This window comes from Microbacterium sp. bgisy207 (assembly GCF_057706855.1).
On the sequence record NZ_JBYIPB010000001.1, the window covers coordinates 283466 to 340235 of the forward strand.

The window sequence follows — 56770 nt, forward strand, 5'->3', positions numbered from 1 at the left end:
GCTCATGCGAGCCGCGTACGAGGTGTTCGCCGAGGTCGGCCTGGACGGGGCATCCGTCGAGGCGATCTGCGAGCGCGCGGGGTTCACGCGCGGGGCGTTCTACTCCAATTTCTCCACCAAGGATGAGCTGTTCTTGGAGCTGGTCCGCGCCGTGACCGATCGCAAGCTCGAGGCGGTGTCCGACCGGGTGGACGGGTTGCGCGCCCGGGACGCGACGTTGACGCCGAGCGAGCTCGTGCAGAACGTCCTCGAAGGCACCGTCGAGGGGCTGCTGGATGTCGTCCTCATGAACGAGATCCGACTGCGTGCGATGCGCGATGACGAAACGGCGCGCGCCTACCTCGCCTGGCTGTCGAGTCTGATCGACCGGGTGCAGCAGATGATCGAAGCGCTGGCGGACTCCTACGGCCTGCGGCTTCGGCTCCCGGCGCGGGACTTCGCTCGACTCGTGCTGATCGTCTGGGAGGATGCGCTGGTGTCAGCGGCGATCGAGCGGCTCGACTATGTCGGATTGCGGACTCGGGCCGAGAAGCGTACCCAGCAGCTCGCGATAGCGCTGGTCGACACGTCATCCTGAACGATCGGCCGCGTCGGTACCGGAGTCACCCGACGGATGCGGCAAGCAGCGCGTGGCACCGCGCGAGGCGTTCTGCCCACCAGCGGCTGCGTTCGGCGGGCGCCGCGTACTCCGCCAGGGCTGACGCATCGACCTCGGGCCTGCGAACCGGGACGGTTCCGTGCTCGGGTCGCAGCGGGTCGACGGTGACGTCGGCCCCCAGCAGCGATGCGGTGCCGAGACCACAGTCGTAGTCCAGCCGGGGGAGCGCGCCCGCGAGGGCTGCCCCCATCGCCAGTCCGACGGAGGTGTCCAGGGCGCTCGAGACGACCACCGGCAGACCCGCCTCGGCCACCAGCTGCAGGACGCGGTGCACCCCACCGAGCGGCTGCGCCTTGATCACCAACAGATCCGCGGCGTCCGCGCGGGCGACCGCGAGCGGGTCGTCGGCCTTCCGCACGCTCTCGTCGGCGGCGATCGGCACTCCCATATAGCGGATTCGGCGACGGAGCTCCCGCAGCTCGTCCAGGCGTGCGCAGGGCTGCTCGACGTACTCGAGGTCGAACTCCGCGAGCGCGTGGACGGCGTGCTCGGCCTCGTCGAGGCTCCAGGCTCCGTTCGCGTCGATGCGGATGCGGCCAAGGGCGCCCATCGTCTCGCGCACCGCACGCACGCGGGCGATGTCGTCAGCCAGGGTGCCGCCGCGTTCGGCGACCTTGACCTTGGCGGTGCGGCATCCGTCGAATCGCGCGAGAACCTCCGGCACGGCAGCCGCCGAGACGGCGGGAACCGTCGCGTTCACACGGATCTCGGTGCGATGCGCGGTCGGGGCATTCTGCCAACCGAAGTCGATCGCCGCCGCGAGCCAGGCGCTCGCTTCGGCATCCTCGTACTCTGCGAAGGGAGAGAATTCGGTCCACCCCGCGGGTCCTCGCAGCAGCATCGCCTCGCGGTGCGCGAGGCCGCGGAACGGGGTCACCAGGGGAAGCGAGACGACGTACGCGTGAGCGCGCACCTCGTCGAGTGGAGGAACCGACGGAAGGTGCAGGGCGGCTGGCATGCTCTCATCCTGCCCTGCGTGCGAGGTGTCTGCTCGAACCGTCGGCCCGGTCGAGCCGTCGGCCCGGTCGAGCCGTCGGCCCAGCCGAACCGTCGGCCTCGGCCCGGCCCGCAGCCGGGTCCAGGTCCGTAGGCTGACCATATGGCCCTCCTCGAGACTCCCGTCCGCCTCGGCATCCAACTGCGCCCCCAACACGTCGCGTACTCCCAGATCCGGGACGCCTTGCTGTGGGTCGAGGACTTCGGGGCCGACATCGCCTTCACCTGGGATCACTTCTTCCCGCTGTCGGGGGACCCCGACGGTGCGCACTTCGAATCGTGGACCATGCTCGGCGCCTGGGCCGAACAGACCGAACGGATCGAGTTCGGCGCGCTGGTGAACTGCAACAGCTATCGCAACGCCGATCTGCAGGCGGACATGGCCCGAACCGTGGATCACATCAGCGCCAAGGGCGGCGGCACGGGGCGGTTCATCTTCGGAACCGGCTCCGGATGGTTCGAGAAGGATTACGACGAGTACGGCTACCCGTTCGGTACCGCAGGATCACGGTTGGACGATCTGGCGTCGAGCCTGCAGCGGATCGAGGAGCGATGGGGAAAGCTCAATCCGGCCCCCACCCGCGCGATCCCCGTCATGATCGGCGGCGCTGGAGAGCAGAAGACCCTCCGACTGGTGGCGCGCCATGCCGACATCTGGCACAGCTTCGTCGGCCCCGATGACCTCCGCCGCAAGCTCGACGTGCTCGAGGAATGGGGGCAGCGCGAAGAGCGCGACCTCTCCCAGCTCGTGGTCTCGAACGAGATCGGCAGGCGCGAGACGGACGAGGTCGAGAGGCTCTACGAGAGCGGTGTCCGCCTGTTCACTCTCGGCCTGGACGGGCCGGATTGGGACTTCGCCGCCGTCAAGCGCTGGATCGCGTGGCGGGACGCGAAGAACGCCGACTGACCGGCCCGCTGCCCGCAGGGCTCGGCGCCGTCAGTCGACGGGCCCGCCGCACACGCCGCAGATCCCGCTGGGGGGAACCTCCACGAAGCAGGTCGTGCAGACGGAGGCCACGCGCTCGGGCGCTGACGGCGCGCGGCTGGTGCGCGGTTTCGGTGCCGGGCGCGACCGGGCACGTGCAGCGGGCGCGGACGCCGGCCGGGGAGCGGCGACGGCGGGACGGTGGGTGAGGCAGTAGAACCGCACGAATCCGGCGGGGTTGTTGGGGTGCCGGTGCTTGACCACCCACAGCTCGGTGCGTGGGAGCGGAGCGGATCCGGAGGGGCAGCGGGCGCAGCGGCTGTCTTCGCCGGGCACGACCTCGGATGCCTGCAGCGGAGTGTCGAAGGGGAGCGCGTCCCGCCAGTCGGACGACGTCCTGATCTGCATCCGCGTGTCTCCTGCCTGTCCCTCCCAGGCTACCGGTCTCGCGCCCCCCGGTCGTTTGCCGGCCGGTGACGCCTCGAGGAACTCCAGGCCGTCTCGCTGCCCGCGTAGGCTGGGCGCGTGAGCGTCTCCGAGCTGTTCGATCCGGATGCCTGGGTTCTTGCGCCCGGCGCGGAGGACTACACCGACATCACTGCGCACGTCTCGACCGACGGGCGCATCGCCCGCATCGCGTTCGACCGGCCCGAGGTGCGCAATGCCTTCCGCCCGCGCACCGTCGACGAGCTCTACCGCGCGCTCGATCTTGCCCGACAGGACTCGCGGATCGGCGTCGTCCTGCTCACCGGGAACGGCCCGAGCCCGAAGGACGGCGGCTGGGCGTTCTGCTCCGGGGGTGATCAGCGTATCCGTGGTCGCGACGGCTATACGTACGCCGCCGACGACGCGACCGCGCCCGATCCGGCACGAGCCGGCCGACTCCACATCCTCGAGGTGCAGCGGCTCATCCGCTTCATGCCGAAGGTCGTCATCGCCGTCATCCCCGGCTGGGCGGCCGGTGGCGGGCATTCTCTGCACGTCGTCTGCGACCTGTCGATCGCGAGCCGCGAGCACGGGCGGTTCAAGCAGACGGATGCCGACGTCGGCTCCTTCGACGCCGGGTACGGCTCGGCGTATTTCGCCCGGCAGATCGGTCAGAAGTTCGCGCGGGAGGTGTTCTTCCTGGCCGAGGAGTACTCGGCGCAGCGTGCCTACGAGATGGGGGCGGTCAACCGGGTCGTGGGCCACGCCGACCTCGAGCGCGAGGCTCTCGCGATGGCCAGGACGATCCTGACGAAGTCGCCGACGGCGATCCGGATGCTGAAGTTCGCGTTCAACGCCGTTGATGACGGACTCGTCGGTCAGCAGGTCTTCGCCGGCGAAGCGACCCGGCTGGCGTACGGCACCGAGGAAGCCGTCGAGGGGCGGGATGCGTTCTTGCAGAAACGCGATCCTGATTGGTCCCCGTACCCGTGGCACTACTGAGCCTGCCGGGACGGCAGCCGGAAGACCTGCTCGCCGCCCTGGCGGATGCCCAGGCCGACACTTCCGTCCTCGTCGAGACGTCGGGGTCGACGGGATATCCGAAGACGGTCGTCCTCCCGATCGCGTCGCTGCGTGCGAGCGCCGAAGCCACTGCCGCTCGCATCGGGAAGGGAACGTGGCTGCTCGCTCTCGCGCCGACGTATGTGGCGGGGCTGCAGGTGCTCATGCGCAGCATCCACGCCGGAACCGTGCCCGTCGTGGTGCCGCCGTCCGCGTCGGCGAGGGAGTTCGCCCGCGCTGCGGCCGCGATCGCCGCGCCGCGGTACACCTCTCTCGTTCCCGCGCAGCTGGCCCGGCTCCTGGATGCCGTCGATGAGCCCGCCGTTGCGGATTGCCTCCGCGGGTTCGAGGCGATCCTCGTCGGCGGCCAATCGTTGCCCGCGGAGCTGGCGGATCGGGCGTCGGTCGCGGGTGTGCGCGTGGTGCGCACGTACGGCTCGAGCGAGACCAGCGGCGGATGCGTGTACGACGGTATCCCGCTCTCGGGAGTCGGCGTGCGCATCGTGGACGGGGAAGTGCAGATCTCGGGTCCGGTCCTCGCGAGCGGGTACCTCGACGACCCGGAGCGCACGGCGTCGGCCTTCGTCACGGATGCGGCCGGAACGCGGTGGTACCGGACCGGCGACCTCGGCGAGTTCGATGGCGTCCTGCGGGTGACCGGCCGCCGCGACAACGTCATCGTCAGCGGCGGCATCAACGTGTCCCTCGATCGCGTGGAGCGCGTCGTGCGCACCGTGCCCGGACTCGAACGGGCGGTGCTGCTCGGGGTCGACGACCCTCGCTGGGGGCAGGCATCCGTCATCGTGATCGAGCGACAGTGCGCGGGAGATGAGGGCGCGCTCGACGAGGCGCGGCGGCGTGTCGAGCGGGAGATCGGCGCGGCCGCGCGGCCCCGCCAGGTGGTCGCGGTCGCGCAGTTTCCGCTCCTGCCCTCCGGCAAGACGGACGTCAGGGCGCTCCGCGAGCAGATCGCAACGCTCTAGGATTGCTCCCCGTGGCAGCACCCTCGAAGAAGAAGAAGCGTTCTCGGCCTCGGAGCACGCCGCATCCGGGTTCGACCAACGCCGCGCGCCGCGATCACCGTTCCCCGGTGGCGGCGCCGACACCGGCGACCGCGCGCGACTGGATCGGGGCAGCGCGCCTGCGGACCCTGCCGCTGGCTGTCACCCCGATTCTCGTGGGGACCGGTGCGGCGCTCCTGGTCGAGCGGCCGCTTCACTGGGTCATCGCGCTCGCGTGCCTCGTGGTCTCGGTGAGCCTGCAGATCGGGGTCAACTACGCGAACGACTACAGCGACGGCATCCGTGGCACCGACGCGTACCGGGTCGGCCCCGCCCGCCTCACCGGCGCAGGCAAGGCCAAGCCGCGTACCGTGCTCGTGGTCGCGCTCGTCTTCTTCGGGATCGCGGGGGCCTCGGGGCTCGCGATCACGATCCGCACCGAGCAGTGGTGGCTGATCGCCGTCGGCGCAGCATGCATCGTGGCCGCGTGGTTCTACACGGGCGGAAAGCGACCCTACGGATACGCCGGACTGGGCGAGCTGTTCGTGTTCGTCTTCTTCGGGCTCGTCGCCACGCTGGGTACCACCTGGGTTCAGGCGTTCGCGCTGCCCCAGGAGGCATGGTTCGGTGCCGTCGGGACGGGTCTGCTCGCGTGCGCCGTGCTCCTGGCCAACAACCTGCGCGACATCGACCAGGACCGTGTCGCCGGCAAGCGCACGCTCACGGTGCTGATCGGCCGCCGCGCGACGCAGGTCGTGTTCACGGTCTTCGTGCTCATCCCCTTCGGGATCGCCGCCTACCTCGCGCTCTTCTACCCGGTGGCCTGGCTGACGGCGATGGCGCTGCTGCTGGCGCTTCCGGCCATCCTCATCGTGTGGACCTACCGTCAACCGCGGGAGCTGGTCATCGCGCTCGCGCTGACCTCAGGGACGTCCCTCGCCTACGGGGCCTTCCTGTTCTGGGCGTTCGCCGGCTGAGCGTGTGGCGTCGGCATCTGCCGCTTCCGCCCGATCACGAGGGTCGGCCGCGCCCGTCGGCGCCGCCTCGCCGACGGCAGCATCCTCGACCTGCTCATCGGTCGGGGCCGCGCGCCGCGTCCGCCGAGCGGCCAGCGACGCGGACACCTCGTCGAGCGGTCGGCGCAGGAACAGGACCGACAGGCTCAGGCCGATGAGCGCCGCGAAGATCGCCGACAGCCAGTAGAACTCGCGGCCGATGGGCAGCAGCATCAGGATGCCGAACGGAACGAGGAAGAACAGGATGCGCAGCACCGTATACAGCCAGAAGGAGCGCGCGTTCACCCCTCCATCGTAGGCGCCGGCGTGGGTGCTCGATTCGAGCGGGCGGTCAGTGCCTGCCCAGCCCCGGTCGGCTGAACCGACCTAGGATGGAGATGTGCCCCGCGTGCTGTTGATTCTGGCGTTGGTGGCGACCGCGTTCTGGGTCTACACCATCGTCGATTGCGCTGTGCAGCCACCGACCCGACACCGGGGCGTCAGCAAGCCGCTGTGGATCGTGATCGTCCTGGTGCTTCCCGTCGTCGGTGGCGTGCTGTGGCTGCTTGTGGGCCGCGCCCGGCGTGCGAAGGTTCAGCCGTCGCGCGCTCCGGATGACGATCCCGAGTTCCTGGGTCGTATCGGGTCCATCTCCGATCAGGACGAGCGCATTCGCCGACTCGAAGAGGAGCTCGCGATGCTGGATGCCGAAGAGGCGTTCGAGGCTCCGACCCAGCCAGGACCCACCACCGATCCGGAGGCGGCAGCCACACCGCGCGATGATGACGATGAGCCCCGCGGATCACGCGGAGCCGCGTGACGGGCATCCGGTGAGCGACCATCCTCGCGGGGGGACGCGTTCGCCCGCGACCGACGCCGCGGCGGCGCTGCTCGATCAGCTGATCGAGCTCGGGATCCGTGACATCGTCCTGAGCCCGGGCTCGAGGTCACAGGCCCTCGCGCTGGTCGCCGCCGACGCCGAGGAGCGGGGGTGGTTACGACTGCACGTGCGCATCGATGAGCGGGTGGCGGGATTCACCGCGCTCGGCATCGGCCGCGAGTCACGGATGCCGGCGGCTGTCGTTTGCACGTCCGGCACCGCGGTCGCAAACCTCGCACCTGCCGTCCTCGAGGCTCACCACTCGGGCGTTCCGATGCTGCTGCTGACCGCCGATCGCCCGCCGGAGCTTCGGGGCGTCGCGGCCAACCAGACCACCCGTCAGCCCGGGATCTTCGGCCCGAATACCCGCTTCGATCTCGACGTGCCGACTCCGACCGAGATCGACGACACCGGTGACGGCGACTCGTCGGCGGCCCTCCGCGAGATCGCCACGCAGGCGATGACCGCCGCCCTCGGCGACGACCTGCGTCCCGGAGGTCCGGTCCACCTCAACCTGCCCTTCCGTGAGCCGCTCGCCGGTGCTCTGCCGCCGTGGTGGTCCTCGTCGTATCCGCGCACCGCAACCGTCGACATCCGCCCCGAGCACGGTGCGGCCGCCGAGACGGACGCGGCGTCCGAGCCGGGGTCCGAACAGTCCGGCGCGCTGTACCAGGGCGGCGGGGGTATCGGCGATGCGGAAGACCTGGTGCCCACGGGCGGCATGCCGCACGTGCTGACGCGCGGCGTTCGCACCCTCGTGCTCGCCGGTGATGGGGCGGGTCCGGGAGCGGAGGCACTCGCGTGGGACGGCGGCTGGCCCCTGATCGCCGAGATCGTCAGCGGAGCGCGCTTCGGGCGTCATCTCGTGCACGGCTACCGAGAGCTGCTTCGCCGACCTGAACTGCGCGACCCGATCCAGCGGGTCGTCGTGCTCGGACACCCGACGCTCGCGCGGGAGACCACGGCGCTCCTGTCCCGCGCCGACGTCGAGATCATCGCGCTGCGCGGCCCCGGTGAGACCGTGAATCTCAACGGCGCGACCGTCGCGGTCTCCGCGCTCGCCGCGGCGCCGCTGGCCGAGACCACGCCGGAAGCTGTCGAGGCCGATCGCGCGTGGCTGGGTACGTGGATGCGGGCATCGCGCGCGGCATCCGTCGATCTCTCGATGCCGGCGCCGGACGGTGCGGCGCTTGCGTCCACCGACCCGCAGACGCGACTGGGGGCGATCTCTGCCGAGCTTGCGGTGCTGCGCGAGAAGGTCGACCGGGTTGCCCTGGTGGATGCGATCTGGCGGGCGAGCTGGCCACACGACCGACTCGTGTTCGGTTCCTCTCGTCTGGTGCGTGTGGCCGATGACGTCCTGCCGGGCAAGAAGGTGGTCGTGCACGCCAACCGCGGGCTTGCCGGGATCGACGGCACCGTGGCGACCGCGATCGGCGTGGCGATCGCCAGCCAGTCGGAGGGAGCTGTCGGTGTCACCCGAGTGCTGGTGGGGGATCTCGCCCTGCTTCACGACGTCGGAGCGATGCTGCTCAGCCCCACCGAGCCCGCACCGCGCATCCAGCTGATCGTCGGCAACGACTCCGGCGGCACGATCTTCGACGGTCTCGAGGTGGCCGCGCTCGGATCGCAGGCCCTCCGCGACCGAGTGTTCTACACCCCTCACGAGGCCGACCTCGGCGCGTTGGCGGCGGCATATGCATGGAGCTACGTCCGCGTCGACACGCGCGCGCACCTCGATCAGGTGTTGACGTCGCCGGTCCACGGGCCCCAGCTGGTCGAAGTGCCGCTCCCGCGCTGAGCGCTGTGCCGGGTCCATGATGGACGGGTGATCGCGAGAAGTCAGACGTACTGGACCGGCGACGTCGCCGAGCTCCTCCGGGTCGGGGAGGGCTTCGTGCTCTCGAGCGTGGAGCCGGGCTCGACTCCCGGCTACGGAAGCGACAAGAAGCAGGCGGCGCAGGACCTCGCCGCAGGGGTCGCCGAACTCGGCCTGTTGCAAGAGAAGCTGTTCGCCCAGAGCAGGGTCGGCGCGACGGATGCGGCGGTTCTGCTCGTGCTGCAGGGCATGGACTCGTCAGGCAAGGGCGGTATCGTGCGTCACGTCGTCGGATCGGTCGATCCGCAGGGGGTCTCGCTCGCGTCCTTCGGCGCGCCGACCGAGCAGGAGCGCGCCCACGACTTCCTGTGGCGGATCGAGCAGAAGCTGCCCCCCGCGGGTCGGATCGGCGTCTTCGACCGATCCCATTACGAGGACGTGCTCATCGGGCGGGTGCGTGCTCTCGCGGATGCCGAGGAGATCGAGCGTCGCTACAGCGCGATCAACGAGTTCGAGCGGCAGATCGCGGCCTCCGGAACCCGCATCGTCAAGGTGATGCTGCACATCTCGTATGCGGAGCAGAAGGCTCGACTCATGGAGCGTCTGGATCGTCCCGAGAAGCACTGGAAGTTCACGCCCAGCGACGTCGACGAACGCACCCGCTGGCCGTACTACATGGCGGCGTACCAGACCGTCTTCGAGCGCACCTCGACCGAGCATGCGCCCTGGTATGTCGTCCCTGCCGACCGCAAGTGGTACGCCCGGCTGGCCGTTCAGCATCTCCTGCTCGAGGCGCTCGAATCCATCGATCCGCAGTGGCCGAGCGCGGACTACGACGTCGCGCTCCAACGGGAGCGTCTCGCTGCGACGTGAGAGTTCACCGACCCGTACCCGGTGTCTGCAAGGATGCGGCCCATGGATGACGAGTTCGAGGGATTCCTGCAGCAGGTGACGCCGCTGCTGAGAGAACGCCGACTCGACGAGTTGCGCGCTCTTCTGGCCGACGAGGATCCCGCCGAGATCGCCCAGCTGCTCGAGCGCGAAGACGCGCGCGACCGGGCGGTGCTCTACCGGCTGCTCCGGCGCGACCAGGCGCTGGAGGCGTTCGAACTGCTCGATCCGGGGATGCGCGCCGAGCTCATCGGTGGCCTTCGCGAAGAGGATGTCGCGAAGGTGTTCGAGGAGCTCGACCCCGACGATCGTGCCCAGTTGATCGATGAACTGCCGGCCGGTGTCGCGAGGGAACTCATGCGCGGCCTCTCGCCCGCCGAGCGCGAGCTGACCGCGCCGATGCTCGGCTACCCGAAGAACAGCGTCGGACGGTTCATGAGCACCGAGTACGTGCGCCTCTCGCCGCAGCTGACCGTCGGGGACGCGCTGACTCACGTGCGTCACCGCGGCATGGATGCCGAGACCGTCTACATGCTCCCGGTCACCTCGCCCCACCGCCGGGTTCTCGGTGTCGTGGGTCTTCGCGAACTCGTGATGGGGCGGTCGGACTCGAGTGTCGACGAGCTCATGACCGAGGCGCGCACCGCGCGGGCAACGGATGCCGCAGAAGCCGCAGCGCGGTCGCTCGTTGACTCCGGCCTTCTTGCCATGCCGATCGTCGACAGCGAGGACCGGCTCCTCGGCATCCTGACGGTCGATGACGCGGCCCGCATTCTCGAGGAAGCCGAAGACACGGATGCCGCGCGCCAGGGCGCATCCGAGCCGCTCGGGCGCCCCTACCTCACGACTCCCGTGCTGAGGATCGTCCGCGCGCGCGTGGTATGGCTGTTGGTGCTCGCCGTCTCGGCGCTGCTGACGGTGCAGGTGCTCGGGATCTTCGAGGCGACGCTCGAGCAGGTGGTCACCCTCGCCCTGTTCATCCCGTTGCTGACCGGCACCGCCGGAAACACCGGGTCGCAGGCGGCAACGACCGTCACCCGTGCCCTCGCGATGGGTGAGGTGCGAAAACGCGATGCGCTCACGGTGATGTGGCGGGAGATGCGCGTCGGGGCGTTCCTCGGTGGACTCTTGGGCATCCTCGGTTTCACGCTGGCAAGCCTGGTGTTCGATCCCGCTCTGGGCGCCGTCATCGGGCTCACGCTGCTGTTCATCTGCACGCTGGCAGCGACGGTGGGTGGGCTGATGCCGATCCTCGCGATGGCCGTGCGCGCCGACCCTGCCGTGTTCAGCACGCCCTTCATCTCGACGTTCTGCGACGCGACGAGCCTCATCATCTACTTCGCCGTCGCGACCTGGATCCTGCAGCTGGGCTGACCGCCCGGCGGGATCAGGCGAGGGCGTCGACGATGGGCCGGAACTTCACCCGGGTCTCGAGAAGCTCGGTCTCGGGGTCGCTGGCTGCGACGATGCCTGCTCCCGCGTGGGCGACTACGGGGATCGTGTCGGAGTACATCGCGAACTGCCGTTGCTGCTCAGCGCCGATCTGCGCGCAGCGCAGGGCGATCGCCCACTCGCCGTCGCCGCGGGCATCGATCCACCCGACCGGTCCGGCGTAGCGACCGCGGTCGAACGGTTCGAGGCGGCGGATCACCTCGAGGGCGGCATCCGTCGGCGTGCCTGCGACAGCCGCGGTCGGGTGCAGCACGCGGACGAGGTCGAGGGCAGACGCGCCGTTCGACAGTCGGCCCGAGACGTCGGTGGCCAGGTGCCACAGATTCGGGAGCTCAAGCAGGTGCGGCTCGTCGGGAGCGACCAGATCGCGGGTCAGGGGGGCTAGCGCCTCCACGACGCTCGTGACGGCGAATCGGTGCTCATCGAGGTCCTTGCGGCTCGCCTCGAGCGCGTGCGCGGCCGCGGCGTCCTCGTCGGCATCCGCGCCGCGCGGGGTGGTGCCGGCGAGCACACGCGCTGTCACGGTGCCGTGGTCGACGGTGATGAGGGTCTCAGGGCTCGCGCCGATCAGGCCGTCGACGGCGAACGTCCACGTGTCGGGGTAGTTCGTGGCGAGTGCGCGAACGAGGCGCCGCAGGTCCGCGCCTGCCGGAATCGTGCCGATGAGATCCCGCGCAAGGACCACCTTCTCGACCTCGCCCGCCACGATCGCCTCGATGCCGGCACGCACGGCCTGCTGGTAGGCGTCCGGCAGCAGCAGACCCGGTCCGAGGGTCGCCGACCAGTGAGGGCCGTACGGTTCCGGTGACGGGGCCGCGCTCTCGTCATCGGTCTGGCCCTCGCGGCGGATCGTGGTGGTCCACGCGCGACCCGCGTGTACCCCGGTGATCGTGCTCGGCACGACGAGGTACGGGCGTGTGGTGGAGGTCGGGTCGAACCCGAGCGCTCCGAATCCGACCAGACCGGTACCGGGCAGCTCCAGGGGATCGGACACCCGGGCATCTGCCGTGATCTCTCGCCAGATCTCGGCGAGCGGGATCGACATCGGGGGCGCACCCCGGCCGCCCATCTGCATGACCGGGCGGCCCGAGCCGACGATGCCTTCGCCGCGACGCAACCACGCGAGCGGGTTGCGCGGGTCGGTCAGGACGAGCAGATCGTCGACCGGTTCGATCTCCCTGGTCTCGACCACCAGGGGTGGCAGACGAAGCGAGCGGGTCACCTCACCAGCCTAGACTTCCGACGTGGATGCGGATCGAACGGGCAGGCCCGCGCCGGGCACGGTGACGCAGTTCCGGTGGCGCAAGTGGGATGGCGGCGTGCACTGGGTGCACGACTGCGTCTATCTCGGTCACGACGAGTGGGGCGAGTGGTTCGGACAGCCCGTCGGATGGCGCAGCATCCGTCCCGGCCGGGACGTCGTGACCTCGGCGCCCAACGTGTCGCTCATGCCCCCGAGCGGTCAGTACGCGCTGACGGTGAACGCCGCGCCCTCCCGGACTCGCGTGTACATCGATCTCGGCTGGGACATCGGCTGGTCGCCGTCCGCTCCCGGCGTCGCCGAGGGCATCGACATGGACCTGGATGTCGTCAAGACGCTCGACGGGCGCGGAATCTGGATCGATGACCGCGACGAGTGGGACCAGCACCGCGTGCGCTACGGCTACCCGCGCGAGGTGGTCGTACGCCTCGAGGCGCTCGCCGTCGATCTTGAGCGGCGAGTGCGGGCGAACGAGGCGCCGTTCGATGACGCGACCGCGGATGCCTGGCTCGAGCGGCTCGCCGGACTCGGACTTCCGCCTCAGGAGTTCGGTCGTTGAGCGAGCGCAGCGAGACGAAACGCCTCGGACTGGCCCCTCAGGCTGCGCTCTAGACTCGACAGGTGAGTTCCGACCAGGCGCATCGCGCAGACCTTCAGAAGGACCCGGCCCGCGTCAGCGGGATGTTCGACGAGGTTGCCGCGGGTTACGACCGGACCAACACAGTCTTGAGCGTCGGCAACGACCGCTTGTGGCGGAAGGCGACCACGCGTGCTCTGTGCCCTCGCCCGGGTCAGCGCATCCTGGATCTGGCGGCGGGAACGGGCACCTCGAGCGTCGCGATCGCCCGCACGGGTGCTGAGGTCGTCGCCGCGGACTTCTCTCCGGGAATGATCGCTGAGGGCCGGCGGCGCCACGCGAACGTACCCGGTGTGACCTTCGTCGAAGCCGACGCGACAGCTCTGCCGTTCGGCGACGCGGAGTTCGACGCCGTGACGATCTCGTTCGGCCTCAGGAACGTGCAGGACCCGGATGCCGGCCTTCGCGAGATGCTCCGCGTCACCAAGCCCGGTGGACGCCTCGTGGTGTGTGAGTTTTCGCACCCGACCTCACCGGCGGTGGCATCGCTGTACCGGCTCTACAACGATCGTGTCCTTCCCCCTGTCGCGCGCCTCGTGAGTTCGAATGCCGACGCCTACGACTACCTCAACGAGTCGATCCGGGCGTGGCCCGACCAGCCGACACTGGCGGGGCGCATCCGGGCCGCCGGTTGGGTCGACGTCGCATGGCGCAACCTCACGTTCGGTGTCGTCGCCCTGCACCGGGCCCGCAGACCCGTCGAGGACGGTGGGTCACAGCCCCGGTAGGCTGTTTGCGTGACCCCTTCCGCGTCAAGCTCCCGAATCGCGAGCCAGCTGGGTCTCGCGGAACGGATCTTCGCGGGGCCCCGAGCGCGGCGACTCATCGACGGCGTCGAGGCCGGTCTTGATCGGGTCGACACCAGCCTGGAACGCGAACTGCACGTCTCCGACGCGCTCGCAGACGCGACCAGCCGCTATTTGTTCGAGGCCGGCGGTAAGCGGGTGCGCCCGATGCTCGCGCTCCTGACCGCCCACCTCGGTGACGGTGTGACCGACGAGGTCGTCGAAGCCGCAACGGCTCTCGAGATGACACACCTCGGCTCGCTGTATCACGACGACGTCATGGACGACGCCGACAAGCGCCGGGGCGTCCCCAGTGCCCACTCGGTCTGGGGCAACAACATCGCGATTCTCACGGGCGACCTGCTCTTCGCGCGGGCGAGCCAGATCATGGCGCGGCTCGGTGAGGGCGCCATCCGTCTGCAGGCGAACACGTTCGAGCGTCTCGTGCTCGGACAGATGCACGAGACGGTCGGCCCGGCGGATGCCGACGACCGCGTCTCGTTCTACCTCCAGGTGCTCGCTGACAAGACCGGTTCGCTCATTGCGGCGGCAGCGCAGTCCGGCGTCGTCTTCAGCAATGCCCCGGACGAGTACGAAGAGCCGGTCCGGGCCTTCGGCGAGGCGGCAGGCGTCGCGTTCCAGCTGCTCGATGACGTCATCGACCTCTCGGCCGACCCCGATGAGACGGGGAAGGTGCCCGGAACAGATCTGCGGGCGGGCGTGCCCACGATGCCGTATCTGCTCCTGGCGCGTCGTGACGACGCGGAGGCGCGCGTCCTGCGGGAGCGCATCGACGACGGTGTGGCCCAGATCGCTGACGGAGCCGACCCCGCACTGCTGGATGAGCCGCTGGCGATGCTGCGCGCGGACCGTTCCACACGCGAGACCGTCGAGCTGGCCACCGCCTGGTCGCGCGACGCGATCGCCGCCCTCGATCCCATCCCCGACGGCCCGGTGCGCGAAGCCCTCACGCGGTTCGCGCAAGCGGTCGCCGACCGCTCGAGCTGAACGATCCCGGCGCCTCGCGTCGAATCACCGTGCTCTCGCGTCCCGAAAGGAACCCATGACCACTCTGAGGTTGGCCATCGTCGGTGCAGGCCCGGCAGGCATCTACGCCGCCGACATCCTGCTGAAGGCGGAGCGGTCGTTCGACGTGTCGATCGACCTGTTCGAGCAGCTGCCGGCCCCCTACGGCCTCGTGCGCTACGGTGTCGCCCCCGACCATCCACGCATCAAGGGTGTGATCTCAGCGCTGCGCGAGGTGCTCGACCGCGGCGACATCAGGATCTTCGGGAACGTCGAGTTCGGTCGCGACATCACGCTGGACGACCTCAAGCGCCACTACAACGCCGTCATCTTCGCAACCGGCGCTGTGCGAGACGCGACCCTCGACATCCCGGGTATCGACGCGGACGGCTCGTACGGCGCGGCCGACTTCGTCAGCTGGTTCGACGGGCATCCGGATGTGCCCCGTACGTGGCCGCTGACGGCCCAGTCCGTCGCGGTCGTCGGCAACGGCAATGTCGCTCTCGATATCACGCGGATCCTCGCCAAGCACGCCGACGATCTGCTGTCGACCGAGATCCCCGCGAACGTGTACGACGGACTCAAGGCCTCCCCCGTGACCGATGTGCACGTCTTCGGCCGCCGCGGACCCGCGCAGGTCAAGTTCACCCCTCTGGAGCTTCGCGAGCTGGGCGAGCTGCGCGACGTCGACATGGTGGTCTACGACGAGGACTTCGACTACGACGAGGCGTCCCGCACCGCGATCGAGAGCAACAAGCAGGTCAAGGTCATCGACCGCGTGCTGCAGGAGTGGCGGACGCGTCCGGGCGCGAACAACGCCGGAGGGACGGCATCCCGGCGCCTGCACCTGCACTTCTGGGCCAAGCCGCTCGAGGTGAAGGTCGACGACGAAGGCCACGTGTCGGGCTTCGTGTACGAGCGCACCCGGCCGGACGGGCAGGGCGGCGTCGTCGGCACCGGTGAGATCCGAGAGGTGCCCGTTCAGGCCGTGTACCGCGCTGTCGGGTACTTCGGCTCCCCGCTCCCCGAGGTGCCGTTCGATGAGCGCCACGGCGTCATCCCGAATCACGAGGGTCAGGTGCTTCACGCCGACTCGAACGAGCGTGTGCCCGGCATGTACGCGACCGGGTGGATCAAGCGCGGACCGGTCGGACTGATCGGTCACACCAAGTCCGACGCGATGGAGACCGTGCGTCACCTCATCAACGACCAGGGGTCGTGGTGGCAGCCCGAGGACCCGTCCGAGGCCGCGATCCCCGCGCTTCTTGCGCAGCGCGGGGTCCAGTGGACCGATCTGCAGGGGTGGCACCGTCTGGACGAGCATGAGATCGCGCTCGGCGAGCCGGAGGGGCGTGCGCGCATCAAGGTCGTGCCGCGCGACGAGATGGTCACCATCTCCCGGGGCGAATGACCTCCGCGCGGGGACTGTCGCCGGGGCTCATCGCAGCGCTCGGCTTCGTCGCCGCGGTCGGTCCGTTCGCGACCGACATGTACCTCGCCTCCTTCACCGACATCGCCAGCGATCTCGGTGTCGACGCTGCCGCCGTGCAACTGACACTCACGTCGTTCCTCGTTGGTGTGGCATCCGGTCAGCTCGTGCTCGGCCCCTGGTCCGACCGAGTCGGTCGGCGACCGGTCCTGATTGCGGGCGGAGTGGTCTTCGCGGTCTCGAGCATCGCCATCGTGTTCGCGCCGACGATCGCTGTCTTCGTCATCCTTCGGTTCGTGCAGGGCTTCTCCGGGTCCGCGGGAATGGTGCTCGCTCGCACCGTCGCCGTCGATCTCAGTCCGAAAGAGACGGCGGTTCGCGCGCTCAGCCTGATCGTGGTGGTCGTGGGCGTGGCGCCGCTGATCGCGCCGCCGATCGGTGGTCTGCTCAGCGAGGCGGTGGGGTGGCGCGGGGTGATGGCCTCACTCGCTGTCGTCGCGGTGGCGATGCTGGCCGTCTCGCTCTGGGTCGTTCCCGAATCCCTCGCGCCCGAGCATCGCCATTCGGGCGGGATGGGGGCAACGTTCCGCTCCTTCCGGAGCCTGCTTGCCGATCGCGGCTTCCCGCTGTACACGGGTGCCTTCGCGTTGACCTTCGGCGCGATCATGGCGTACGTGTCAGCCTCGCCGTTCGTCGGTCAGGTCGTGCTCGGCATGTCGCCGGCGATGTACTCGATCTCCTTCGCGGTGGCAGCGAGCGGCGTCATCCTCTCGAACCTCGTGAACGCGCGGATCGCGGTACGGTTCGGGCCGAGACGGATGCTGGTCGTCGGCCTTGGGTTCACCACCGGCGCCGCGGCGTTGCTGCTGGGTCTGACTCTTGCCGGCGCGCTCACGGTCGTCGGATTCGTGACCTGCGCGTTCTTCCTGACCCTCGGCCTCGGATTCACGATGTCCAACTCGAGCGCGCTCGGACTGGCTCGCGCCGACCGGGCCCGCGGCGCCGGATCCGCGATCATGGGCACATCGCAGTTCGTCGTCGGTGCGATAGCCTCCCCGCTCGTGGGGCTCGCGGGAGAGGACACCGCGGTGCCCATGGCCGTCGTGATCGCCGTGATGATGGCGCTCTCTCTGCTGCTCGGCCTCCTGGCCCTGCGAATGACCCGGCGCGGCCGCCGGTGAGGCCTGCGCGTGCGGGGTGACCACGGCGCTGTCGTAGATTGAGGGTGTTGATCTGCACCGGTGAGTGACCGACGTGCACCGAGTGAAGGAGTCGCCGTGTTCCGATCCCGCCTTGCGCCTGCCGCCGCTGTCATCGGCATCCTGCTGCTTGCCGGATGCGCGCCGACACCCGAGCCGTCATCCACCCCCAGCGCCGCAGCGAGCGAGAACGACGGTGCCTCGGCGGAACCCACCGTTTCGACCGAATCGGCCATCGCGAACGTTCCGACCGACTGCGCCGCCGTCGGCACTGCCGAGAGCCGCGCAGACACCGTCGACCAGCTCACGCTCCAGGGCGACGGGGTCGGTTTCGAACGCCCCGTTCCCGAGGGTGCCACACTCCTGCTCGGGTGCGATTGGATCGCCGGCGACACCACAGGGCTGCTGTTGCTGATCAGCGAGGTGGATCCTGCAGCCGCCGAGGCGTACGTCGCCACTCTCCCAGACCAGGGCTACACCTGCGTCACCGGGGATGCCGGCAACCCCGTCTGCCAGATGGTGACGCCCAGCTCGGAGTACCCCGTGGACACGGTCGAGACGATCACCAGCCGTGAGGACATCTGGATCTACTCCTCCTCGACCAACCTCGATGCCGACATGCTGCTGAGCGACCTGAACCAGCAGATCTGGGCGAACTGAGACACCTTCGTATTGCCGCTCCCGCGCGCCCGGGGCGGGAGCGGGCGTGGCAGGATCGACAAGATGAGCACGAACAGCCGCAGCGATGGTCCCCAGCCCATGAGTCGTCGTGGTCTTCTCGCCTCAGCCCTCGCGGCGGGCACCGTCGGTGCACTGGCCGGTGCGGCGGCGCCCGCGGCAGCCGCCGAACTCCCGCCCCAGGAACCCGATTCGCCGTGGGTCAAGGGCTCGGGTTTGAAGCTTGCTGACGAGTGGGTGCCGTTGCCGGCGGACTACCCCTGGCGCCCCGGCCGGATGATCTACTACACGATCATCGAGGGCGACCTGTCCGTACCGGGACGACGCCAGTGGGCTGTGGTCCTTCCGGATGGCAGTCAGCGCTCCTTCCCCGAGACGGCCTTCTTCTCCCAGCTGAGGATGGCGTTCGCTGAGCGTGGCTGGCGGTGGGAGTCGACCAGCCATCCAGCGGCGTCGCACGTCGTGGTCTACCTCTCGCTGAACGACTTCCTCGCCGCGGGACTGGGAAACGCGCCTGCGATCGCGTGAGCCGGTGCGGCGATAGTCTCGACGTATGGAAGAGGCCTGGCTTCCTGACCTTCTGGGCGGCCGCTTCGCGCAGCGCACGCTGCACCTGGGTAGCGACGACGAGGGTGAGGTCGTCGCGACTGTCGTGCGGCTCCTCCCGTCGTGGCCGGCCTCGTGGACGGGCTCGCTGCGCGATGTCGACGTCCTCTACGTCCACGGATGGTCGGACTACTTCTTCCAGACCGGCCTCGCGCAGTGGTGGGCCGAGCGGGGTGCCCGTTTCTACGCGCTCGACCTGCGCAAGTACGGCCGGAGTCTGCGCCCCGGCCAGACGCCCGGCTACGTCTCGTCGCTGACGGAGTACGACGCCGATATCGCCGCGGCGCTGTCGGTGATGGGGCGTGGCGAGAACCCGGGTCGGCGTCTTGTGCTGTTGGGGCACTCCACCGGAGGTCTGACCCTCTCGCTGTGGGCGGCCCGGCATCCGGGGGTCGCGTCCGCGCTCGTGCTCAACAGTCCGTGGCTCGAGTTCCAGGCGGGGGCGTGGGGACGAGAAGCGCTCTCGCCTCTCGTAGCGGCCCGCGCACGGTGGGATCCGCTGGGCACGCATCCGGTCGTCGACCTCGGCTTCTATACGCGTGCGCAGCGGGAGGTGGGGACTCTGCCGGACAGTCCCGACGGTTGGCGGCCGGAGCGCGGATTTCCGACTCGCCCCGGGTGGTTGAAAGCGGTGCTGGACGGACACGACACCGTTGCGCGGGGGATCGAGGTCGGATGCCCCGCGCTCGTCCTGCTCTCGAAGCGGTCGAGCTCGCCGCTGTCCTGGCGTCCCGAGATGATCGAAACGGACTCCGTCCTCGTCGTCGACGACATCGCTCGCGCCGCTACGCGTCTGGGCCGTCTGGTGACGATCGCCCGGATCGAGGGCGCGCTCCACGACGTGTTCCTCTCGCGCCAGCCGGCGCGCGACGAGAGCTACCGGGTCATGGCGGAGTGGATGCGGTAGTTCTCGGCCCGTTAGGTGTCCCCGCTCTCCGTTAGCGTTGAAGGGTTGCGCAGATCGAGGGGACACAGTGTGGTCACGGGTGAGCTGAAGCGTCAGGTCGACAAGGTCTGGGATGCCTTCTGGTCGGGCGGCATCGCCAACCCCGTCGAGGTGATCGAGCAGATCACCTATCTGCTGTTCATCCGGCGCCTCGATGACCTGCAGTTGCTCGCCGAGAAGAAGGCGTCGCGTTTCGGGGGCGAGGTCGAGAATCCCGTCTTTCCCGAGGGTTACGACAGCGATCTGCCGAGCCGTCGACCGTATCGGGATTTGCGGTGGAGCGTCTTCACGAACTTCTCGCCCGTCGAGATGTTCGAGGTTGTGTCGGAGCATGTGTTTCCGTGGCTGCGTCAGCTCGGCGCCGAGGGGTCGAGCTACGCACGCAACATGCGCGATGCGCGTTTCACGATCCCGACGCCGGCGCTGCTGACCAAGGTCGTCGACCTGCTCCGCGATATCCCGATGGAGGATCGCGACACCAAGGGCGACATCTACGAGTACATGCTCTCGAAGCTCGCGACGAGCGGCACGAACGGGCAGTTCCGTACGGCCCGGCACATCATCCAGCTCATGGTCGACCTGCAGCGCCCGCGCCCGGATGACGTGATCATCGACCCAGCGTTTATGCGCAAGTCGGATGTCTCAAGAGACATCCAAGCGCCGGTCAGGCTGGTGCTTGGAGGTTCAAGTCGGTCGCTCTGCTCTCCCGTGAGAACTCGAGCCACCACCCTGCGAAGGCAGCCGGCGCAATCACTTCCAGCCTGTGCACGCCTTCGCCAACCGGAAGGACCTTGACGAGGCGCGCGTCAGCCTGCGCGGATGTTCCGACCGGCGAACCAAACTGGGCCGATGGGTCCTCTCTGAGGGCTTCCATGATCGAGTGCGCGACTCTTTCCACGGCCACTGCGAGAAGCGTTTCAACGTCGCCATGGAGGTCAAGCTCGTAGGCGGACCACACCGCGGCGGGGTCGAGGTCACAGGTCACCGAGGCTGCGGCACGTGCCTCAGCGACGCCCTTGCGATCGATAGCTAGAACCTGCTCCAACGTGCCTTGCGGATGCGCCCACACCCCGTGGTCCGCAAGCAAAGTGAGGAGCCGCGCCTTTCGGATGCCCTCCGCAGTCGACTCGTCATCGAGACCGGCCAACCAAGCTCCCCTCGATGCGGGATCGCTCGGAACCTTAGCCTCATCCGCTTTGCGGATTAGGGGACGCAGCACCGTTGAGATCCGACCGGGGCTCTCGGCGAACGTCTCCGTGATTGCACTTGAGAGCCCCGGCAGTGAGTCGAGGGTGCGCTGCATCTCGGGGTCGAACAGCGCGTCAAGATCACACACCGCGCGTACGTCCAAGCCCAGCTTCGTGCAGATCTCCAGCCATAACGCCACACCGCCGCTCCCGCCGCAGTCGACGAGATCTGTCTGCGCGACCACTTCCGCCGACGCGACGCGTGTAAGAGTTGTAGACATCGCGGCGACATCCGTCACACCCTCGAGCAGAACAGGTCGGGGCGAGAACACGATGTCGCTTACCAGTTGTGGATTCTGTGCGAGCGAAGCCTCCACGCGGTCCGCTTGCACATCCAAGACGCTCTCGCTCATCCGGCGCGGCGGCGATCCGGCGCCGAAGACCCAAATCGACGCCAAGTCGCTGGCGAGTCGTGGCCGCAAGAAGCTCGGCTCGTGTGTGACTACGATCGCGGATCGTCCCGACTGCTCGCATTCTCTGTTCAGCTCGGCGAGCCACAGCCTGGCCATGGAGGGGTGCAGGTGGAGTTCCGCCTCATCGACAACAAGCAACCGCCAGTCATCTCGATAGACCGCGGCGAGGAGGACCACCAGCTCGCGAAGACCGTGACCCTCGTCTCGAAGCAACGAGTACTCGACTGATCCCATGCGCACGTACGGGTCTAGGAATCCGGCTGTTTCGCGCAGTTCGATGGATCGCCCGAGAGCGCGACGGATGAAAGCTGCAACGCGTAGCAGGACCTCTGGCTCCTCACGAAGCGCATAGAGCTCAGTGGTCGCGAGACCAGCGAGCCTTGCCATCTCGAGGATCTGTCGGCGTTCTTCCTCGCCGATTGGGACGCCGCGGTACTCGGTGGGTGTTGAACCCCAGCCGTGGTTAACAACGTTCATCAACCCGACCAGGCGATCGGTTGTCAGGATCCGCTCGCCTGTGGCCAAGGCGATCGCGCGAGCGGCCTTTGACTTTCCGCTGCCATTTCGCCCGACGAAGTACTGGACTGGGTGCGACCAGTCCGAGATCTCGATGAATTCGTGCTCAGAGCCAACCGAGTCGATCCCAAAGACGCCAGCTCGTCTGATGGTGACCGAGTCGGGGAACTTGTCACCATCAGTCGGCATTCGACTGATGGACGTCACCTTGAGCGGAGGGTCCCAGGTGTGGATGGCGAGGAACTGATCTGCAGCTTCCCGCTCACTGCCCGCGTCAACCTGCTGACGGTCGATACTGCCACCATTCGGCGCTACCGCCGACACGAGGAATCGGGTCATTGATCGTGTCCAGACTCTGGTCAGTTCTCGAAACCGGAGCTCGGGTCGAACTTGAGAACGCGCGCGTTCTCGGAGATCGTGCGCACTTCGCCTTCGTCGAATCCGTCGCTCTTGCTGGCCTGGATGTCGATGGTGATCTCGAGCTTGGCGCCGGCGCCGGCGAGGCGGTCGATGATTTCGCGAGTCACGTTTCCGATGTCGCGCGAGTACCGGTCGGGGTCGACCTTCACGGAGCCGAAGTAGCGGCTCGGGCGTCGCGGCGCGGAGCTCTCTTCGTTCGATCCCTCCTCGTCTGCTTCGTCATCGATCAAGACGACGTCCACCGGGCCGACCTCGGCGGCGCCGTCCTCTGCTGCGCGCCGGGCGGCTTCTCGAGCGGCGGCGGCACGATCTGCAGAGGCCTGTTCGTCGGCCTTGTTCCAGTCCACGAGGAGCGTGCTGTCGGTCACCTGGAGCGCGGCGTTCTGCGCAGGCGGCACGATCAGTCCGCGGTAGCGACTGGCCTCAGTGTCCTTCGCTGACGCGATCGCGAACTTCTCGCCGTCGACGAGGACCGAGTTGAGCGAGCGTTCGATCGCGGAGTCGAGCGTCTCCCTCTTGACGAGGCGCGGCAGGTAGACGTAGCGCGTGAAGTAGCCCCACAACTCGCCAACGCTGATCTCGCCCTTGTCGCGCCACAGCTGCCCAAGCTCCTGATGGAGGGTCGCTCCGAGGATCGGCGCACCCAGCTCGGTCACAAGCTGATCGTCGCGGGACAGCTTTGCGGCGACGCGCTCGGCAAGCGAGCGGCCGCTCGAGTCCGGCACCTTGTCGGTGATCAGCTCGAACGGCTTGGTGGCGTCGAACTGCTCGGGGTAGACCGCCCACACGAAGGTGTCGCGGATTCGATCCGAGACGGTCCGATCCAGGCGCGTGACCCAGTCGTCGGTCTGCTTGCGCTGCTGTACCGACAGGTTGAGGCTCTCGCTGGTCGCCTGCACGCGCTTCCACGCGAGATAGCTGCGAGCAGCGGCCTCCAGGCTCTCCAGCTCGCTCTTATCGGCCACCAGGAACACGAGAGTGTTGCGGTGCACGCGCTGGCTGGCGCCCTTGGTCTCGATCGCCTCGCGCACCCACTGGTGGGCTGAGGAGTTGGCACCGTCGGACTTCCGCCGCGAGTGGCGCGGGTGGACGATCACCAGGCGCGCGTCTTCGAGGTCGGGGATGTCGGCGCTGGATGCCGGCGCGACGTGAACTCGATCGAAGACACCGCGCGCACGTTCCTCGCTGCGAAGTCGCTCGGTGATCTCGTTCCACACGGTCTCGACGTCTTCGCGGAGTCGCTCGGCATAGTCGTTCGCAGTCTTCGTCACCGACGGCTGAGTGTCGAACCAATAGTGGCCCTGTTCCTCGTAGAAGTACGTCGACCGCTGCGCGAGCAGCTCGATCGCACTGCCGAAGTTGCCGAGCGTGTCACCGGGCGCCGCGGTTCCGAGCCAGACGTACTGCTTATCCAAGCCTTTCCGCGACGCCTTGATCCTCGGGGCAGCTCCCATGAAGATCGTTCGCGCGATCCGCTGCGTCACGAACCGCTGGCCCAGATTGGGGCGGTCGAGGTCGATCTGTTGCGCCATCGACCCCGGACCGTCGATGTCCGAGTCGATGATCGGCTTCCACTGGTCCTCGAGATACTGAGTGAGGTCGGTGTTGACCGTCGTCGCTTCCAGCGGCACGTTGCCGGGGAGGATCAGCGGGGACGTGTCGTTCGAAGCCCACAGCTCGTGCACGATGGACGACACGAGCTTGAGCACGCCGCGGGTGCGCTGGAACCGTTCCAACGTTGACCAGTCCTCGTAGAGGCGATCCAGCAGCTCGGGGTGCAGCGGGTACGACGCGCGAATGCGCTGCTCGTAGTCGTCACTCGGTGCCGCGGCATCCCGGGGGAATAAGGCGGTGTTGCTCCGATAAAGAGTGACGAAGCTGCGAGCTACGGCGGAGATCGTGGTCAAGCCCTCAGCGTTCGGCGCCTGGAAGATCCGGCGGCGGACGATCTCGAACGACTCGTCCTTGCTCGACGGTCGCCACTGGTCGGCGACCCGGCGGATCACGTTCTGCAGGCGCTCCAGCGCAAGCTGGCCGTTGGCGCCACCGATCTCGATGTCGCTACCGCTACCCGCATCACCGGTATCAGATGCCGGGATCGAGACGACGAGCATCGCGCCGGGCACTGACCGCACGACCTCCGTCAACGACTGCGCGAACGTGAACTGTGTCTCGAACGAGCCTGACGGAAGCTCCTTGTCCGTGACGAGCTGCCGGGCGTACGCGACCCACTCGTCGATCAGGATCAGCGCCGGCGAGTACTTCGCGATCAGCGTCCGCAGCGCTTCACCGGGGTTCGTCCCAGCACGGTCATCGTCTGCGATGAGGTCGTACGCCGCGCGGCCGCCGAGCTGCCACGCGAGCTCGCCCCAGAGCGTGCGCACCTCGGTCCCGTCGTCCTTAATGAGAGGTGATCCCGCCTTCAAGTACGTGCCGACGAGCGCGACGCGCTTCACGCCCAGCGCCGCAAGATCCGGGTTTCCGGTCTCGGCGATGAGCTCCTGCAGCTCCTGCGGGAAGTCCTTTGCGGGGGTGCCGCTGAAGAGGTGGTAGAGAGCGAGCATCGAGTGCGTCTTGCCACCACCGAAGTTGGTCTGCAGGTTGACGACCGGACTCGCGTTGCCGTCCCCGCCGCCCACGCGTCGGAGCGCGCGCGACAGCAGATCCCGCAGACCCTCTGTGAGGTAGGTGCGGGTAAAGAACTCGACCGGGTCGCCATACTCGGGGCTCGTCGCCTGACCGGTTCGCACGAGATGCAGGTCGGCAGCGAACTCGGATGCCGTGAACTCGCCGCGTGCCACATCATCGTGCGGGCGGATAACCTCGCGCCACGGCCGCAACCCCGAACCCGGGTCGAGCGTCACTGCCGTCCGCTTGACCTGCTTACGCGTCTGATCCTCGAAGACCGTGCGCTGTAGGTCGACCCGGAGCTTACGGACGTCCTCGGCCGAGTCCACCGCTCCAACGGCATGAAGCAGTCGCTCGATCGTGTCGAGCGCGCGCGCCGCGTCATCAGAACTGAACGGCTCGTTGTGCGCCCACAGATTTCGCGTCTCGCGGAGCTCTGAGCCGAAACCCTGCTGCGCACGCGACAGCACGTCCTTGAACCGGTAGCCCTGCTCGGTGATCGCGCGAAGCTGCACCTGCACATCATGCTTAGTCAGCGTTCGGGCTAGTCCACCCCGGCGCTGCGCGTCTTCTTGTGCCCACGCGGCAGGCCAATCCGACGTACCGTAGGCTGCGGTCATCACTTCATCGACGGAATCGAGCAGACCCTCCGACAACAGGTCGAAGGCCTTTCCCACGCGATCACGGTTGTTCATCGCCATCGAGCTCAGTCCCCATCCTCATCGAAGTCGAACGCCTGCTGAACGGCCCGCGGCGTACCGGCGTGCTTTCGCGCCTGCTCGTTCACGTCACCCCACGCACTCACCAGCCCGTTGAAGAGAATCGCGTCTTTGGTGTCGCGCTTCTTCTCGGCCTCGTGGAATAGCAGGAATCCCAACTCCTTCACCGCGTCGAGATTCACCCGCGTCTGAACTGAAGGAAGCAGGGAAGCGACCTGATCGGCTCCGTGCTTTGCCATCACCGCCGCAAGGCGAACCGTCGCCTCCCACACGCTGACGCGCTCGTCGGCGCTCACGTCCCATGCGCCTTCAAGCTGGGTCGGCGAGAGAAGTCGCGCCTTCCCGCCCTTTGCCTCGAAGATGCCCCCGCGCTCAAGCGCTCCGATCGACGTATCGGAAGAGCGCGCAAGCTGGTCAGCAATGCCGGAGTTCTCCTGGGTCCAGCCGTATTGGCGATACCACTTGACTGCGAACCGAGTGTCGGGATCGAAGTCCGACTCTTGCTCGCCGATTACTTCGTCCAGCGTGGCGTTTACGAGCAGGAGTGCGTCCTTCACACTCATGTCGGAGCCATCCGCCTCCCGCACCCGCGAGTACCGGGAGAACACGGATATGCCGGGTCCAATTGCCGCCTGCGCGAGATCGACGGGTGCAATCGCGCCCTGCATCAACGTGCGTAGCGCCTCTGGGAGCTCCGCCTTCAGTGCGGCCACGAACGCTCGTCGGGTCGTCGTAGGCGCATCGCTCGGGCGGGGGCGACAAGCCAGGACAATCGAAGAGGCCAGGGCGTTGGCATTTGAACCGATTAGCCTTCCGCTCATCTCGGTTCGCATGGGCCACGTCGCGGTTATCTCCCACCCAGAGTCAATGAGACCGTCCAGTAGCGTGTGCCAGCCGGTAGAGGAGGTCCCCTCGGCGTTGGCCTCCTGTTGCTTGTACGCGTAATAGACAGTCAGCGGGACATTCGGGTCTGCGCCCTCGCGGACTCGGGCAAAGACCGAGTTGAAGCCCTCGATGAAGAACTTCTCCGCTCCTGCTTTGCCATCATGTCGGTACGGATTAGCGACAAGCTCCTCGAACTTCGGAGTGAGCATAGTCCCAACCGTCTTCGAGTGGATCGTTGAAAGAGATCGTCGCAGCCAGACGTAAAAGAAGTCCGATAGGTCCGAGTAACCGATGTTGTCGTAGTAGGGCGGGTCGGTGGAGATGACGGCGCCCGAGTAGTCACGTGTCGAGGCATCCGCCTGACGTGCGGTGCTTCGACGTCCCGCCGGGAGACGGTCGATGGCGTCGGCCATTCCATCGATCTGGGTTATGAACCCTCCAGACCATGTCGAAAACACATTCGCCTCTGCGTAGTCCCACGCCATGGGAATGGCCTGACGAGAGAACACGTTTCGGATCTTCTGGAGACTGCTGTCCCAGCCGCAACTTGATGACGAGGCGTTGGTTTCTCGGCTGACCGCCAGCGCGAGATACGTTGCGACGGCATCTGCATAAGCCTCCGCGCCAGTCCCTCCATTCTCGAGTCGGTCGCCCTTCGGGAGACCCGCGGCAAGCGCGTCGTCGCGGACCTTCTCGCGGGCGTCCGCGACGAGATCACTCAGCGTGGTCAGCGCAACGAGCTGCCTATTGGTGAAGAGGTCGGAGAACTTCGTCAATCCATAGGCCGGTGGCGAAAACCAACGGGGGTTCGTTGGTACGTCGGCATCGATAGATGAATCCGGACGATCGACCGCCGCGGCCGCGGCCTGCTCTGCAGTGGGCGATAGGTAGAGTCGGCCGCGCGCGCCCTCCGCCACTACGGCTATGAGGTGTGCTCCAAGCTCGCCCCGCTTCCCCGCTTCGCGGACGTAGTCATACGTGAAGGGTGTGCCATCAGCAACCGAGCGGGCGCCTTTCCCGTGCTTGATGGTGCCGTCGTCATCACCCTTCGGGCCGTTGGCGTCATTGTGCACCTCGTAGTGGATCTTTCTGCCGACAACCCGGGCTTCGATCCACGCCTCGCTACCCTTCTTCTTGTTCAGCCACCAGGAGCGAACCAACGGAACCTCGATTGGGTTTGCCGGATTCGGGCTATTGACGGTGCGGGCCCAGATCCAGGCAATGACAGTGTGCTGCGTACCGTCTGGTCCGGTGACCTTGGGGTAAAGATGCCCGATGGTCCGCTCGGCTTGGTCTCGCATCCAGTTGCCGTACGCGCGAACATCCTCCGCCAATCCCTCGGAGCGGCCCCACGCATTGCGGGTCCCAGCAGCGCCTGGATGGACAGGTGGTCGGCCGGCGAAGGTCGGCGGAATCTCGATGAGCGCCTTGTTGATGAGGACCGCGACGGGGTTTAGGTCGCTCGCGTGCGCTTCGAGCCCCAGCCGCTGCGCTTCGAGTGGAATGGCCCCACCGCCGGCGAACGGGTCCAGGACGGAGGGTAGCTTGCCATCGTTGCTCTTGCGGATTTCCGCTCTCGCCTGGGCAAGAAGCGCATCATCATTGCTGTTCTCCCAGATGATCAGCCGCTCGAGCAGTCGATGCAGTCGTGCACGCTCCGCGTCCTGCGCATCGACTGTGGGGAACTCTTCCGGACGAGACGCAGGGTCGTCGACCAGCTGGGCGAAGAGAACGGCGCGTGCGACCGAAATAGGGCGGCGCGCCCAGTAAAGGTGCACCATCAGAGGTAGCCCTTTGCGGATCGACTTTTTCTCACGAGCGGCGGCGAAGTTGATGGCTTCGAGCGGCAGAGACGTCTCGATGAGCTTCTTCTTGGGTGCTGCGTTCACTGATGCATCTCTCGTGGGTCCGTTAGTCGTGTCGCCTGAATCTGTCATCGCGGTGGGCCTCCGCGATCCCAGTAGTCGTGCCATTCCTCGTTGTACGACCGTGTTGTCGCGGACGGCTCAATGTGGGTAAACGCGTCCATGACATAGCGAAGTCGGTCCCGCTTCTCGCCGTCCGGCGACACGAGGACGAGGGCGAGTCGGTGACGGTCGCCCTGCGTCTGCGCGAACGTGACCTCGTTCGTCGTGATGGTGAAGGTGTCGGACCCCTCGATCCGCCCCTTCACCTCGATGTAGTGAATGCGCCCGTCGGGATCGAAGGACTGGATGTCGTATCCGGGATTGTTCCTGGGCATCTCGTGGGGCGTGCGGCCGAGTGCGCGTTCGGTAGCGAGAACGGCTTCGACGGCTCGGCGTTCGACGAGCTCGGTGTTGCGCGCGTAGGTCTGAGGCGCGGCATCCTCGTCGCCAGGCGACAGTCGTTTGCTCGGCACGACGAGTGCTGACCCGCGGACAACGGCGGGAAGTGCGACGAGTTGCGTGCTCTCGTCGAGGGCGCGGAGCCGCTTGTCGAGTCGTTCGTCGAGCTGGCGGGCTCGCTGGAGCGCGGCGTCGGCGCGGAGGCGGCCTATGGTGCCGGAGCGTTCGAGCGCTTCGAGGCGATTGTGCTCGCGGTCCCAATGGTTGATCTCGGCCAGGAGGCGTTCCTTGACCTGCACGCGGGTGCGGTCGACATCCACGGCTATCCGCGCGGCGAGTTCGTCCATGCGAGGTGCGAGTCCGTCTCGATACGCCCACGTCCGGATAGAGCGTTCATGGTCGCTGTTTGCCCACTCGTCCGCGAGGACCTCGGCGATTGCCGCAGCCTCACCCGCGTGTGGTGCGTCGTAGTCGAGGTAGGGCGGCGCAGCAGCGAGCGTGACAGCCCCCGTGGTGTCGAGGACGGGGTAGTCGAAGTGGTGCGACACGGTGTCGGCATCGGTGGTGGCGTTCTGGATGCGCTGCTCGACGGCATACAGCAGTGCAGTGTGCTCGGATTGCTGTTCACGGCGATCGACGAACACGGTTCCTCGTTTGAGCACGGGCCCGAGGTCTTCGATCGTGAGTTCGATGACCGCTTGGAGGAGCGGGTGGCCGGGGGCGAGAAGTGCCGCCTGTGTCTGATTCTCGGGGCGAACGTGTGCAGTCTCGAACGTGGCTCGTTCGTACCGCTCCGGCACAGGTGCCCACCGGTTGAGTCGGCGTGCCGTGTCGATGACGCGCTGTGGTATCCGCGTGATCTCGTATCGGCCCTTCTCGCGCCGACGGATACGGCCACCGAGGCGTTCGAAGGCGGGGAGGAAGAACGCCGCGATGTATCCGGGCTGCAGGCGTCGCTCGCGGGCCTTCTCCATCCGCTCACGGATCTCTTCGAGATTGAGCGAGGAGTACATCTCGGGGTGCAAGGCTCGTTCAGCGACCATGGTGTCGAGCCCGTGGGCGACGCTCGCGTCGATGACTCGGTCGAGCTCGGCCTTGCGTTCCGGCTCGTCGCCGTACCGGATCGCCTCGATCAGCAGTTCACGGAGCGACTTCTCCTGGAAAGCATCCGCGTCGCCGAGAACGTTGAACAGGTTGCCGTTGTACGCGATCGACATCTGGTCGATCTTCGACAGCAACCGCGTGAACACGTCCCCCTCGCGTGTGTCCTTCGCGACCATGTTCCACAAGTGGCACACTTCCCGCTGGCCGATGCGGTGGATGCGGCCGAAACGCTGCTCGATCCGGTTCGGGTTCCACGGCAGGTCGTAATTGACCATGAGGTGCGCCCGCTGCAGGTTGAGGCCTTCGCCCGCGGCATCCGTCGCCAGGAGCACGACGGTGTTGCGGTCGTAGGTGAACTGCTCGCGCGCCGCCTTGCGGTCTTCGCGGCGCGTGCCGCCGTGAATCGTGATGACCGACTCCGGGCGACCCAGCTGCGTCGTGATCTTCTGCCGCAGGTAGTCAAGGGTGTCCTTGTGCTCGGTGAAGATGATGATCTTGCGCGGTTCGCCCGAGTCGTCGTGCACGAGTAGCCGAGGTTCTGTAAACGCACCTACCTCTCGATGAGAGCTAGGAAGGCGGTGGCTGAGATGAGCCACGATCAGCAGGAACGAACCGCAGGCAATGAGCCGAACGACCAGGCGACGGCGCAGGCGTCGCCGTCGTTGCGGGCGGTGGTGTATGTGCGGATCAGTGATGATCCCGAGGGCACCGAGCGCGGTGTTGACCGGCAGGAAGCTGACTGCCGGGCGTATGCGGCAGCGCACGGGTGGGAAGTCGCCCAGGTGTACCGGGAGAACGACACGTCGGCGTTCAAGCAGCGCACGATCACACTCCCGACGGGTGAGCGGGTGCGGCGCGTGGTGCGCCCGGAGTTCCGCGCGATGTTGAAGCACCTCAGCGAGCAGCGCGCCGGGGTGATGATCGCCTACGACCTGGATCGGGCGGTGCGCGACCCGAGAGACTTGGAAGACCTGATCGACGCCAAGGTACTCAACGGCTTCAGCGTCCGCTCCGTGACCGGCTCGCTGAGGTTGGATACGGATTCTGATGTGGCGATGGCGCGGGTGCTGGTCGCGATGGCGAACAAGTCCTCAGCCGACACCGCCCGCCGTGTCGCTCGGGCGGCGAAGCAGCAGGCCATCGAGGGCACTTGGCATGGTGGGCAGGTGCCGTTCGGCTACCGCGCCGAGAACCACACGCTCGTGATCGACCCCGAGGCTGCCGAGTTGGTGCGGGAAGCCGCGCGGCGGGTGCTGGCCGGAGAGACGTTGTACCGGATTCTCACCGACTGGAACCGGCGGGGTATCCGTACGACGCACGGGTGCCGGTGGTCGGATCGGACACTCAAACTGGTGCTGCGCAACCCCTCGATCAAGGGGGTACGGGAGTATCGACCGTTGTTGCCGGACGGCACCCGGTCGAAAACCTCCCTGATGCAGACGACCGCCGCGTGGCCCGCGATCTTGGACGAGGACACCTGGCAGCAGGTCTCCGATGTGCTCGATGCCCGCAAGCAGGCCCGAAACTTCCATCAGCCCGGCAGTGGGGCGGCGAAACGGCTGTATCCGTTCTCGGGTCTGATCCGCTGCTCGACCTGCGGACGCGCCATGCTGCATCGCGGCCAGGTGTATCAGTGTGTGCAACAGGTGCCGGGCGGGTGCAACCGCTCGATCCGTTCCGGCGACCTCACCAAACTCGTGGAGGAAGCCGTGCTCGCGACGTTCGAGCAGATCACCCTCAACCCCGCCAAGCGCCAGTCTCCGGGCGCGGATCAGGCCGCACGAGTGGGGCTTGCCGCGACGCTCGATGCCGACCGGGAACGCCTCGCCCGGCTCGATGATGACTACTACGACGGGTTGATCGACAAGTCGATGTGGGTGCGGCAACGCTCACGGATCGCCGAACGCATCGAACGCACCCGCCGCGAGTACGCCGCCACGGTGCCGGAGCACACTGGCCCGTCGATTGATATGACGACCGTCGCACAGGAGTGGGCCGACCGTACCCCGATGTGGCAGCACCAGGCCGCCAGTCTCGTCCTTGAAGCCGTCCTCGTTCACGCCCTGCCCAGGGGGATGAACGGCGCGACACCGGCGAGGCGGCGCAATGAGACCGTCGAAGCGTTTCATGCCCGCCGTGAGGTGTACCGGGCGGGGATTCTCGCACATCGGGTCGAGTTCGTCTGGCGCGCCTAACGCCCCCGCGCCTTCGGCAGGCCGCAGAGGGCTTGCAGTTGCTCACGCACCCGTGGGTCAGCGATGACCGGAGGCAGGCCCTGCGCTGCGCGGCTCTCCCGCGCGAGGCGTGCGCCGAGTGGTTCGGGGGCATCGGTCGAGGCTGGTTCGGGCGTGGTTGTGGTGGTCTGCGTCGAGGTATCCATGTAGACAGGTACGACAGGCAAACCACAACATCTAGTTGTACGGGGTCAGGACGTTGGTTGCAGTCGGCTGATCGGGGGGTTGCCTCCGAGGGCTGAGTGGCGTCGTCCAGTGTTGTAGTGCTCGAGCCAGGGGTCAAGTGCTGCGGTGCGGTCGTCGTTCGAGGTGAACGGTTGCCGGTAGGCCCATTCGGTTTGCAGGGTCCGGTTGAACCTCTCCACCTTGCCGTTCTGCCACGGGCAGTGCGGTTTGATGAACTTCTGCCGGATGCCGTGCGCGCCGCAGACGCCGCGCAGCGACCATCGGTAGGCCCAGGCGTTGTCGGTGATCAGCCGCTCGATGCGGGGGATGCCGTGCGCGGCGAAGTAGCCGATGGCGCGTTCGAGGAACGCGGCGCAGGTCGGGCCCTTCTCGTCGGGGAGGACCTCGGAGTATGCGAGCCGGGAGTGGTCGTCGACGACGGAGTGCACGTAGTCGTAGCCGACGACGGTCTGTTTCCGGGCGGCTGTGGAGCCCATCGCTCTGCCGTGCGCCTTCCACCCGCCGCCGTCGGGGATGCGACCGAGCTTCTTCACGTCCATGTGCACCAGCTCGCCGGGCTGCTCGCGTTCATAGCGGACCGCTGTGGTCTTCGACGCGCGGATCCGCTCCCCGGTCATCGGGTCCAGATCGACCAGACGAGGCAGCCCGGACCGGGCGATGATGCGCGACACCGTCCGCGCCGGCACCCCGGTGCGGGCCGCGACCTCGTCACGGCCGACTCGTTCCTTCTTCCGGATCGCGACCACCGCCGCGGCCCTGGCATCGGGGGTGCGGTTGGCGACGTGGTGAGGCCGCGAGGAGCGATCGTAGAGACCGGCTTCACCCTCGGCGCGGTAGCGGTCCAGCCACCGCTTCACGCAGCGTCGGGACACGCCCATTGCCGCGGCGATATGCGCCTGCTTCCACCCGGCACCGGCACGATGGACGATGAGCAGCCTGCCGTGCACGGTCAAGCGGGCATTACGGTGGGACACGAGAACCTCCGAGTTCGTGAAGACGTCAGACATCTCCACTAAGCCCGGAGGTTCTCCCCTTTCACAAGACCGGAAACGCCACCAACCTCATGGCCGGGTACATCTAGTACCTGGCATCGAGTTGAGGTACTATATGCAGACTTATCCACAGGGAGCTACCTGCGACCGACCCCAAACGGGGTATGTCACGGGGGTGCCGATTCGGTACCCTCGTGAACCGGCTCAACGGTGCCGCAAATTTTGCGGCACCGTTCGCGCCCGTGACGGCCAGCCGAGCGGAGCGAAAGCGCAGGTCCGACGGTGGTGGCGATTCGACACCACCGTGAACGGTCGCGGTGAGGTCGCAGCGGATGCGGCTTGGTTCGCGGGGGCAACGGCGAAACTCCTGGTCGGACGGTGGTGCCAATTTGCCACCACCGTCACGAGAACCACAACGAGCAGCACAGCGGGCCGAGGTCGCAGGCTGGACGGTGTGGGAAATTTTCCCCGACCGTCGCCCCGCGAGTGTGGTGCCGCCGATTCGACGGAACCACCCCGGCCGGGAGTAAAAGCCCTGGTCGCACGGTTCCGGCAATTTGCCGGAACCGTCACCCCCACCCCGACATGCAGGCGCGCCGGAGCGTATCGCGGTCGCGTGGTGGCGGTGCTCATCGTCGGGTTCCTCCGGTCGTGTGGGCAGGTGTCAGTAGGTAGGTGCGCACCCGTTCCCACGGGAGTCGTCGGCGCGTGCGGTGGCGATGCCGACGCCCGGCCCCGCCCGGCTCGCGGACGGTGGGCCGTAGCGCCGGTACTCGATGGGGGTCACGCCCATGTAGCGGCGGAAGATGCGCGAGGCTTGCCCGCAGTGGTGGCACCAGCCGACCCGTTCGGTGATCGTGCCGATGAGCAGATCGGTTTCGCGGATCAGGCGCGCCATCTCCTGTACGCGCAGGATCGACAGGTACACCGGCGGCGTCACCCCGAACGAGTCCTTGAACACCCGATTGAGCTGACTCGGCGACAGGCAGGCGTGCGCGTCCAGTTCGGTGAGCGGCCACTGCCTGGCGATGTTGCTCTGCATGAGCGCCGCCGTGCGCATAATCTCGCGGCGCACCGGCTTGAACTCCCGCCACCGGGGAGGCGCGACCCGCACGGCCCGCTGCCGAGAGGTCAGCGGCGGCACCTCCACCGGCGCGTGACGAACCAGCGGCGCGATGGCGGCGAGCACCGTGAACAGCAGCGCATACGCACGGAAGTAGCCGCGCGGCGATTGGTCTTCGCCGGTGAGTGTGGCGAGTTCATCGAGGATCGGCCCGAGCCGTTCGGCCTGCGATTCTCCGACGCGCAGCACCTGCACCGGATCGGGATACAGGTGAGTTGCGAGGTCGCGTGCGGCTTCGCCGTCCGCGAGCACGTCGAGGTGCTGCCAGAACAACTGCTCGACCAGTAATCGGTATCCACTGCCACTGTCCTCACCGTGACGGTGCCCTCGGGTTCGTACCCGAACTCGACGTTCGGGGCGACCAGCACCACATCACCCACCGACGCCGACCCGCCCGCATCGGCATCGGCATCGGCATCGGTGAGGATGATCGAGCCGTCGCGCACGACCACGAAGCGCACACAGTCATAGGCGGTCGCCGCCAATATGCGACGGTGACGGATGCTGGTGACATAGACGCAACTCCACGGCTCGACCGGCTGCACTATCGCGGGGTGCGGCGACTGCGGCGTCCTTGTAGGCTCATGACCGGTCGGCGTGGTCGCCGGGCGTTCGAGTAGCAGCGACATGACGACCTCCCTTCTCTGACCACCCCCGAGCAACCAGGGGGAAGAACCGGCCTACCAAGCACCGGCGGTCGCGGCGAAGCAGGAGACGAGCAGGCCGGGCGTTTCCCGGTCACTCCGGCACTTTGCCGGGCAGCGCGACCGGCTCGGTCATGGGAGGTCGGTCATGAGCGGGCGCATGTCTCGGTAGCGGCTCGGTGTCACTCCGGTGTGCGCTGTGGATGCTTCTACCGCGCGCGACCGGCTCCGCCACCCCACCCGCTGCCCGGTGGCGGTGACGGTGATGTTCGTCTCGCGTAGGAGCCGCGCCATCTCTTGCACGCGGAGCATCACCAGGTAGGCGGTCGGGGTCTTCCCGAACGTGTCCGTGAACACGCGCACCAGGTGCTTCGGAGAGAGCCGCACCAGGGCTGCCAGTTCCGCGAGCGTCCACGGGTGCGTGATCCGGCTGTGCAGCGCGTCGCGCACCAGCATCGCCTCACGACGCAACGGTTCAGGCACCCGACTTCGAGCGGAGAACGGGCGAGCGCGGGCACGTTGCAGCCGGGTCAGCCGCACCGTCGAGACGCGGATGCACGGCGCGATCACATCGGTGATGAGGAACCAGAGCGCCTGCATCCGATGGAACCGTTCCAGGTACTTGCCCTCGACGGTGAGGGCGACCAGCTCGTCCAGCCACGGCAACAACCGCCCGGCTCGATCCCGGCCCAGGTGCAGTACCTGGGCAGGTTCGGTGTACACCTTTCCCGCGAAGTCGTGGGCGTCGAGGCGGTCGTGCAAGATCGCGGAGTGTTGCCAGAAGAACTGATCCAGCGCCATGTCGGTGTCGATGTAGACCGTCGTATAGGTGACCCGCCCCTCGGGTTCGACGCCGAACAGCACGCTCGGCCCCAGCAGCACCGCGTCGCCAAAGCTGACGGGTTGCTGTCCGAACTCGCTGAACACGATGGCCGTGCCGTCACGGATCACAACGAGCCGGACAACGTTGTACGCCGCCAGGCCCACAGGTCGATGCGTCGTCCGTGTCCGAGCCGACAACGGCGGGGAGATGCGCCTATCCACTCATCGGGTGCTTTTCTGTCAGTTCACTGGGCCATGCGATGAGTTGCGTGCGAGTGTCGTCCTTGGTGGAAGTCTCCGCGACTGCCGCTCCGAAGTCGGCATAACTGATCGCTTGTCGGGTGAACGCAGTCTCGTCTGTGGAAGGGGAGACTCGTTCCCAGCGTGCTGTCGTCGGCCCCTCCGGTTCGTAGACGGGCGGCGGGATCAGATACGCCCATTCTGATCCTGCGTTGCCCGCTTCGAGGTGGTCGCGCAGCATGGCGTGTGCTCTCCCGCGCGGCAGTGTGGGTTCTGGGAACCGGGGGTCTTGCCAGAACCGTCTGTCTCCAGGGAGTCGGAGTGCTCCTGCTCCGCCGACCGTGACGATCCGGGCCGGAGCGCCGTTGGCCTTGGTGCTTGCCTCGATGAGTCGATCATGTACGGCCACGAGTTCGGTCGGGGCGATGTCCTCACGCAGTCGGATCGCGTTCATGACGACGTCGATGCCGTGCATTGCTTGCGTGAGACTGGCGTTCTCAGCGATGTTCACGACCGTGGAGGTCAGCGATGCAGCAGTCTTGGCGAGCCGCGTGGTGTCTGCCGGATCGCGCAGCGCAGCGGTCGCCTCGATGCCTGCGGGGAGATGAGCGAGGATGGCGGCTCCGGTGCGCCCGGTCGCGCCGAGAATCAGGATGCGAGTCATACAGGTACCTCCGAAGCGGGCGTGCGGGTGAGTCGGGCGAACCCGGTGAGGCTGGCGACGGCGAGCACCATGAGCGCGGCGAGACTGACGAGCAGGATCGGGAAGTCCAAGCCCAGGTAGGCAGTGAGTGGGCCGACGCTGGCACCGAGGAACAGCACGAATCCGTTGAGCGCCATCCCACCGGCCCGGTTCGGGGCGGCGGTCTCGCCGAACAGGGTGATCATCGCGGGCACCGCGAGCGCGACCCCAGTGACTCACACGAGACTCGCCAGCGCCGTGCCCGCGAGGGATGCCGAGAGTGCGGCTTCGATCAGCAGCCCAATCGCGGCGAGGGCGAACCCGGCACGTGCAACCCCCGCGCCGCCGAGACGCTTCGCAATAGCGCCCGCGAAGAGGGAGGCGAACATGCCCGGCAGCCCGACGAGGCGGAGCCAGATCACCTGCGATGAGTCCAGGCAGAGGTCGGTCAGGTGCGGGCCGAGGCCGGTGTACATGCCGACGAACGACAACAGCAGCGTTAGGTGCGCGAGGCTCAGTAGCAGCACCGAGGGGCGTGTGGCGACCCTCCCGACTACGGCGAAGCGACGCACCAGGCTCGCATCGTCTCTGCGACTGTGCGGCTCGGTGACGAGCACGGCGACGCCGATCATGCCGAGGCCGAGCATGATGCCGGAGAGGATGAACACCCACTGCCAGCCCAACGTCAGGCTGAGCGCGGAGGCGAGTACTTGGCCTGCGATCCCGGCAACGAGGAATGCCGTCGACATGGCCCCGATCGCCGTTGCCCGACGCTTCAGCGGGGTCGCTTCGGCCAGATACGCGAGCGCAACCGGCGCGAAACTCGACGCCATCACCCCCTGCACCCCGCGCAGCGCAGCAAGCATCGGCACCGTGGAGGCGAAGCCGCAGGCGATGGTCGCGACGGTGAGATACACCAGGCCGATGAGCATGATCCGCTTCCGCCCGTACTGATCGGCCAACGGCCCCCAGATCAGGAACCCGACCGCATAGCACACGCTGAACACCGTCGAGAGCGCGAACGTCACATCAGAGCCGAGTTCCGCACCGATCGGGGCGATCAGCGGGATTGCCGCGTACAACTGCGTGAGCACCAGCAGCGCCGTGACCACGAGCAGCACGACCACGCCGTTCCCTGCCGGGTGCTCGCGCGCCTCGCCTGCTCCCGCTATCTGTTCCGTCGAGTTCGCAGACACCACCACTCCAAATCCAACGTTTCCGTTGGATTTGACTGTAGTAGGCTAACCGCGAAGACGCAACGTGAGCGTTGGGTTTACCGCACGAGACGGGAGGTGGGAACGATGGGCTGGGATGTTGAGGGCAGGAAGCGCCGCATCCTCGACGCGGCGGTGGCCGAGTTCGCCGCGCACGGGCCGCACGGCACGACCATCGAGCGCATCGCCAAGGCCGCCGGGGTGAACAAGGAGCGCGTCTACACGCACTTCGGGGGCAAGGACAGACTTTTCGCCACCGTACTGCGCGAGGAACTGGCGAAGGTAGCCCGCGACGTGCCCGTCGAATCATTCGCAACCGAGGACGTGGGCGACTACGCCGGGCGCGTCTACGACTACCACCGCGAGCACCCCGAACTCGGCAGGCTCATGCGCTGGGAAGGGCTCGTCTTCGACACCGAAGTACCCGACGAGGCCGAGCGGCGCGAATACTACGGATACAAAGTCGCCGCCATGACCGACGGACAGGCCAAGGGCACAGTAACGAGCGACCTCGACGCCGACCACCTGATGTTCCTCGTGCTCTCACTCGCCGGATGGTGGTCAGCGGTACCGCAGGTCGCCCGCATGATCACCGGAGCCGAGAGCGACGCCGAACACGCACGCCGCCGTGCCTCCGTCGTCACCGCTGCCCGAAGACTCATCGGGCAGTAATCAGGTCACGAAGTTCGCCGAGAAGACTAGTCACTTCATCGAACCGAACTCCGAAAGTTCCCTCGAACTTTGTGACGCCAACTCTTGCCAGCGACACTCTGTGCGACGCTCTCGCGCTGACGCTCGGCTCCATCAGTCATCTGCCCCCTATCTCAGTGAGGGCAGCGTCTACGCCCGCGAAGTCAGCGGCGGAGGCAAGCACAGCCGCACCGTCGCCCTCCCCGCCGAGTACGTGAGCGAGTGGGCGCACCTGTCGTATGCCGCGACCGCCTACGGCGTCCAAGGCGCAACCGTCGATGCCTCCCACACGGCCTTGTCGGAGGCGACGAGCGCGGCAGGCGTCTACGTCGGCATGACGAGAGGCCGCCAACAGAACCAACTCCACGTCGTCGCCGCTGATATGGCGGATGCGCGGGCGCGGTTCGTTGAGGCGATGGAACGCGACCCGGCAGACCGTGGCCTCGACCACGCCACCGCCCAAGCCATCGACGCCGTGCAAGGCCTCGTCAGCGATGGCCCCGTGCAGCTCATCACCGAAGAACTCGCCCGCCTCACCGCCGAAGCCGAACGAGCCGAACGTGCGGCGGAACGCTGGGAGCAGACCGCTGCCAGGTTCGACGCCCAGCGCGCAACACACAAGACCGAGGACGACGAGCACGCCGACGTGCTCCGCCACGCCGAGGACGAGGCGGCGCGCATCCGTGCCGAAATCGCGGAACCGTTGACGGTGCAGGCCGAGGCAGACGGCACCACCTATCTCGATGCTGTCGAGCGCGAGGCCGCCGCAAGCAGCCGACTCGCCACCGTCGGCAGGCTCGGCAGGCGCAAGGCCCGCGCGGAGCACCGCCAGACGAGCGAGCACACCCGGACGGTTCGGGCACGGGTGCGCGAAACATGGGGCGAACCACCCCGCACCACCGACACCCTGCCCGAGTGGGCGGCACGACAGGCCGAGCGTCGCGCCGAGGCCGATCCCCGCGTGATCGACGCCGCCCAGCACGTCGAGGCCGCGCGAGCCGACCGTGACGAGTTGCGGCAGCGGCACGAGCAGGAACGCCGGGCGTTGCTGGTCAGCGAGTACGGGCCGCAGGCGGTGATGCGCCACCGGGTCGGGATGCGACTGCCGAACCCAGCACAGCAAGCAGGACAGGCGCACCAGCAAGCCACCGCGCTCCGAGCCGAGGCCGACTACCTCCGCGCGCTACCGATCCGCGACGCCGCCGCACGGATCGAAACCACCCGCGCCGAGCACGAAGCAAGGCAGCAAGCACTCGCCGAACGCGAACGGCAACTCCGCGAGCCGACCGAACGCGACCCGCGGCGCAACGACCCGCGACATGACGGGCCAGCACGCGGCCTATGAGCATCAGCAGCACGTCGCGTCGGCGTGACGTTCACAGCAGCCCCGCAACCCGAGCCACAGACGCCCAGCGCGATTGTCGGCCGTTCGACGTACACTTGAATACATGACACCCGACACCGCAACTCTGATCCGAGACGGCCTCGCGCTCGACGCCGATCAGCGCGCGGTCGTCGCTAACGCCCTGCTCGAAAGCCTCCATGATGCAGACGACGAGAGCGAGGTCGATGCAGCCTGGCGTGCCGAGGCTACCCGGCGACTGGCCGAGGTGCGTGAGGGTGCGGTCGATCTGGTGGATGCCGACGAGCACTACGAGCGTTTGCGCGCCTTGCTCACCGCATGACCTTGGCCCAGCGAGAGCACCCCGAGGCCGTCGCGGAGTTCGACGCCGCCGTGCGCTGGTACGAAGACCAGGAGCCAGGGATCGGCCTTGCGCTCATCGACCGAGCAAGGCAAGCCCGGAAAGACCTCGACCAATGGCCGAACGCCGCCCCACCATTCACGACCGCTGACGATGGCACCGTGATCCGCAGCAAGGCCGTTCGCGGATACCCGTACCGCATCGTCTACACGGTGGAGCCGGACACGATCCTGATCCTCGCCTACGCCCACGAGCGCCGCGAACCCGGCTACTGGCTCCACCGGCTGAACGACTGAACAGCACGCCGCCGGGCTCATGGCTCGGATCGGGTCTCGCGTACATTTCTGGCGCCGTCGAACCCGGTGGTGAGGTCAGCGAGGAGCAGCTCCGCCGTCTCATGGGGCACGGCCAGGACCCCAACACGAGCGAACAGTTGGGTCGTCCGTACCGCCGATTCGCAAGCACTGCCGAGCGAGTTGCCCGTCGGCTTGAGAAGCTTCCCGAGACCCTCGCTCCCGCTGATAGGGGTGCACAGGTGGCGTTGATCGAGGCGGAAGAGGCAGGGAAACCGACGGGTGTGTTCGGCGAAGTCGGTGAGGCGGGCGAGGTTCTGTCGGGTCTTGACGGCGAGGTAGCGGCCGTTGACTTTCCGGTCTTCGTTGATCTCAAGCAGGGCTTCGGCGGCATGCTGGCGGACGTAGGGGTCTTCGGCGTCGTCGGCGGCGATCTGTGGCCCAGACTTCGCGAATTCGGGCAGGGGTACTAAAGCCCACCCCCTGTTCCCGATCGGGCACACTGCAGAACTTACTCTCTCCCTCGCCGCCATCTGCAGTGCACGCGACTTCGCGATGGTTTGGACGCGGCTGTCGAGCGAGCCGAAGGTGAGGCGAGCAAGGCAGATCGCGCCTACGTTCGAGCCATCACCTTCGCCGCCGGTCAGTTGCTTCGCGCAGTCGCCGAAGTCCACCGGGCAAGCCTGGCGAGCCGTATTCGTCGGCGGTCTCGAGGCAGCGGTCGTGTGTGCAGCGCATGATGGCGGAGAGCCGGTCCTGCGTGTAGTCGAATGTCCAGGAGCCGCGCGAGGCGTTCTGCTGCGTCTCCAGAGCGCGCTGAATTTACCAGATCGGTGACGATTTTGGTGTTCTTGGTGGACTAATGACCGTTCTCGGGCAGGTCAGAGTCCCGCGCGGCGGCTTCGCCGTTGTCGAGGGACGCAAGCGTGGCCATCTGGTCGGTGCTAAGGCGGAAGTCGAAGACCGAGAGGTTCTCGACCAGGCGTTTGGGGTCTGACGATCTCGGCACCGGCACGAGGCCCTGCTGCACGTGCCAGCGGAGCACCACCTGTGCCGCCGTTCGTCCGACGTCCGCCGCGATCTGCACGATCGTCGGGTTCTCCCGCAGCTCGGGCCCGCGGCCGAGCGGGCTCCAGCTCTCGGTCACGATACCGAGCACCTCGTGCGCGCGTCGAGGAACGGTACGGGCGATGTCGGGGCTGAGCTGGATCTGGTTCACGTCGGGCACGACCCCGGTCGCGTCGATGATGGAGGCGAGGTGGGCCGGTTTGAAGTTGGAGACGCCGATGGCTTTGACCCGCCCCTCCTCCAACAGCTTGACGAGACCCTTCCAGGCGTCGACGTAACGGCCTTGAGCCGGGACCGGCCAGTGGCAGAGGAAGAGGTCGAGGTGGTCCACCCCGAGCCGCTCGAGACTATCGTCGTAGGCGCGCTGGACGCCGTCGACGCTGTGCGACTCCTTGTTGAACTTGCTGGTGATGAAGATCTCGTGGCGGGGCAGCCCGGAGTCATGGATCCCCCGCCCGACGGCGACCTCGTTGCTGTACTTGAATGAGGTGTCGATGAGCCGATAGCCGCTCTCGATGGCGACGCGCACGACCTCCTGGCATTCATCGCCGACCATCGGCCAGGTGCCGAGGCCGAGTGACGGGATTCGGTGGCCGTGCAGGAGGGGGAGCAGGGGCGCTGGGGGCGCAGGTTCGAGCTCTTCTGTAGTCATCGGTCGGTGGTCCTATCGTTGGTCGCTATCGGATGCCGAGGCCGGCGTGTTCGAGGTCGGCGAGATGGAATCGCCAGACGTGCTGTTCGTTGAAGGCCGGTCCGAGATCGGGCAGATCGTCGAGGTCGGCCGGCGCCACAGCGGCCGGCGTCACACCAGCCTGAAGGACCTGCAGCTGGATGCGAGCGAGGGCGTCGACGTTGATCGCGTTGATGACGGCGGATTCGACACTCGATCCTGTCGCCGTGAGCCCGTGGCCACGGAGTAGGCAGACCGGGCGATCGCCGAGGGCGTCGACCATGGCGCTGCCGAGCGCGTCCGAGCGGATCAAGACCGACCGGGCAAAAGTGGGGATGCCCGCCAGAGCCATTCGCATCGCCGGGATGTTGTAGGCACCCACCACGCCCAGAAGAGGGACACCGATCAGCGTCAATGCGACGACGGCTGGCGGGTGGGCGTGCACGACCGCGCTCACATCCGGGCGTGCGCGGAGGGTGGCGAGATGCAATGGCAGCTCGTTCGGCGCCGAGTATCCGTCGGGCAGCTCGGTACTCCCATCGAGGCGGACCAGGTGGATGTCGTCGGGCTGCGTGAACTTCAGCCCGCGTTCTTCGCGGCCTCTGCAGCGCACGAGCAGGGAGTCTTCGCCCACTCGAAGGCTGATGTGCCCCAGGATGTCGTCCACGAGCCCTCGCAGAGCGAGGATGCGGCATCCCTCGGCGACGAGCAGCCGTTCCTCTGAGTAGTCGGTCACCTGCATTCCGTGCTTCTCCAATCGATCCGGTGGTCGTTCTCCAATTGACCGCTTCCGCACATCAGAGTACATTTCTGCTAGACAGATAACAATCCATACTTCGACGGAGCGTTCAAGATATGACAGACCACACGATCTACGACGATGTCAGACGCGGCATGATCCCTGCCCACATCTACAACGACGAAGAGATCTTCGCGCTCGAGCGGGAGCGCTTGTTCAGTCGCGCGTGGATCTTCGTGGGTCACGAATCAGAGATCCCTCAGCCCGGCGACTACGTGGTGCGGCGAGTGCTCGACGACTCGTTCATCGTGGTGCGCGACGAGAGTGGCTCCGTCAAGGCGATGTTCAACATGTGCCTGCACCGAGGAATGCAGGTGTGCCGGGCGGAAATGGGCAACGCCTCGCACTTCCGCTGCCCGTATCACGGCTGGTCGTACCGCAACGACGGACGAATCGTGGGGCTGCCGTTCCACGAAGAGGCGTACGGTGGCGAGGCTGGCTTCAATCGCAAGGGAGCCAAGACCGAGCTCCTCGCACAACTGGATCTTGTCGCGAAGCAGGGGCTATGCAACGAACCGGGAGGAGAGCGAGGAGGGCGTGGCCTCGGTGGCCGTGGCCGTTCCCTCGGCGAGCGGGCTGCGGTTGGCGATCAACGCATCTGCCCCGGTGTTCCGCTTGCCTCCCCGCAAGGTGAAGACCCTCGTCGCACTCCTCGATGAGGCAGCCGTACGTCTGGCCGACCTGACCTCCTGAAGGCTCGTCGTCTCTTTCCCCTGCGACCTGGTGCAGGGGTCGTTCGGCGCGTTCTGAAGAGAGCTCGAGCCATGCTTGACTGTTGGCGCCGCGCAAGCTATTGTGTCTTCTAGTTAGGAACAAGTTCTGCTCAGCAGATAAATATGCGAAGAGGATGATCAATGCAGATCGTACTGGTGCACGGCGGATGGGTAGGCGGCTGGGCGTGGGACGGCGTCGCCGACGAATTGCGCAGAATGGGGCACGAGGTGATCGCGCCGACGCTGCGCGGTCTCGAAGACGGTGACGTGGACCGCTCCGGCGTCACGATGAGCATGATGGCGCGCGATCTGATCGATCAGGTAAGAGAGCTCACCCAGCTCGACATCGTGCTCGTCGGTCATAGCGGCGGAGGTCCGCTCATCCAACTCGTCGCTGAGGCGATGCCCGAGCGCATCGGCCGGGTCGTCTTCGTCGACGCCTGGGTGCTGCGCGACGGCGAGAGCATTAACGACGTGCTCCCCGATCCGTTGGTCGCAGCGATGAAGGCGCTTGCGAGTCAGTCCGACGACAACACCATCGTCATGCCGCCTGAGCTCTGGGCCGCGACTATGCAGGACATGTCCCCGTTCGAGCAGCAGCAGCTCGCCGCGCTCGAGCCGAGGCTCGTCCCAACGCCGGCAGGCTGGTCCAATGAGCCGATCCGCCTCGACCGGTTCTGGGCGAGCAGCATCCCGTCAAGTTATGTGTTCCTCGCTCAGGACCAGACCGTTCCCGCTGAGATCTACCAGGCCGCGGCCGGGCGGCTTGATAGTCCGCGCACGATCGAGATCGACGGAAGCCATTTGGTGATGCTCACGCATCCGGAGAGGCTCGCACGGGCCCTCGACGCCGTCATTGCCTAACAGGCCTGGGGAAGCTATGGATTCGATTTCACGCCCAGACGACGTCGCGCCGATCTCGTACACCGAACTGGCGCCGTCGGGTGCGCCTGCTCGGTGGATCGTCCTCGTGCACGGGGGTGGTGCCTCGAACGAGTACTATCTCGAGACGCCCGACGGCCGACAGGGCTGGGCGGCACGATTCGTATCGCTTGGCTACGGTGTGCTGGTGGTGGACTGGCTGGGGTTGTCCTATGAGGCGGCCCAACACGTCGATGATCGTGCGGCGTCTGCGCGGCTGGACTATGAGAGCGTGTGCCGAGGGATGGGCGTGTTCCTCTCTGGTCTCGGCCGGAACGTCGTGCTGGTCGTGCACTCGATGGCAGGTCCGATTGGCTTCCGCCTCCTAGAGACGCATGGCGATCTCATCGACGGGCTCGTAGCCGTCGCTCCGGGCCCGCCTGGAAATATACAGGCGGTGCCCGAGATCGTGAGGGAGTCCGACCAGGAGGTCTCCATCCGTGGAGCGGCCATCGACTGGACCATCCCGAAGATGGGTTTCTGGGAACCCACAAGCGCCTTCGTGAACGACAAGGCCATCGGACCCAGCCGGCGGTTCCCCCGCGAGTGCATCGAGGTGTTCCGCCGCACCCTTCGGCCGATCCCGGCCCGGATGCTTTATCAGCGTCAGAACATCGGTGGGAGCCAAATGAGGATCGGGCCGACCGACGCGTTCACGAACAAGCCGATTCTCGTCTTCACGGGTGGAGCCGATACCGACCACCCCTCGCAGCTGGATCAGGACATCGTGGCCTGGCTCACCGATCAGGGCGCCGCCGTCACCTTCTGGTCGTCCGAACTGCCTCTTCTCGCTGGGAACGGCCACATGCTGATGGTCGAAGACAATAGCGACGAGATCGCTGACGAGATCGCGCGGTGGATCACGGCGCTCTGACTCGCCACCGTATCGTCCCGGCCATTATTTCAGCCGACCCGACGTCCCCAACAGCGGAGGAGAACGCCAGTCGTTTCCTTCGTGTCACTCGAGGGAACGCTGTGCCAGCTCGTTGCCGACTACGACTTGGTCGATCGGGCCCTTGCTCGAACTCCTCATTTCATACGTCTGGCGATGGACTCAAGGGAGATGTTCGCCGACGGCCGCGTGCAACTCCAGGTCATCGGTGGACAGCTGAGGCGTCTGCCACGACGCATCGAGACGATCGGTTCGCAGCTCGAACGGAACGTTCGGGCTGAGCATAAGGATGTTCCGAGACCTCCAGGAACGCGGATGGATCGGTTCGTTGGTCGGGGAGCTGACGACCACCCTGGTTGGCGTGGCGCTTATCGTCGCTGCGGTGCTACTTTCGGTCTCGGGGGGTGGCCCCCAGCTCGCCCCGACGTCGCACTCCTACCGTTCCTAGGGGCGGGGTGGTCGGCCTCGCGGGCAGGCTCCTCGTGCTGAGGCCGCTGCGCACCTCCTTGATGCGCACCACGCTGATCGCCGGATCCTGGCAAACTATCCCGCGACGCGAATTCGCAGGGGGTGTCGGCGCGACTTTCGATCGACGTACAGTGCCGTCCGTTAACAAACGATCGGTTCGTGCGACCGAACTGTCGAACGCCTGTGCATCGCTGCGGCGAGTTCCTCATGGCGCAGTACCTGGGTTTCGCTTCCGGAAGAAGATTTCACGAACCCCAGCGACACGGTGTTGCGGTGACGTTCGACGAAAGAGAAGAAGGATGGCCCGGCGAATCCCAATCGCGCGAAGTCTCGCCTTCGAAATGACAGAAGCGCTCCTGTGCTCGCGCGTCGGTTACTTCGCACCTTCTAGGTGTGACGTTATCAATTAGGGTGATGACGACCGGTGACGGGTACCGGTACCTGCTGAACTCTGTCGTGTCCGGTGACGGCGACCGCGACGCCTCGTCTGTGTTGACGCGGTATTACGCGGAGGCCGGGACTCCTGGCTCGATGTAGCGCCGAGGGGGTCGCTACTGGTCGGTTCCGACGTTGTGTTCAACCCAGTCGCGCAGATGCTTCAACGGGGCGGCTGCGCTGTGTCCGAGGTCAGTAAGTTCGTACTCCACGCGAGCGGGAACCTCGGGGTAGACGGTGCGAGTGAGCAGGCCGTGGTCTTCGAGACGCTTGAGGGTCTGGGACAGCACCTTGGGGCTGACGCCTTCCAAGCGTCGTTTGAGTTGCCCGTTGCGTTGCGGCCCGTCTTCGAGCGCACCGATGGCCAGGGCGCTCCACTTGTTGGCGAGCAGGTCGAGCATGTCGCGGCACGGACACATGGCCGCGTACACGTCGTTCCGGTCGCACTCATCCACGGTCTGACTCATACGTTCATGGTATCCGATGGGTACTAGGTTGCCTTGACGGTAACCAGTAGGTCTGGGGAACCATAATTGGCATGACGGCTACGACTGCGATCGGATACGAGAAGAACCTCCCCGCCACCGACCCCGAGGCGCTGACCGCCCGCGAGGTCGAGGTGCCCGAACTTGGACCGCATGACTTGTTGGTCGAGGTCGAGGCGGTCTCGGTGAACCCGGTCGATGTGAAACTGCGGGAAGGCGCTCCTGCGAACGGGTTCAAGGTGCTCGGCTTCGACGCCGCCGGTACGGTGCGCGACGTCGGCTCAGCGGTGACGCTGTTCGCTCCGGGTGACGAGGTGTACTACGCGGGCAGCATCGACCGGCCAGGTACGAACCAGCGCCTGCATGTTGTGGATGAGCGGATTACGGGGCGCAAGCCGCAGGTGCTGTCGTTTGCCGACGCTGCTGCGCTGCCGCTGACGGCGATCACCGCCTGGGAGACCCTGTTCGAGCGGCTCGCCCTTACCGAGGACTCGACCGGCACCCTGCTGGTGATCGGCGCGACCGGCGGAGTCGGATCGATCATGCTGGCACTGGCCGACGCGCTCCTGCCGAACGTCACCGTGATCGCCACCGCCTCCGACGATGAACGCTCCGCCTGGGTGCGCAACCTGGGCGCGGAGCATGTGGTGAACCACCGCGACGACCTGGCTGAGCAGGTGCTCGCCGTCGCGCAGGATGGCGTGGACTGGCTGTTCACCGCGCATTCCGCGGGGCAGATCGAAACCTATGCGCGGATCGTTCGAGCGTTCGGGCATATTGTCGCCATTGACGACGGTCCGCGCGACGTGTTCCCGCTCAAGGGCAAGAGCATCGCTTGGCACTGGGAACTGATGTTCACCCGCCCGCTCAGGCAGACCCCGGACATGATTGAACAGCACCAGCTCCTGAACACTGTCGCTGACCTTGTAGATCAGGGCCGCATCCGCACCACGGCCACAACGACACTCGCGCCGATCTCACCGACCACACTCCGCGAGGCGCACGAGTTGGTCGAGAACGGCCGCACAGTCGGCAAGGTCACCGTCCACAGATGGGAGTAGACTGAAACCGCGCGCACGCGCATGTTCACAGGCGAGTGCGTTTGCAGAACCTCGGCTAGCTGGTCGTCGAGGATCGTGCGCAGCTCCACCCACTTCTTGTCGTCATCCAGCAACCGGACGCGGCGCGCGACGCGGATGAGGTCTTCGAGGATCGCGATCTCAGCGCGGAGTTCACCGATCGACTCGGCCGCAGTGGCAAGGTCGACCACCTGGTCGACACGGGCCTCGAACTGTGCTCGTTCTTCTTCGGAGATTTCTTCATCGAGGTCATCGAACTCGTCGGGGTTGAAGCTTGGCGCCGAAGCGGAGGCGTCCTCGAAGTCGAGTGCGACGCGGCCGGTTGACCACTCGTCAATAGACGCAGTCATGGAGGTGCTGTAGCGGGCCTCGTCGGTCGCGCGCTGCCATTCCCGCAGACGGGTCTCGAGTCGCACTTGGCGTCGCTCGAGCGATCGGAGGATCGCCTCCGGACTTGAGGCGAGGCGTCGCTGCAGCACGGTGAGCGCGAACCCCACGTTGTTGCCGCGCTTCTTGTCGCCCGCCTGCGCGAGCCGTTCCGCACGACCCATCTCGGTGCGCACGTAGCCGGTCACCAGCTCATATAGCTCACGCTCGGGGTCGCTCAGCTCGTACTCGACCGTGTACGCGCGACGCTCGGGGAACAGAGGCTTGCCCTCGAAGGTGAGGAGCTCTTCCTTCACCATGCGCCGCATCAGGCCGCGCGTGTCAGTGCGGTGCACGCCGGCGCGGAACTGGCCCTCGAACCGGTCGCGGTCCAGCAAGGACATGAACAGCTGGAAGTCTTCTTCCTTGCCTGCGTGCGGGGTCGCGGTCATGAGGAGGAAGTTGTGCGCGGTCTCGGCGAGCAGCCGCCCCAGCCGGAACCGCTTCGTCTCGTCGACTTGACCCGCCCATGACGAGTAGTGCGCGGACATGCGATGCGCCTCATCGACGACGACAGCGTCCCAGGTGACGTCGGAGAGCTGCTCGATCAGGTCATCGCTGCGGGAGAGTTGGTCCATCCGTGCGATGAGGAACGGGTGCTCGTCGAACACATTGCGGCCCTGCGCGTCGTCGACCATCTGACGGTTGAAGATCTCGAACGAGAGGTCGAATTTCTGCGACAGCTCTTCCCGCCACTGCTCCACGAGGCCGCCGGGCGCGACGATGAGCGCTCGTTCGCAGTCGGCGCGGAGGATGAGCTCCTTGAGGTAGAGGCCGGCCATGATCGTCTTGCCCGCGCCGGGGTCATCAGCGAGGAGGAACCGCAGCGGGATTCGCGGGAGGAGTTCCTCGTACACTGCGCGGATCTGATGCGGCAACGGATCGACGTCCGAGCTATTCACCGCCGCCATCGGGTCGTAGAGCGCGGCGTACTTGATGCGGAGCGCCTCGGCCGCGAGGCGGAACTCATCAGGGTCGCCGTCGAACGCGGGCGCGTTACCCAGCTCCGTGACTAGTTCGAGCTTGCCGGCATCGAGCTCGGTGATGGTGCGTTCGCCGGTCCGACCCGAGTCATCGCGGAAGAAGATCTCGACGAGCGCGTCGTCCAGCGGTGTCACGCCGACGAGTGTCACCGGCTGCCCGGGCAGGACACCGCGCAGGCGTTGCCCGGCGCGCAGCGATGCCAGCGTCACCGCAGGTGCGTCCACGTGGTTCCTCCCCTGGAAAATGGCAAGTCGATCAGGATACGTCGTGCCGCCGACATCGCGGCCGACTGGGTCAGTCCGGAGATCCTGCGTCCCCTCTGCGTACCCAGTCGTCGACCTCGCTCGCCTGGAACTTCCACAGACGCCCGACCTTGTGCGCCGGCATCCCCTTGTCGGAGATCCAGGCGTAGATCGTGTCCTTGGTCACGCCCAAGTGCTCAGCGATGTCGTCGGCAGAGAGCCACGGCTCGGACATTCACGCCCCCATGCGGATTGAACCGGATTTATCCGGGTATGGCCGATCCTATCGGGACCCCTTGCCCTCGTCGCCATTAAGGTGCCCGACTTCGTCAACGGCCGCCAGCAGCTCTTCGAGGTGCATGTGAATTTCGTCGTACGCCTGCATGAAGAACATCAAGTCCATGTTGAGTGGGGGCGTATCGTCCAGGTCGGCGAGGACCTCTCGAGCCTCGCGGACCGCTGTCTGCAGCCGAGTCTCGATTCCCGGCAGGCTCAGGATCCAGCCGTCGATCACGCTGAACGGGACTGGTGAGAAGTCGTGGGCGTCGACGCCGACGTGGAACTGATGCCCATTCGGGCCATGGTCCCGTGCGTGGGTGTGCCCGTGGATGAGCGGGATGCCGTCGTCCCAGCGCGGGCGATGCGAAGTGTGTCGATCCTGTTCCTGGCTGTCGCCGGCGTAGGGGTAGTGCGAAGCGATGATCCGGTACCCGCGGCGGGTGCCCTCGACGACCTCTGGGAGGATCTCCCAGCCCGCCGCTTCGTACATGGGCAGGAATCGCTCGATCGCCCGTTTCGACTGCGTCGCGGGCGAGACACGATCGTGGTTGCCGGGGACGAGGAGTCGGCGTCCGTGCAGGTGTGCGGTGAGCGGAAGGGATTCAGCGATCGCTCCGAGCGCGAGATCTCCCAGGTGCAGCACGACGGAGTCAGGAGCGACAACGTCGTTCCACCGGCCAATCAGCGCGGCATCCATCTCCGCGACGGTTGAGAAGGGACGGTCGGCGAGCTCGCTGATGCGGGCATGACTGAAGTGGGTGTCAGAGGTCACGAAGTCGACTTGGTCGAAGTCGAACCAGGGGTACTCACGCATCGCCAGGATCCGGGGCGTCGGGATCCATCTCGAAGGCGCGAAGCAGCGTTCGTTCGAGGTCGCTGACCGGCTCCGGCGGCATCCCAGCGATCTCGTCACGCAGCTGACCGAGAGCGGCCTCGATTGCGGTCCGATGCTCGTCGCGCCAGGCGCGAACGCTCGGATCGCGGAGGACTCCGTCGTCACGACTGCCCGGATAGTCGAGCAGGAGCTCGGTCTCGATCGCCGACGCCATTGCGCGTGCATCGACTGCGCTGGTCATGCGGAGAATCGAGAGGTGGGTCGCGGCGTCCGAGCCCGACACCTCGACGAGGTAGCGCTGGATATCGCCATCCTCGCCGTGCGTGGTCGCGACGAGCGAGACCGTGACCGTACGGCCTGCGATTGAGATCTCGCGCATGCTTCCTCCTCGACGTAGAACCGGCCAACCTATCAGGCGGTGATGGATCAGTCAGTCTCCGGCTCGGGATAGATTCGTCCCGGCCGTACGACGTCGTCGTGTCCGGGGATGAAGGCGATCGCGCCCAGTCGGGTCCAGTAGCTGATCAGCCAGCGCTGGATGAGCTCGGTCTGTTCACGGCGTTCGAGGAGTGTCCGTCCCGGGTCTTCGATGACGTCGTCCCACGCGATGCTCGTGAACATCGCGTTCAAGAGTTCGGCGCACGACGGCCCAGTGCCATGTGTGTCCCACCATGCGATCGTCAGCCTGCCGGCTTGGGCTGCGGTGCTGGATCCGGCGGGCTCCTCGATCGTTCCGATCAGGGCGGTGAGGTAGGGATCTTCCACCGCCATGACGAACGACTCCTGGTTGAGTTCCGCAGCGCCCATACAGTGCAGAATGCCATACAGATTAGGCCTCTCCTGGTAGTCGCGGGCTGTCACCCGCAACGCCGAAGTGCCTCAGCGGATCGTGAGGTCGGGCGTCACGCTGGGCAAGAGGTCGGTGAGCTGAACGTCGAGCACCTGAGCTACCGCCAGCAGAGTCTTGACGGTCGGATTCGCGGGAGTTCCGGGCTTCGACTCACCCTTCTCGAGCTTCTGGTACGTGTAGCGGCTCAGGTTGGACTCGTACGCCACACGGTCCTGGCTGTATCCGACACGCGCTCGTTCCCGCTGGATGTTCTGGCCGAGCTCGCGAGCGTAGTGGTCCCACGCATCAGGCGAGGTCGCGGGGGAAGGCACCCATCAAGCGTCACGAGTAGGCCTCTGCAGTAAGGCCTAATCTGTATGGCAATCTCGATGGCTCGACAACCCGGCTCGGACACAAAGACGCCCTCCACGAGGGAGGGCGTCGGGCCACGGTTGGGATGAACAACCGGGCGGGGTGTATCCACACTATACACACGATCGCTGGTAGGAAGGTGATCACCTCGTGCACCGATTTGGAGTCGTCTGTTGTCAGCCTCACCCGTTCCTGGACCGCCGCACGAGCGCCTCATCGTCTACATCGACGGCTTCAACTTCTATCACGGCATGCACGACAAGTTCGGACGCTCGACGCTCTGGATCGACTTCGTCGCACTCGCGCAGAGCCTGCGCCCACGCAGCCACATCGTCGCGGTGAAGTACTTCACCGCACCTGTGCTGGGCGATGCGGGCGCGGCCAGTCGTCAGGCCTACCATCAGGCAGCCGTCGCTGCGCGTCACACCAACGTCTTCAGCGTCACGCAGGGCCGATATCAAGCGAAGACCGTGACGTGCTTCAACTGTCGCGCAACGCGTACGGTGCACGAGGAGAAGGAGACCGACGTCAACATCGCCGTTGCTCTTGTGGGCGACGCCGCTGCGAACGCGATGGACTCGGCACTGATCATCAGCGCCGACAGCGATCTTGCGCCCGCGGTCAGGGCGGCCAAACAATTCCGCCCGCACATGTTCATCGGCGCCGCCTTCCCACCCAAGCGGTTCTCGAGCGAACTCAAGCAGCTGATGCCCGCGTCGTCGCAGATCGGTCGCGACAAGATCCGCCAGGCTCTTCTGCCCGAGAGCTTCACCGTCGGCGCGACCACGTACACCCGACCTCCGAAGTGGCGATGACACGAGCAGCAGCAGCGCCCGTCATCCCCGGCGTGAGTCCGCGTTCGGGCGCTTCATCGGAGTGACGTTGTGGCTCGGGTCATCGCCACGCAGCAACTGGTTCTCGACGTGCAGCTCGGCGATGGCGGTCGCGGCGATCGTCAGCTGTGCTTCGAGGCTGCTCACTCGCTCGCGGAGCTGTTTGATCTGGGCTGCACGATCGGCCAGCGAGCTTCGCAACGACTCGATCTCACGATCTCGCGGCTGGGACCCGTCGACGCGACGTGCCCACTCATCCATGACCGCAGTCGCACGGTTCATGGTGGCGCGGCTGACGCCAGCTTCGCGATAGAGGTTCTCCTTGATGAGGCGTCCGTCGGTGCGGATCGCCGCGCCGGTGAGCAGGCGCTCCATCGCGTCGCGCAGTCGGCGTTCGGTCGCGGCAGAGATCTCAGGCATCCGTGAACTTCCTCGTGATACGGCGAACGTCTTCAAGTTCTGTCTCGAGTTGTTCGCGATTGTGTGGTGCCATCTTTCGGTCGCGCAGCTTCGCGACGAGGTCGCGTTCCTCCGCGATCCAGATCGGCGCGTGCTCCTCGGTGACGACGGAATTGCCGCAGGCGGTGGGTTGGCAGCGATTAGGCATGACGCCTCCTGCGGCCGCTTCGGCGGGCAGCCCCTTCAAGCACGCCGCCTGCTCAGGGATGCCGAGGCAGTGGTTGACGGTTCCCCATCGGAGCGTGCTGAAGCGATCGCGCAGGAGTGCGCGCAGTGTGCGCTCGTCGCCGACTTTGACCTCGTTGCTTGCGACGGCCTCGACCTTCTCGAGCTCGTCTCGGAAGCGCTGTGCGCCTGCGCCTGCGAGCCTCATCTCGTGGTCTTGGTGAGAAGACCAGGCGCCGACCAACCGTGACGCGACAGCTTCCTGAAGCTCATGCTCGAACTCCGCGGCCCACTCCGGCGTCTCGCTCGCGTACCCGGAGGTCGTGCCGTTCGCGACGGCGCGTCGCGCTGCGTGCTTGAGCTGGATGCCGAGGGCGATCTCGCCGTCTGGCTGTTGCGCGGTGATCACGGCCATCGTCCGCCGGAACATGTGCGGTGCAAGCTGGAACGCGGGGATCGGTTCGAGACCGGCATCCGCGGATTGACCATTGAGCTGAGAGATGAACTGCTTCAGCTCGCTGTGACGATCGAACCGACCTGCTCCGTCGTGCGCTCGATGTTCACGTCGAACAGAGCTGAAGACGTCGTCGCCGAGAGCAAGTCGTTCCGCGACGGCGATTGCTTGCGCAACGGGTTCGATGATCCACCAGTTGCGTCGCTGGGTCCCACGCCGACCCTTCCGGAGCTGGGAGGTGACGGCGGGCGCCCCGTACGAAGTGGTGAGCGCTCCCTTCTTGATGCTCAGCAGTTCCGAGTCGCGCATCATCGTGAGAGCCGCGCAGAAGACGTAGCACGCGTTGCGGAGGAGCTTCAGTTGGACTCGGATCGTCGCCGGGTCGAATCCGTCGATCCACGGACCGACGGATCCATCGGCGCGTTCGATCGCCGTCGCTTTTGTGGCGAGCCCACCGCGCGCGGTCGCGAGCGTGCCGGAGCCGATCGCGTCGACGATGTCCTGACGTCGGCGGAGGACGTCAGGACGGTCCAACTCGGAGAACATCTGCTTGCTGTGCCCATCGGAGACGAGCAAGGAAAGAAGTGTCCAGTGGATCTCGCCCTCGCGGAATCTGCCGTACGTCATCCGATGCAGGGGCACCCGATTTCCGGGCGTTACGATCCATCGCGCGAGCGTGTCCTCGGGGTGTCGTACCTTCACGCGCTCGGCTTTGGGGCGGTCGAGCGCCGACCATTCCGCGGCGGCCGCAAAGATGTCGTGCGAGAACACGTTGATGTACTGCCAACACGCCCGCAGGAGCGGCCACCACACCTGCGGTGGAATCACCGGCGTGCTCAGCTCGGCGCTGGACTTCTGCCCGCTGAGCGCGATCGTGTGGAGATCTCCCCATGGACGGAATGGGATGCCTCCGCCAGAGAGGACTGCCGCGTAGGTGTGCAGTTCGCGAACAGCATCGACTGCTTGTCGCGTTCTGGAGGGGATCCCCATCGTCTTGACCTCAGTGAGGAAGCCGTCGAGGTGCGACTGATGGAGATCACGGAGTGGAGTGTCAGGGAGGTTGTCGGCGTACCACGCGGCGAACCGCTTCAGGCCCTCGAGCTTGGAACGGATCGTCTTCACATGGGCGGGCGTTGCTCGCAGATAGATCATCTGCCCGCGCAGCACGGGATGCACAGGGTTGAGAAGTGCCATTGCGAGTTCGCGAGCACGAAGGTTCCACTCACCGATGAACGAGTCGAACAACAGCACCGCGGAATGGCGGCCCGCAGCAGGGTTCCACCCCAGGGCGCTGAGGTCCCAGCGATCCTCATCTCCGAAGAAGGGGATGGGGAAGTCATGTTCGAGGTGTCGATCTGAGATGACCGCCGTGTCGCTCGCCCAGTAGTCGCTCGCGAACAGCGACACCGGCTCGGCAGAGTACTCGCGATCGACGCTCACAGGTGGACTCCTCTCTGGGTGAGCGGCACATGGACAGAGGCGGTCTCGCACGCCGTCCGCGCGTTCTCGATCTCCGTCGGGGAGAACTCGTGGAGGATGCGTTCGACGTTGACCAACTGCTGACCGTGTACCGCCGCGAACTGGGCCGGGGGCATCTCGTTCTCGTGACCGCGGAGAATCTCTCGGTACGCGAGGACTCGCGGCAGGTGATCTGCGAACACGATCGCGTTCGGGCACGCGAAGCACATCGATGGCCGATGCTCGCAGAGCCGCCCCGCCGGCGTGAAGGGCGATTCGTACGGTGACGTGCACTGAGTCACGTTGATTCCCTGGTCAGTGGCGCTCGAGGCCAACTCGGCGGCTGCGGCAGCACCCAGGTCGCCTGCTGCGTCGTCGACGGTGCTGGCCGCAGCACGAACGAAGACCGGCCCTCGTACTCGATCGAACACCTGACTCTGCGCCGCGTTGACTGCGTTGCCGGCCAGAACATGCACGGTTGTCGACTGCGCGTAATGGCGTTGGTAGACAGCGATGCTGTGGTCGTCTCCCGCCGCGGCGTCAGCGCTGCGGAGCACTGCTGCACGAACACTCTTCACTGTCTTGCGTAGCCGGCGGGAATCGTATGGCTTTGATATCTCGGGCGAGATCGCCATCAGAAGCGACGTGAAGGGGCGGCGCGAGAATGACTCCTGGCGCGCGACGAGATGCCTGGACGCGGTGCGCTGCACGGTGATGAACAAGGCGTCCGCGTCGGAGCCGCCCACCTCCTTTGCCTCCTCCCGAGCTGCCTCGGTGACAGCGATCAGGCGAAGTATGAGATCCCCTGCTCTCCACCCGGTGCCATCGCGAGACCCGGTGATCGCGCATCGCACGGTTCGAGTTCGGTGGGCTCGCGCCTTGTGGAGCCGTACGCGGACCGAGTCTGTCGTGTGCTCGATGTCTGTGAGTCGAACGTCCGACCACTCTTCCGGCGCCGCACCACTCTCCAACTGCAGGAGTGTGCGAAACGCAACGAGGTCCTCGCTGGACGGATAGAGGTGGGTCAGTAGTCGTCGCGTGATCCGGCCGGCATTGGCGCGGACCGGTGACTGTTCGAGCGCGAAGTCGTCGTGGAGGTCGTCGAGCACACCCGATGCGCACGCGCGGAGGACATCAGCCTCGATCGATGCTCCGGGACGTCGTCCGAGAT

Annotated in this window: 55 protein-coding genes and 3 pseudogenes (2 of these 58 cut by a window edge); 31 read left to right on the plus strand and 27 right to left on the minus strand. The window is 66.6% G+C overall.

Annotated elements, in window-relative coordinates:
- A protein-coding gene (locus tag AC3ENO_RS01315; RefSeq protein ID WP_434968822.1) for a TetR/AcrR family transcriptional regulator crosses the window boundary here: on the plus strand, nucleotides 1-577 show its 3' portion. Its footprint begins 98 nt before the window's first position; only the last 577 of its 675 coding nucleotides appear in the window; its start codon lies off the left edge, out of view; its stop codon occupies nucleotides 575-577.
- Nucleotides 578-602: 25 nt separating this feature from the next.
- Here AC3ENO_RS01315 and AC3ENO_RS01320 read toward each other — a convergent pair whose 3' ends face one another.
- Nucleotides 603-1616, minus strand: a complete 1014-nt coding sequence (locus tag AC3ENO_RS01320; protein ID WP_434968823.1) for an o-succinylbenzoate synthase — start codon at nucleotides 1614-1616, stop codon at nucleotides 603-605.
- A gap of 141 nt (nucleotides 1617-1757) precedes the next feature.
- Here AC3ENO_RS01320 and AC3ENO_RS01325 point away from each other — a divergent pair, with 141 nt between their 5' ends.
- Nucleotides 1758-2561 (plus strand): LLM class F420-dependent oxidoreductase, encoded by an 804-nt coding sequence (locus AC3ENO_RS01325; RefSeq protein ID WP_434968824.1) that lies wholly within the window; start codon nucleotides 1758-1760, stop codon nucleotides 2559-2561.
- A gap of 30 nt (nucleotides 2562-2591) precedes the next feature.
- Here AC3ENO_RS01325 and AC3ENO_RS01330 read toward each other — a convergent pair whose 3' ends face one another.
- Nucleotides 2592-2987 (minus strand): glucose-6-phosphate dehydrogenase, encoded by a 396-nt coding sequence (locus AC3ENO_RS01330; protein ID WP_434968825.1) that lies wholly within the window; start codon nucleotides 2985-2987, stop codon nucleotides 2592-2594.
- A gap of 117 nt (nucleotides 2988-3104) precedes the next feature.
- Between AC3ENO_RS01330 and AC3ENO_RS01335 the strand changes: the two genes are divergently transcribed.
- The 3 genes from AC3ENO_RS01335 to AC3ENO_RS01345 are packed head-to-tail and all read left to right on the plus strand — an operon-like array spanning nucleotide 3105 to nucleotide 6045.
- Complete coding sequence (locus AC3ENO_RS01335) at nucleotides 3105-4007, plus strand: 1,4-dihydroxy-2-naphthoyl-CoA synthase (RefSeq protein WP_434968826.1); 903 nt, start codon at nucleotides 3105-3107, stop codon at nucleotides 4005-4007.
- The gene (locus tag AC3ENO_RS01340; protein WP_434968827.1) at nucleotides 3995-5050 is read left to right on the plus strand and encodes an AMP-binding protein; all 1056 of its coding nucleotides are present in this window, start codon (nucleotides 3995-3997) and stop codon (nucleotides 5048-5050) included. Before AC3ENO_RS01335 ends, AC3ENO_RS01340 begins: the two co-directional genes overlap by 13 nt.
- 11 nt (nucleotides 5051-5061) lie before the next feature.
- Nucleotides 5062-6045, plus strand: a complete 984-nt coding sequence (locus AC3ENO_RS01345) for a 1,4-dihydroxy-2-naphthoate polyprenyltransferase (protein WP_434968828.1) — start codon at nucleotides 5062-5064, stop codon at nucleotides 6043-6045.
- Here AC3ENO_RS01345 and AC3ENO_RS01350 read toward each other — a convergent pair.
- The gene (locus tag AC3ENO_RS01350) at nucleotides 5992-6369 is read right to left on the minus strand and encodes a DUF4229 domain-containing protein (protein ID WP_434968829.1); all 378 of its coding nucleotides are present in this window, start codon (nucleotides 6367-6369) and stop codon (nucleotides 5992-5994) included. The two genes, AC3ENO_RS01345 and AC3ENO_RS01350, sit on opposite strands and share 54 nt — an antisense overlap.
- Nucleotides 6370-6463: 94 nt before the next feature.
- Here AC3ENO_RS01350 and AC3ENO_RS01355 point away from each other — a divergent pair, with 94 nt between their 5' ends.
- Genes AC3ENO_RS01355 through mgtE form a run of 4 tightly spaced genes read left to right on the plus strand, consistent with a single transcriptional unit; the run spans nucleotide 6464 to nucleotide 11027 of the window.
- Entirely contained in the window at nucleotides 6464-6883 is a 420-nt protein-coding gene (locus AC3ENO_RS01355; protein ID WP_434968830.1) for a PLDc N-terminal domain-containing protein, read from the plus strand.
- On the plus strand, nucleotides 6852-8744 hold the full coding sequence (menD, locus tag AC3ENO_RS01360) for a 2-succinyl-5-enolpyruvyl-6-hydroxy-3-cyclohexene-1-carboxylic-acid synthase (RefSeq protein WP_434968831.1): 1893 nt from the start codon (nucleotides 6852-6854) through the stop codon (nucleotides 8742-8744). Before AC3ENO_RS01355 ends, menD begins: the two co-directional genes overlap by 32 nt.
- A gap of 27 nt (nucleotides 8745-8771) precedes the next feature.
- Nucleotides 8772-9635: a polyphosphate kinase 2 family protein gene (locus AC3ENO_RS01365; protein WP_434968832.1), complete on the plus strand. Its 864-nt coding sequence runs from the start codon at nucleotides 8772-8774 to the stop codon at nucleotides 9633-9635.
- 42 nt (nucleotides 9636-9677) lie between these two features.
- Entirely contained in the window at nucleotides 9678-11027 is a 1350-nt protein-coding gene (mgtE, locus tag AC3ENO_RS01370) for a magnesium transporter (protein ID WP_434968833.1), read from the plus strand.
- 13 nt (nucleotides 11028-11040) lie between these two features.
- Here the strand turns inward: mgtE and AC3ENO_RS01375 are convergent, their stop codons facing one another.
- A complete protein-coding gene (locus tag AC3ENO_RS01375; RefSeq protein ID WP_434968834.1) occupies nucleotides 11041-12327 on the minus strand; it encodes an isochorismate synthase in 1287 nt (428 codons plus the stop codon).
- 22 nt (nucleotides 12328-12349) lie between these two features.
- Between AC3ENO_RS01375 and AC3ENO_RS01380 the strand changes: the two genes are divergently transcribed.
- From AC3ENO_RS01380 to AC3ENO_RS01420, 9 genes are all read left to right on the plus strand, one after another.
- The gene (locus tag AC3ENO_RS01380) at nucleotides 12350-12925 is read left to right on the plus strand and encodes a DUF402 domain-containing protein (RefSeq protein ID WP_434968835.1); all 576 of its coding nucleotides are present in this window, start codon (nucleotides 12350-12352) and stop codon (nucleotides 12923-12925) included.
- 62 nt (nucleotides 12926-12987) lie between these two features.
- A complete protein-coding gene (locus AC3ENO_RS01385; protein WP_434968836.1) occupies nucleotides 12988-13731 on the plus strand; it encodes a demethylmenaquinone methyltransferase in 744 nt (247 codons plus the stop codon).
- A gap of 9 nt (nucleotides 13732-13740) precedes the next feature.
- Entirely contained in the window at nucleotides 13741-14796 is a 1056-nt protein-coding gene (locus AC3ENO_RS01390) for a polyprenyl synthetase family protein (protein ID WP_434968837.1), read from the plus strand.
- Between the two features lie 55 nt (nucleotides 14797-14851).
- On the plus strand, nucleotides 14852-16225 hold the full coding sequence (locus AC3ENO_RS01395; RefSeq protein ID WP_434968838.1) for an FAD-dependent oxidoreductase: 1374 nt from the start codon (nucleotides 14852-14854) through the stop codon (nucleotides 16223-16225).
- Nucleotides 16222-17424 (plus strand): multidrug effflux MFS transporter, encoded by a 1203-nt coding sequence (locus AC3ENO_RS01400; protein WP_434968839.1) that lies wholly within the window; start codon nucleotides 16222-16224, stop codon nucleotides 17422-17424. The genes AC3ENO_RS01395 and AC3ENO_RS01400 overlap by 4 nt, the downstream gene beginning before the upstream one ends.
- A 96-nt stretch (nucleotides 17425-17520) precedes the next feature.
- Nucleotides 17521-18102: a DUF3558 domain-containing protein gene (locus AC3ENO_RS01405; protein WP_434968840.1), complete on the plus strand. Its 582-nt coding sequence runs from the start codon at nucleotides 17521-17523 to the stop codon at nucleotides 18100-18102.
- A 63-nt stretch (nucleotides 18103-18165) separates the two neighbouring features.
- Complete coding sequence (locus AC3ENO_RS01410) at nucleotides 18166-18648, plus strand: hypothetical protein (RefSeq protein ID WP_434968841.1); 483 nt, start codon at nucleotides 18166-18168, stop codon at nucleotides 18646-18648.
- A gap of 25 nt (nucleotides 18649-18673) precedes the next feature.
- Entirely contained in the window at nucleotides 18674-19633 is a 960-nt protein-coding gene (locus AC3ENO_RS01415) for an alpha/beta hydrolase (RefSeq protein ID WP_434968842.1), read from the plus strand.
- Between the two features lie 69 nt (nucleotides 19634-19702).
- Nucleotides 19703-20467, plus strand: coding sequence for a type I restriction-modification system subunit M N-terminal domain-containing protein (locus tag AC3ENO_RS01420; RefSeq protein WP_434968843.1), 765 nt, complete (start codon nucleotides 19703-19705; stop codon nucleotides 20465-20467).
- A gap of 538 nt (nucleotides 20468-21005) precedes the next feature.
- On the opposite strand, the pseudogene AC3ENO_RS01425 reads toward AC3ENO_RS01420, so the two are convergent.
- From AC3ENO_RS01425 to AC3ENO_RS01440, 4 genes and pseudogenes are all read right to left on the minus strand, one after another.
- A pseudogene (locus AC3ENO_RS01425) lies at nucleotides 21006-22187 on the minus strand (OLD family protein); the annotation flags it as partial.
- 20 nt (nucleotides 22188-22207) lie between these two features.
- A complete protein-coding gene (locus AC3ENO_RS01430; RefSeq protein ID WP_195692263.1) occupies nucleotides 22208-25597 on the minus strand; it encodes a DUF499 family protein in 3390 nt (1129 codons plus the stop codon).
- 5 nt (nucleotides 25598-25602) lie between these two features.
- Complete coding sequence (locus AC3ENO_RS01435) at nucleotides 25603-28389, minus strand: DUF1156 domain-containing protein (protein ID WP_228177893.1); 2787 nt, start codon at nucleotides 28387-28389, stop codon at nucleotides 25603-25605.
- A gap of 44 nt (nucleotides 28390-28433) precedes the next feature.
- Nucleotides 28434-30434: a helicase-related protein gene (locus tag AC3ENO_RS01440; protein WP_434968844.1), complete on the minus strand. Its 2001-nt coding sequence runs from the start codon at nucleotides 30432-30434 to the stop codon at nucleotides 28434-28436.
- A gap of 63 nt (nucleotides 30435-30497) precedes the next feature.
- Here AC3ENO_RS01440 and AC3ENO_RS01445 point away from each other — a divergent pair, with 63 nt between their 5' ends.
- On the plus strand, nucleotides 30498-32105 hold the full coding sequence (locus AC3ENO_RS01445) for a recombinase family protein (RefSeq protein ID WP_024476692.1): 1608 nt from the start codon (nucleotides 30498-30500) through the stop codon (nucleotides 32103-32105).
- Nucleotides 32106-32335: 230 nt separating this feature from the next.
- On the opposite strand, the gene AC3ENO_RS01450 is transcribed toward AC3ENO_RS01445, so the two are convergent.
- From AC3ENO_RS01450 to AC3ENO_RS01475, 6 genes are all read right to left on the minus strand, one after another.
- Nucleotides 32336-33304, minus strand: a complete 969-nt coding sequence (locus tag AC3ENO_RS01450; RefSeq protein ID WP_101852925.1) for an IS481 family transposase — start codon at nucleotides 33302-33304, stop codon at nucleotides 32336-32338.
- Between the two features lie 682 nt (nucleotides 33305-33986).
- The gene (locus AC3ENO_RS01455; RefSeq protein ID WP_175987534.1) at nucleotides 33987-34640 is read right to left on the minus strand and encodes a helix-turn-helix transcriptional regulator; all 654 of its coding nucleotides are present in this window, start codon (nucleotides 34638-34640) and stop codon (nucleotides 33987-33989) included.
- A 581-nt stretch (nucleotides 34641-35221) separates the two neighbouring features.
- Nucleotides 35222-36076: a helix-turn-helix transcriptional regulator gene (locus AC3ENO_RS01460; RefSeq protein ID WP_024476689.1), complete on the minus strand. Its 855-nt coding sequence runs from the start codon at nucleotides 36074-36076 to the stop codon at nucleotides 35222-35224.
- 49 nt (nucleotides 36077-36125) lie between these two features.
- Nucleotides 36126-36815 carry an NAD(P)-dependent oxidoreductase gene (locus tag AC3ENO_RS01465; RefSeq protein ID WP_024476688.1) on the minus strand — a complete coding sequence of 230 codons (690 nt, stop codon included), beginning with the start codon at nucleotides 36813-36815 and terminating at the stop codon, nucleotides 36126-36128.
- Complete coding sequence (locus tag AC3ENO_RS01470; RefSeq protein WP_197425747.1) at nucleotides 36812-37039, minus strand: hypothetical protein; 228 nt, start codon at nucleotides 37037-37039, stop codon at nucleotides 36812-36814. Before AC3ENO_RS01470 ends, AC3ENO_RS01465 begins: the two co-directional genes overlap by 4 nt.
- Before the next feature lie 30 nt (nucleotides 37040-37069).
- A complete protein-coding gene (locus AC3ENO_RS01475) occupies nucleotides 37070-38029 on the minus strand; it encodes an MFS transporter (RefSeq protein ID WP_199732620.1) in 960 nt (319 codons plus the stop codon).
- Nucleotides 38030-38134: 105 nt separating this feature from the next.
- On the opposite strand from AC3ENO_RS01475, the gene AC3ENO_RS01480 reads away from it, so the two are divergent.
- The 5 genes from AC3ENO_RS01480 (at nucleotide 38135) to AC3ENO_RS01500 (ending at nucleotide 41206) form a co-directional block, all read left to right on the plus strand.
- Complete coding sequence (locus AC3ENO_RS01480) at nucleotides 38135-38719, plus strand: TetR/AcrR family transcriptional regulator (protein WP_024476687.1); 585 nt, start codon at nucleotides 38135-38137, stop codon at nucleotides 38717-38719.
- 100 nt (nucleotides 38720-38819) lie between these two features.
- Nucleotides 38820-40082, plus strand: coding sequence for a hypothetical protein (locus AC3ENO_RS01485; RefSeq protein WP_434968845.1), 1263 nt, complete (start codon nucleotides 38820-38822; stop codon nucleotides 40080-40082).
- 103 nt (nucleotides 40083-40185) lie between these two features.
- Nucleotides 40186-40422: an addiction module protein gene (locus AC3ENO_RS01490; protein WP_024476685.1), complete on the plus strand. Its 237-nt coding sequence runs from the start codon at nucleotides 40186-40188 to the stop codon at nucleotides 40420-40422.
- Nucleotides 40419-40736, plus strand: a complete 318-nt coding sequence (locus AC3ENO_RS01495; RefSeq protein ID WP_024476684.1) for a type II toxin-antitoxin system RelE/ParE family toxin — start codon at nucleotides 40419-40421, stop codon at nucleotides 40734-40736. Before AC3ENO_RS01490 ends, AC3ENO_RS01495 begins: the two co-directional genes overlap by 4 nt.
- A gap of 44 nt (nucleotides 40737-40780) precedes the next feature.
- Entirely contained in the window at nucleotides 40781-41206 is a 426-nt protein-coding gene (locus AC3ENO_RS01500; RefSeq protein ID WP_231734932.1) for a hypothetical protein, read from the plus strand.
- A gap of 154 nt (nucleotides 41207-41360) precedes the next feature.
- Here AC3ENO_RS01500 and AC3ENO_RS01505 read toward each other — a convergent pair whose 3' ends face one another.
- Genes AC3ENO_RS01505 through phtC form a run of 3 tightly spaced genes read right to left on the minus strand, consistent with a single transcriptional unit; the run spans nucleotide 41361 to nucleotide 43207 of the window.
- Entirely contained in the window at nucleotides 41361-41555 is a 195-nt protein-coding gene (locus AC3ENO_RS01505; protein ID WP_120298671.1) for a hypothetical protein, read from the minus strand.
- Between the two features lie 37 nt (nucleotides 41556-41592).
- Nucleotides 41593-42453, minus strand: coding sequence for an aldo/keto reductase (locus AC3ENO_RS01510; protein WP_060958820.1), 861 nt, complete (start codon nucleotides 42451-42453; stop codon nucleotides 41593-41595).
- 25 nt (nucleotides 42454-42478) lie between these two features.
- Nucleotides 42479-43207: a 3,4-dihydroxyphthalate decarboxylase gene (gene phtC, locus AC3ENO_RS01515; protein ID WP_396643557.1), complete on the minus strand. Its 729-nt coding sequence runs from the start codon at nucleotides 43205-43207 to the stop codon at nucleotides 42479-42481.
- 158 nt (nucleotides 43208-43365) lie between these two features.
- On the opposite strand from phtC, the pseudogene AC3ENO_RS01520 reads away from it, so the two are divergent.
- From AC3ENO_RS01520 to AC3ENO_RS01540, 5 genes and pseudogenes are all read left to right on the plus strand, one after another.
- A pseudogene (locus tag AC3ENO_RS01520) lies at nucleotides 43366-43674 on the plus strand (Rieske 2Fe-2S domain-containing protein); the annotation flags it as partial.
- 142 nt (nucleotides 43675-43816) lie between these two features.
- The gene (locus tag AC3ENO_RS01525; RefSeq protein WP_488185752.1) at nucleotides 43817-43963 is read left to right on the plus strand and encodes a hypothetical protein; all 147 of its coding nucleotides are present in this window, start codon (nucleotides 43817-43819) and stop codon (nucleotides 43961-43963) included.
- Between the two features lie 161 nt (nucleotides 43964-44124).
- The gene (locus AC3ENO_RS01530; RefSeq protein WP_434968847.1) at nucleotides 44125-44847 is read left to right on the plus strand and encodes an alpha/beta fold hydrolase; all 723 of its coding nucleotides are present in this window, start codon (nucleotides 44125-44127) and stop codon (nucleotides 44845-44847) included.
- 16 nt (nucleotides 44848-44863) lie between these two features.
- Nucleotides 44864-45778: an alpha/beta fold hydrolase gene (locus AC3ENO_RS01535; protein WP_169080437.1), complete on the plus strand. Its 915-nt coding sequence runs from the start codon at nucleotides 44864-44866 to the stop codon at nucleotides 45776-45778.
- A gap of 900 nt (nucleotides 45779-46678) precedes the next feature.
- Nucleotides 46679-46801 carry a hypothetical protein gene (locus AC3ENO_RS01540; protein WP_267189609.1) on the plus strand — a complete coding sequence of 41 codons (123 nt, stop codon included), beginning with the start codon at nucleotides 46679-46681 and terminating at the stop codon, nucleotides 46799-46801.
- A gap of 14 nt (nucleotides 46802-46815) precedes the next feature.
- Here the strand turns inward: AC3ENO_RS01540 and AC3ENO_RS01545 are convergent, their stop codons facing one another.
- On the minus strand, nucleotides 46816-47166 hold the full coding sequence (locus AC3ENO_RS01545; RefSeq protein WP_024476679.1) for a winged helix-turn-helix transcriptional regulator: 351 nt from the start codon (nucleotides 47164-47166) through the stop codon (nucleotides 46816-46818).
- A gap of 71 nt (nucleotides 47167-47237) precedes the next feature.
- Here AC3ENO_RS01545 and AC3ENO_RS01550 point away from each other — a divergent pair, with 71 nt between their 5' ends.
- The gene (locus tag AC3ENO_RS01550) at nucleotides 47238-48245 is read left to right on the plus strand and encodes a zinc-binding alcohol dehydrogenase family protein (protein ID WP_434968848.1); all 1008 of its coding nucleotides are present in this window, start codon (nucleotides 47238-47240) and stop codon (nucleotides 48243-48245) included.
- 767 nt (nucleotides 48246-49012) lie between these two features.
- Here AC3ENO_RS01550 and AC3ENO_RS01555 read toward each other — a convergent pair.
- The 6 genes and pseudogenes from AC3ENO_RS01555 to AC3ENO_RS01580 all read right to left on the minus strand — a co-directional run.
- A pseudogene (locus AC3ENO_RS01555) lies at nucleotides 49013-49897 on the minus strand (DEAD/DEAH box helicase); the annotation flags it as partial.
- A 70-nt stretch (nucleotides 49898-49967) separates the two neighbouring features.
- The gene (locus AC3ENO_RS01560) at nucleotides 49968-50150 is read right to left on the minus strand and encodes a helix-turn-helix domain-containing protein (protein WP_036294314.1); all 183 of its coding nucleotides are present in this window, start codon (nucleotides 50148-50150) and stop codon (nucleotides 49968-49970) included.
- Between the two features lie 48 nt (nucleotides 50151-50198).
- Nucleotides 50199-51008 (minus strand): hypothetical protein, encoded by an 810-nt coding sequence (locus tag AC3ENO_RS01565; protein ID WP_195692259.1) that lies wholly within the window; start codon nucleotides 51006-51008, stop codon nucleotides 50199-50201.
- Nucleotides 51001-51408 carry a hypothetical protein gene (locus AC3ENO_RS01570; RefSeq protein WP_195692258.1) on the minus strand — a complete coding sequence of 136 codons (408 nt, stop codon included), beginning with the start codon at nucleotides 51406-51408 and terminating at the stop codon, nucleotides 51001-51003. The genes AC3ENO_RS01565 and AC3ENO_RS01570 overlap by 8 nt, the downstream gene beginning before the upstream one ends.
- A 47-nt stretch (nucleotides 51409-51455) precedes the next feature.
- Entirely contained in the window at nucleotides 51456-51836 is a 381-nt protein-coding gene (locus AC3ENO_RS01575; protein WP_195692257.1) for a hypothetical protein, read from the minus strand.
- 72 nt (nucleotides 51837-51908) lie between these two features.
- Entirely contained in the window at nucleotides 51909-52190 is a 282-nt protein-coding gene (locus tag AC3ENO_RS01580) for a helix-turn-helix domain-containing protein (protein WP_036295200.1), read from the minus strand.
- 213 nt (nucleotides 52191-52403) lie between these two features.
- On the opposite strand from AC3ENO_RS01580, the gene AC3ENO_RS01585 reads away from it, so the two are divergent.
- The gene (locus tag AC3ENO_RS01585) at nucleotides 52404-53045 is read left to right on the plus strand and encodes an NYN domain-containing protein (protein ID WP_036295197.1); all 642 of its coding nucleotides are present in this window, start codon (nucleotides 52404-52406) and stop codon (nucleotides 53043-53045) included.
- 21 nt (nucleotides 53046-53066) lie between these two features.
- Here the strand turns inward: AC3ENO_RS01585 and AC3ENO_RS01590 are convergent, their stop codons facing one another.
- The 3 genes in view from AC3ENO_RS01590 to AC3ENO_RS01600 are tightly spaced (each overlapping or abutting the next) and all read right to left on the minus strand, a layout consistent with a single transcriptional unit that may run on beyond the window.
- Nucleotides 53067-53483 (minus strand): hypothetical protein, encoded by a 417-nt coding sequence (locus tag AC3ENO_RS01590; protein ID WP_195692256.1) that lies wholly within the window; start codon nucleotides 53481-53483, stop codon nucleotides 53067-53069.
- Nucleotides 53476-55581, minus strand: a complete 2106-nt coding sequence (locus AC3ENO_RS01595; RefSeq protein WP_195692255.1) for a hypothetical protein — start codon at nucleotides 55579-55581, stop codon at nucleotides 53476-53478. Before AC3ENO_RS01595 ends, AC3ENO_RS01590 begins: the two co-directional genes overlap by 8 nt.
- On the minus strand, nucleotides 55578-56770 hold the 3' portion of the coding sequence (locus AC3ENO_RS01600) for a hypothetical protein (RefSeq protein WP_195692254.1). It continues 622 nt past the right edge of the window; only the last 1193 of its 1815 coding nucleotides appear in the window; its start codon lies off the right edge, out of view; it ends in the stop codon at nucleotides 55578-55580. The genes AC3ENO_RS01595 and AC3ENO_RS01600 overlap by 4 nt, the downstream gene beginning before the upstream one ends.

Coding starts and splice junctions, on each gene's coding strand:
- AC3ENO_RS01330 (WP_434968825.1), bottom strand. CDS start 2,987: ATGCAGATCAGGACGTCGTCCGACTGGCGGGACGCGCTCCCCTTCGAC.
- AC3ENO_RS01395 (WP_434968838.1), top strand. CDS start 14,852: ATGACCACTCTGAGGTTGGCCATCGTCGGTGCAGGCCCGGCAGGCATC.
- AC3ENO_RS01430 (WP_195692263.1), bottom strand. CDS start 25,597: ATGGCGATGAACAACCGTGATCGCGTGGGAAAGGCCTTCGACCTGTTG.
- AC3ENO_RS01510 (WP_060958820.1), bottom strand. CDS start 42,453: ATGACTACAGAAGAGCTCGAACCTGCGCCCCCAGCGCCCCTGCTCCCC.
- AC3ENO_RS01325 (WP_434968824.1), top strand. CDS start 1,758: ATGGCCCTCCTCGAGACTCCCGTCCGCCTCGGCATCCAACTGCGCCCC.
- AC3ENO_RS01320 (WP_434968823.1), bottom strand. CDS start 1,616: ATGCCAGCCGCCCTGCACCTTCCGTCGGTTCCTCCACTCGACGAGGTG.
- AC3ENO_RS01445 (WP_024476692.1), top strand. CDS start 30,498: ATGAGCCACGATCAGCAGGAACGAACCGCAGGCAATGAGCCGAACGAC.
- AC3ENO_RS01495 (WP_024476684.1), top strand. CDS start 40,419: ATGACCTTGGCCCAGCGAGAGCACCCCGAGGCCGTCGCGGAGTTCGAC.
- AC3ENO_RS01540 (WP_267189609.1), top strand. CDS start 46,679: ATGACGACCGGTGACGGGTACCGGTACCTGCTGAACTCTGTCGTGTCC.
- mgtE (WP_434968833.1), top strand. CDS start 9,678: ATGGATGACGAGTTCGAGGGATTCCTGCAGCAGGTGACGCCGCTGCTG.
- AC3ENO_RS01415 (WP_434968842.1), top strand. CDS start 18,674: ATGGAAGAGGCCTGGCTTCCTGACCTTCTGGGCGGCCGCTTCGCGCAG.
- AC3ENO_RS01465 (WP_024476688.1), bottom strand. CDS start 36,815: ATGACTCGCATCCTGATTCTCGGCGCGACCGGGCGCACCGGAGCCGCC.
- AC3ENO_RS01575 (WP_195692257.1), bottom strand. CDS start 51,836: ATGGGCGCTGCGGAACTCAACCAGGAGTCGTTCGTCATGGCGGTGGAA.
- AC3ENO_RS01410 (WP_434968841.1), top strand. CDS start 18,166: ATGAGCACGAACAGCCGCAGCGATGGTCCCCAGCCCATGAGTCGTCGT.
- menD (WP_434968831.1), top strand. CDS start 6,852: ATGAGCCCCGCGGATCACGCGGAGCCGCGTGACGGGCATCCGGTGAGC.
- AC3ENO_RS01560 (WP_036294314.1), bottom strand. CDS start 50,150: ATGTCCGAGCCGTGGCTCTCTGCCGACGACATCGCTGAGCACTTGGGC.
- AC3ENO_RS01570 (WP_195692258.1), bottom strand. CDS start 51,408: ATGCGCGAGATCTCAATCGCAGGCCGTACGGTCACGGTCTCGCTCGTC.
- AC3ENO_RS01590 (WP_195692256.1), bottom strand. CDS start 53,483: ATGCCTGAGATCTCTGCCGCGACCGAACGCCGACTGCGCGACGCGATG.
- AC3ENO_RS01565 (WP_195692259.1), bottom strand. CDS start 51,008: ATGCGTGAGTACCCCTGGTTCGACTTCGACCAAGTCGACTTCGTGACC.
- AC3ENO_RS01550 (WP_434968848.1), top strand. CDS start 47,238: ATGACGGCTACGACTGCGATCGGATACGAGAAGAACCTCCCCGCCACC.
- AC3ENO_RS01480 (WP_024476687.1), top strand. CDS start 38,135: ATGGGCTGGGATGTTGAGGGCAGGAAGCGCCGCATCCTCGACGCGGCG.
- AC3ENO_RS01400 (WP_434968839.1), top strand. CDS start 16,222: ATGACCTCCGCGCGGGGACTGTCGCCGGGGCTCATCGCAGCGCTCGGC.
- AC3ENO_RS01470 (WP_197425747.1), bottom strand. CDS start 37,039: ATGATCACCCTGTTCGGCGAGACCGCCGCCCCGAACCGGGCCGGTGGG.
- AC3ENO_RS01535 (WP_169080437.1), top strand. CDS start 44,864: ATGGATTCGATTTCACGCCCAGACGACGTCGCGCCGATCTCGTACACC.
- AC3ENO_RS01490 (WP_024476685.1), top strand. CDS start 40,186: ATGACACCCGACACCGCAACTCTGATCCGAGACGGCCTCGCGCTCGAC.
- AC3ENO_RS01530 (WP_434968847.1), top strand. CDS start 44,125: ATGCAGATCGTACTGGTGCACGGCGGATGGGTAGGCGGCTGGGCGTGG.
- AC3ENO_RS01545 (WP_024476679.1), bottom strand. CDS start 47,166: ATGAGTCAGACCGTGGATGAGTGCGACCGGAACGACGTGTACGCGGCC.